Raw genomic sequence first — 57,520 nt, forward strand, 5'->3', positions numbered from 1 at the left:
CCCCATGTGAGAGTAGGTCATCGTCAAGATTAAATTCCGAAACCCCTCATCGCTTACGCGGTGAGGGGTTTTGTTTTGGGCGCTCGGTAAATACTTAAGCTCGCCTATACATGTCTAAACACAGTAAGCGTCCGGCCAATTCACCTGCTCGATCCCAACCATAAGGGCGACGGTGTCCACCTAAAAATATACGAACACCATCTCTCTGATCTCCATGATTTCCATGCGCCAAAGAACCTCATACCCTAGGCTATTTGAAGCCCAACTCGTCCAGCCGCACTGCGCTTTTTGCCAGCCGCCCTGCCAACCGGATGACAGTGCGCGTGCACGACGGCGTAGGCATCTGGCTTGCCGCACGACGGTTAAATCAAGGCGAGTTTCACTGGCCCTGCATCCATCGAGGTCTGGAGGTAGAACTCGATAGCGAGCAGCTTCAAACCCTAGTGTTGGGTTTGCCTTGGCAGCGGGTTGGCGCGTGCGGTGCCTTCACCCAGAACAGCTACGTGCCCTGGCCGAACAGGCCTTGCAGTTGCTTTCTCAGGTCGGCTCGATGGGTCAGAAGATCCACCGCCTCGAAACGATCAATTTTGCTTATAGTTCGGGGGAGCCGTAAGCGAAAAGCCAACGGGCATGGGCCATTTCGATAGTAAGGCTCATATCGAAGCACATATCCGCACCCTACCTATCACAGCGGCCATTATTCGCCCAGTGTGCTTCATGGAAATGTTAGTAATGCCTGGCTTAGGGCTTGACGAGGGTCGCTACAACTTCTTCATGAAGGCTCATCAGGCAATGCAACTCGTTGCAGTGGAAGGCATCGGCAAGTTCGTGGGCTGCCTAAGTCATTCAAGATGACTAAGCGGACGCTTACGATGGATCTACATTGTGGATATTCTTTCCGCCTAATGATTCCTGACCATGGTTGGGCAAATCGCAGACATTAAAAAACCCGCCGAAGCGGGTTCTTTGCTATCAAAACCATTCCAACATCCTGTCGGTAGCCTCCTGGGCAATGGTGATCATCCGTGACCTCTGAAGCGCTTCCTGCACTTCAGTTGATGGCCTTAGCTTGATCGAGATTTCGATGCCAGGAAACGGCCATTACTCTCCAAAGCGTGTAAGCCTTTCGCTATACGTGACCTAAAGGGCGCTTGGCATGGCCACCGTCCAGAATGCATTTTGTGGCAACTCGGTGACGACCGTGTTCCGGACTATGGTCTTCAAACTAATTTGGTGGCGCGGCAGCTTGCCAACGGCACTGAGGGCTCCATCCATCCGCTTCTCTACCTCATCACGGGTAGCGGCCCATGCGGGTACCTGCCTATCGTGACCGCCTGACGCCGACGTTGCCTGCTTGGTGCTACGGTAATGGCTCTCTAGCAGCCAATTCGAGATATCCATATGAAACCCAATCCGAAAATGGATAACGTATTGCGCGTGGCGTTGGTTACAGGATCGACTTCCGGTATCGGCGCGGCCATTGCACGCGCACTAAGCCGGGCAGGCTACGCGGTGGTACTCCATTCGCGAAATTCTGCGGATACGGGACGCGCTATGGTTGCCGAAATGAAGCAGGCTATTTACGTGCAAGCTGATCTTGCTTTCGAAGCTGACAGGGCCAGGCTTGTTAACGAGGCTATCGCGGCGTGGGGGCAGCTCGACGTATTGGTCAATAACGCCGGTATTAGCAGGGTCATTCCGCACGGCGACCTGGCTTCTGCCAGTTCGAGGGTGTGGCACGAACTTAACGAGGTTAATGTCGTTGCGCCGTTCCACTTGGTCGCTTTGGCCGAGTCGGCATTACGCGATGCCGCCCGTTACCGTCGAGCAGGTAGCGTTGTAAACATCAGTTCGCATGCCGGTATCCGTCCTAAGGGCGCATCGATTCCCTATGCAGTAAGCAAAGCTGCGCTTAATCACATGACCCGCTTGCTCGCGGTATCGCTTGGACCAGAAATTCGCGTAAACGCTGTGGCGCCCGGCTTAGTCGACACGCCTCTGACCGCAGAGTGGACAGAGGCCCAGGAGTTGTGGCGAACTCGCGCACCTATGCGTAGAGCCGCTAGCCCGGACGACATCGCAAAAGCGGTCGTAATGCTGGTCGAGTCAGACTACTTAACCGGGGAGATACTCCTGTCAGACGGCGGGTTGAACCTGACCTAGGTTTAGCGCGCTCTCCGGTGGAGCAGGCGAGAAGACGAGTCACCCTGTTTCGCCGACTCGCCCAAACACCGGACGGATACCATAGTTTTTCAGGGTGCTCTAGAGGACTCCACCGGGCGGATACGCTGAGACCGACGCACCGGGCGAGTGAAATCAGGGGGTTATTGCTGCATCGGTGGCAACCGGCTCAGTTACCTAAGACGGGATGCCCGGACGCTTACAAAATACAGGCCATAAAAAAGGCCGCATCTTCATGCGGCCTTCCAGAAACGCCCTGGTTCAAGTCATTCAGCAGCTTCTTCCACCATTGCGGCAATCTTGGTTTTAACTACTTCATCCCGACGTTGAATGTACTTCCAGTCTGCTTCATCAATGTAAATCCCGGCCGGCCCGCTACCACCCTCAAGATCAATCGCCACATGGGCAGATACTTGTGGCTTCACGCTTGCCAGGATAGGTACAAAGCCTAGCTGCAGGCTGGTTTCCAGCAATGCGGCTTGGTTCTTCTCATCAATGTCCGCAGCCTCATCCAGATAGTAAGGAAGACGAATACGACCGGCTTGCTCACGGTCCATCAAATGCAAGAGCAAGTACATGTTCGTAAGCGCTTTGATGGTCATCGTGGTGCCGTTTGAAGCTGCACCATCGATATCGGTGTGAATAACCGGCTGACCGTTTACCTTGGTAATCTCGAACGCCAACTCAAAGAGATCTTTCAATCCCAACTGGTTGTGATTAGCGGCTACCAGGCGAGCCAGGTATTCCTTGGCTTCTTCGTTCTTGTTGTCTTGATCTGCGCTCTGGTTCAGGTCAAACACTGACAGCGTTTCACCCTCTTCATATTGGCCAGCGCTGTGAATGATCTGGTCGATATGTTTGAGCGCCTCCTTATTAGGTGCCAAGACGATGCGGAAACTTTCGAGGTTGGAAACCTGACGCTTGTTTATCTCGCGGTTGAACAAAGCCAATTGGTGCTCAAGGCTGTCGTAGTCGCTGCGTATATTACGCAGCGTACGCGCGATATCGGTCACGGCTGCACGACGCGCTTTGCCAAGAGTAAGCGCCTCATCCTGACGATGCGCATACGCGTTAATCAACAGCTGCAAACGGCGCTCCATGTCGTCTTCACTGTCGAATTTGGCCACACCCTTAAGGCGAACCTGTGCATACAGCGCTTCAATTTGCCCGTCGCAACGCTGCAGGCCCTGCCAGCTGTCCTGATAGTCATTGAGCAAAGGCAGAAGGTTCTCCAGCGAGTCGTCCACGGCTTCCATGAACGGTGCGCCGAACGGCATGTCGGCTGGCAGTAACTGACGCCGACGCAATGCATCGTCCAGCGTGCGTTGCTTGGACTCTAGGTCGCCAATCTGGCGAGCGACCAGTTGCAACTTGGCGGACAGCTGCTGGACCCGTTCAGTAAACGCATCAGACGAACGCTTCAGCTCGTCCTGAGCCGCTTCCATTTGCGCAAGTTGCTCATGCTTCTCTGGCTCTTCGGCCGCCAATGTCTGCGAACGGCGGAAATCTTCCAGCGCCTTCTGCGCATCGAGCACTTGCTGATACAGCACTTCAGTCTGGGTCTTGCTCGCAGCGCGGTCAGCCGCCACGGCCTGCTGGGTTTTCAACTGCTTGAGCTCTTTTTCAAGACGCTCTTTCTGGTCTCGCAATGCGGCACGGTCAGCCAACGCTTGCAGCGCCGGAGGCTCGATCTGCGACAGATTGATCGACAGCCCAGGCACCTCAAAACGCTCGCCCTTAAATCCATCAAGGATGGCTTCAAGTGATTTCACCCATGCGTCACCGTCATCCAGAGCAATGCCCTGTTCACCCAACGGCAGGCTAAAAAGCGCGCTATTGAACAGGCGCATCAAGCGCTCGACATCCGGCTGCGAAAACTCTTCACGCAGGCGTGCATAGCTGTTGTTGTCCGCATGATCGAGTTGCTGTTTCACCGACTTTAGGCGTTTTTCCAGATCACGAAGACGCTCCTCCAGATCCTCAGCGCTGAATTGCCGTGACTGCGCCAACGCACCGGCCAGTTCATCATGGGCATCTTTGGCCGCCAGTAGTTGCTGCTCAAGAACACGCACGTTGTCGACCAGCGCGAAGCGATTCTTCAACACAGCCAGTTCACCGATCCAGCGCTGAATGCCGCTGATCTCGCGCTCCAAGCGCATCAGCTCCTGAGTGCCACCGCGCTGATCGTTTTGCAGTTCATCCTGCAAGCCGCGGTAATGCTCAGCTTGAATGACCAACTCTTCCTTGCGCGCGTTGGAGTAGTCCTGCCACGTCCCAAGCAACGAATCCAGAAGCGGCGAAAGACGATGCAATTTGCCACGCAACACTTCCCGTTGCCGAACGCCATTGGCCAAGGCTTCAACCAATGGTCCTGCGAGGACGAGGGCGTTGTAGTCCTGCTCCATGCGTCGTACGTCGCGGAAGGCTTCTTCGCACGCCGCGATGTAATCAACGCTACCAGAGCGCAAGCTGTGCTCGAACGCATCGAGGAACAGTTGTTTAAGTTTGGCTGCTGTAATTTCGCGCATGTGCAGCAGATTGATGAACAACGCGCGGAAAGTTTTGAGGCTCTGTTCGCTGGTTGAACGCAACGGGATCAGCGTCAGATCCAGCGGGATCGAAGTGTGGCCACCGACCAGCAAGCGACGCAGTTCGTCCGGCTTCAACTCATAGGCTTTCAGGCCTTGGGCTTCCAGATTGCTGAACAGCTCTTTCTGTCGCAGGCAGGTGTCATCCTTCTGGTAGTGCGCCAGATCCAGCTTGCCCGCGTAGGCAAAGAACTGGTGACCGAAACCGCCGCCCGGTCCGCGACCCACCACGCCAATGACGTGAGGACCATGGGGCAGTGCGACTTCTACCAAGATGTAGCTGGTGTCAGTTGCAAAGTAGAAACGGCGGGATTGTTCCAGCGTGTATTTGCCGAAACTCATGTCCGACATACGCGCCAGAATCGGGAATTGCAACGCGTTGATCGAAGCGCTCTTGCCCAGGTTGTTCGCGCCATACACCGACAGCGGGTGTTCCAGCGGGAACAGGCCCAGGCTGTATCCGGCCGTGTTCAGCAAGGCGAAGCGGCGGATGCCATAACGTTCCTGGCTCATACGTCTAGCTCCTGTTCTTCGGCGATCGCGCGGGCTAGCGCCTGCTCTTCGGTCAGTTCGACGTCGTCGAACTCGGCAAGATCAAGGGGATCGCCGGTCTCAAGCAATTTTTCGTCGCTGTCATCATCGATCAGTATCGGCGCTGGCAGCGGCAAATCGCTGTGCAGGCTGGCTGCAAGATCGCGGTCCTGCTGGACGGACAGGCAGACATCGAGGAATCGATGCATTGGCGGCAAAAAGCGAAATACGCCCATTTCTTCGCTGGCAAAACCCAGTTGGGTCATGCGGCGCATGATTTTTTCTTCGAGCTCTTCCTGGGTCTGGACCTCGGCCTGCAGGAACAGGTCACGATATTTTTCCAGCAACGAAGGCAGTTCTTCTCGGCCCAAGCTGCCGCCATCGAGCACGGCGACGGGATCACGGCCCTGGTCGGCCAAGTGTTCAACCAGAATGAACGTGAACAACGCCAGTCGCTGCGCCGTCTTGTTGACTTGAGCCGCAGCCAGATCAGGCACGAAGTAATAGAACCCGCGTGTGTCGCACACCAATTCAAAGCCCAACGCTTTGAACAGGGTTCGATATTGATCCTGGGAATTGGACAGCTGGGCATACAGCTCAGGATCACGGCGGCTGATGTGATAGCCCTTGAACAGCTCGCGGAAGATCGGCGCCAACTGGGACATTTCGGATAGATCAAGATGCATGGGCGGTGCCCTCTGAATTCTCTGGGGTGACGTCTCGACTAGAGAGCAGGGCGAAAGAGCGCAGGCTGACCCGGTGCTCCTGAGTAAAGTATTCGCGGCGCTCCAGACGTTCGCGCTGGAAGCGCTTGTCCCGCGACAGGCGCGAGAACCAGTACAGCAATTCGTCCGTCGCGCCGGTGGGTTCCTGCTCAAGCAGCCACACCATCAAATCCGGCATCGGCAACGCGTCTTCGCAACGCTCTAGCATTTCTTTGACGGTGCGTGGCGCGCGCGGCGGCTCGCCTTTTCGCGTGGTGCTAGCTTTGGGGAATCGCGCTGGTTTGGGTTCGAAACGCGCCAAAGCGTAGACATAGGCCTCGACCTGATTCGCGCTGCCAAGAAACGTGCTTTGCGGACGTGTGAACATTGGCATCGCCGCTTGGGGGACCGCATCGATCCCCTTGCGCCGTATGGCCGAGAGCGCCAAAGCAGCGCCCCGAGTCACAGCGTTATGGCGACGGGCCTCTTCGCGCAGCGGCAGCAGCAGTTCGCGAGCATGACGCAAAGTCAGTTGCGCGCTAGTCTGCATTTCCAGGATTCGCGCGTGGGTGCGCAGCAGCATGTCGTCATCGACCAAGTGGCCTAGACGTTGCTGATCGGTCAGCATGCGCAGCAACACGTTTTCGACCTTGCGAACGCCTTGCTCGAACGCACCATCGGCGTTGACCAGTTGAATCATCGGCTCGACATATTCGTCCCAGGTCGCCAGTACTTCGGCATACCGCTGACGCAACGGTATTTGCCGGTCGCTGGTTTTCGCACGCTCAGCCACCGACACAAGCGCCTGTTCATCGTTCGCGAGCTTCTTCAGGACGTCGCGCACGCGCATATCCAGCAAGCGCAACTGACGGGCAAGGTCGTTGGCGTCTCGGACATCGAACGCGTCCTGAATATAACCAGCCAGTCGCTCCAGATGGCGCAGATAGGCTTCGATTTCCAGGCACAGCCCAAGGCGGTGCTCGCGTCGCAGGTAGGACAGAAAGTCGTGAATCTGCGCGTTCAGCTCGAAACGGTTAGGGCTTTTAGCCACAGGCACCAGAATATCGAGGCGGATCCACACATCCAGCAGGTGAGTAATGTCCTGGGGCGTACTTTCCAATTGCTGGGCCGCCAATTGCAGGCGCAATTCGCTCAGGCTCAAAGTGCCTTGGTCAAAATGCTCGCACAGAGGCTCAAGGAGCGCCCAGTGTTCGGCAAGGGCGCGCAGGACGCGCTTAGGTTCGATCATGGGAAGGCCGGCTGGTTAGCGAATAAAAGCCGCAATTGTACTGCATAGCCGGGGATGGATTTCACTCTCGGTCGATCAACTGCGGCGCGAGGCGACGAAGGTCTGTAGAATCGCCCGCCTAACTTATCCACAGGTGGCTGACCTTTGCTCAACGAGTCCCGCCGCCGCGCTTATATGACCGCCATGCAGGTGGTCAATTGGCTGCCGCGCACCGAACTGCCCTTTGCTGCGCCCTCGCGCCCGGAATTGCTCGCGCCGCTGCCGGTACTGCTCGACGCGCCTGTCGTAGAGGTGAATGCGCCAAGCGTTGCCGATTCGACGCCGCCAATTAGTGCGCCGATAACACGGACTGTCGAGCGGCCGAAGATCGAAGTGCCGCGTCCGTCGGCCATCACGAAGCCCGCGCTAAAGTCTGCTGCCATAGAAGACGACGCCGCGCCATCGGTGGTCAAAGCGCCTGCCATTGCGCCACCGCGTTTTGCCCTGCAACTGCTGCGCGCTGGCAACTGCCTGCTGCTGGTCGAATTGGCCACTGGCGAGCCCTTCCAAAGTCGCGATCCATCTTATTTATTGCTCAAGGACATGCTGCGCGCCGCCGGTCTGCCAGACAGCCCTCAGATCATTGGCGAGCCGGTGCGTTGGCCGTTACTGGTGCGCGGGCAGATGGATCAAGGACCGGAAGCTGCGCGGGATTTCGTTCAAGGCTTTCTGTTCGCCCGTCTTGAAGAAGCGCCCTGCAGCATGCTGTGGCTGATCGGACTGCCGTCGCTGAAATTTGCCGGTGAAGTAGACGCCGAATCCTACAATCGGGAACTCCAGGTTGAAGGCCTGGGTTCTGCCTGGGCGCTGCCAGGGCTCGAACTTTTAATGGACGAACCACCGCGCAAGGCCGACGTCTGGAAAGCCATGCGCCGACTGATGCCACGTTGGAAGAATGTAAATGAGTGATGCAGTAACGTTTCGCCCCATGACTGAGGCCGATCTCGACGCCGTCCTGAAGATCGAATACGCAGCCTTCAGCCATCCGTGGACACGGGGCATCTTTCTGGATGGTTTGAAGTCTTATGAGATATGGCTGATGTTCGAGGGCGAGCAGCAAGTGGGGCATGGCGTGATCAACGTGATCATCGACGAAGCCCATCTGCTCAACATCACAGTCAAACCTGAAAGCCAAGGTCGTGGCCTTGGATTGCTGCTCCTGGACAGGCTGATGAAGCGGGCTTATGAACTAAACGGCCGCGAGTGCTTTCTCGAACTTCGTGCCAGCAACCAGTCGGCCTATCGTCTGTATGAGCGCTATGGCTTCAACGAGATAGGCCGACGTCGTGATTACTACCCTGCGATTGGCGGGCGGGAAGACGCACTGGTCATGGCCTGCACCTTGCTGGATTAGGCGCGGGACCTGTTTAGCTCAGCAGCCTACGGCTTGCCATCCAGCGGATCGAAAATGGCCAGCTCTTCTTCATCCAGACCACCGCCTGCGCCAATCTCGTCCTCATCGACGATACTCAGATCAAAGTCTGCCGGACCGCCTTCACCTGCTTCACGAGCAGATCGGCCACCGTCTTCATCGATCAGCGTTTCCGGGCTCATGTCATCATCGGTCGGTTCATGATCGGCAGTCGAAGCACCGGTCAGGCCAGCCTCGCGCACGCGTTCATCGGGGAGGAGGGTATCCAGTTCGTCGGCCGGGATGGTGTCACCGATTCGACCACTGGGTTCGTTATTATCATTGAAGTTCAGCTCTTCCATCGAGCCCATCCGGTCTTCGTTGTCATCGATGGGTTCAGGTTGGGTTGCACCAAACGGGCGGCGTTCATCAGTCATGGCGAATTCCTCATTATGTGGGGCCTTAGTAAGGTGGACCGACCATGTTCTTGAAGATTCCTTTTTGTTGGCCCAAGGGATAGTGGCAAAAAGGGCGTGACCCGCAACGTCGAGCGCCAGTCATAGCTGAGCATCATTTTCGAGGCATCAACCATGAACGAGCTACAAGACCTGATCGACAACAACGAACGCTGGGCCGCTGCTATCAAAGAAGAGGACCCCGAGTTCTTCGCCAAGCTGGCGCGCCAGCAGACCCCGGAATACCTGTGGATCGGCTGTTCAGACGCTCGCGTTCCCGCTAATGAAATCGTCGGCATGCTGCCCGGTGATTTGTTCGTTCACCGAAACGTCGCCAACGTTGTGCTGCACACCGATTTGAATTGCCTGTCGGTGATTCAGTACGCGGTTGACGTGCTCAAGGTCAAACATATCCTCGTCACGGGCCACTACGGTTGCGGCGGCGTCAGGGCCTCGATGCAGAATCGTCAGCTGGGCTTGATCGACGGCTGGCTACGCTCTATTCGCGATTTGTATTACGAAAATCGCGAGTTGCTGGCGAAGTTGCCGACCGAAGAGGAACAGGTTGATCGCCTTTGCGAACTGAACGTGATTCAGCAAGTGGCCAACGTCGGCCACACCAGCATCGTGCAGAACGCGTGGCATCGCGGCCAAAAGTTGTCGGTGCATGGCTGCATCTACGGCATTAAGGACGGTCGCTGGAAAAGCCTCAACGCGACCATCAGCGGCTTTGATCAATTGCCGCCGCAGTATCGGTTGCGTCCGCTGGGGGAGTAATCGGCGCGTTAAATCTGTAGGAGCCAACTTGTTGGCGAGACGGGCGATAGGCTATGTCCCTGATGCCGTCTCGCGAACAGGTTCTCTCCTACAGAACTTTGTTTACAGCACGAAGCGTTGAACCATGGTGTTCAAATCGGTAGCGAGCATCGACAGCGCATTGCTCGCGACTGTCGTCTGTTGTGCGCCCGAAGCCGATTGCGTCGACAGATCCCGGATGCTGCTCAGATTACGGTCAACCTCGTTGGCCACTTGGGCTTGCTGCTCAGCGGCGCTGGCGATCAGCACATTTCGATCGCTGATGGTTGAGGTGGAGCTGATGATCACGGTCAACGCCTGACTCGTCGCAGCCGCCTGCTCCAGTGTCAGGCTGGCTTGCGCGGCGGTCACGCGTAACGCCTCGGCGGTCTCTTGAGTGCTCCTCTGTACGCCGTTGATCAGGCCTTCAATCTCGGCGGTTGATGCGCTGGTGCGCTGTGCCAGTGACCGCACCTCATCTGCCACGACCGCAAAACCCCGTCCCGCCTCTCCGGCGCGAGCCGCTTCGATGGCTGCGTTGAGTGCCAGAAGGTTAGTTTGATTGGCAATCGCGCGAATCACGTCGAGAATCTTGCTGATGCTCAGCGTGCGCTCGGCCAGACCTTCAGCCTGATGCGATGAGTCCAGCACGTTGCCGGTCAGTTCCTTGATCGACTCAATGGTGCCCGACAGTCGATCACGACCTTCGGCCGCCGCCTCGCTGGACGCCTGGGATTCGGTCGAAGTGTTGCTGGCGTTGTCGGCCACTTCAACCGCAGCCTGGCTCATCTGATTGACCGCCACGGCGGCCTGCTCGATTTCATCGTTTTGCAGTTGCAGGTTTTGCGCGCTGGCCTCAGCAATGGCGCCCATTTCCTGGACCGACTGCGTCAACTGGGTCGCCGCCGCATATATCTGTTCGATGGTGCCGTGAAGATTGCCGCGCATCCGCCCAAGCATCATCAGCAGTTGCGCCGTTTCGTCTTTACCTTCAGGAATTCGCTGAGGACTGAGATCACCATCAGCAATCGTGCTGGCAATCTGCAAAGCATGACGCACCGGACCTATGATGCTCACGCTCAGACGCCAGGCCAGCAGCAGAGTCAGCACCAAAGCCACGACAATCGCACTGACGGCGATGATGCGTGTTTGCTGAAAGCGGCTACCGGCCGAGTCGACTGCGGCTGACGCGCTTTGCTTATTAAGCTCACGCAATAGCTGCACCTGCATGTCCATCAAATCGCCCTGCATGCTCAGCGTGGTATTGAGCAGCATGCGTGCATCGTCAAGTTTGCGCTGTTCGATCAGTGCAATCTCATCGTGCAGCCCTGGCATGAAAGCTTTGTAGGCGTCCTGCAGCGCAGTGATTGAGTCACGTTCGGTGCTGTCGGTGGCATGGGCCAGGTAATCACTGAAGCTTTTTTCGACTTCATTTTTGAGTTGTTCGACGTTAATCTTGCTGGTAACTACCGCTCCCGGATCGTCAGCGTTCGCGATGAGACGAGCGCTCTCGCCGCGTAGCTTGATCAGATCGATTGCGATGGCGTCGGCCATCGCAATGCTGGGTAACGTGCCACTTTCAACTGCTTCGCCCTGATCACGGATGCTCTGCATCTGTTGCAGACAGAACACCCCCAGCGCCACCATCAGCAACGCCGTGATGCTGAAACACAGCACCAGCCGCTGGGTGATTTTCAGGCGCCGCAACAAAGTCGGCTTGGCAGGGCGAGCGAGTAATCGAGGCAATAACGTTTTCACTGCGAACCAATCCCATCGTCGAATACACCGGAGACATTGGTTATAAAGTGCTTGCGTGATGTCTTTGTGACATCGGTTAGAAATATTTCACTTTTGTGGAGATTACTCGTCACGACCTTCGCAAAGCTCAGCCTTGGACGTGCGATAGCCGTGATTGACCAGTGTTTTCAAAATCCCCAAATGTCCTTGAACTGCCCACACCGCCGAGGACATCACCTGATCCGACCATTTGCCATCGTCAGCGCCATTGAACTGGCCCGATATCAGCAACAGCACTGACTCTGCCCGCAGAATCTCGGCCTGGATCGCGTCCACCAGATAGCCCGGCGCAATATCCGGGGCTACCACCAACACCTCTTCCGCAACGCTTGTGTCTCGAGTGCTCATTGCACAATCTCCATGACAAGGTTTAATCGCGCTCAAGACCTGAGCGCGTCGTCCAAGGGTAGGAAACTGGCGTGAAGGGCGGGTGGGAAACTGTTTACAAGGCTTATCAGGGAGCGTTAGTGACCTGCGCCGACCTCGTCCATCATCTCATCGACAAAACGCACCGCCCGTGCGTGCCGAATCTGCGCCAACTCAGCGCCGGTAGCGGTCTGAAAACCTTCCGACAGCCCGAATATCTTGGTCTTGAAGTGATCGACGGCGAAGCGTTTGTCGTCCAGAGGGCGGTTTGCAGCGTGGGGGTCGGTGACGTCATACAGGCGACTGCCCATGCGTCCGGCGATGTAAAACAACCTCGCGACGCCGATCATCCCGAGGGCATCGAGCCGGTCGGCGTCCTGCAGGATTTTTGCTTCAAGGGTTGTCGGGGTGATCGCTGCCGAATAGCTATGCGCTTCCACTGCATGGGCGACAGCGGCGACTCGCTCTTCATCCCAGCCCATTTCTGACAGCAGTTCGGTTGCCTTCGCGGCGGCCAGGCGAGAGGCGCTGGACCTGAATTTGGAGTTTTTTTCCACCGACACGCAATCGTGCAGCAACGTTGCGGCAAGCAATACTTCGTGGTCGCCGCCTTCCTTGTCGCGAATGGCGCAAACGTTGCTCCAAACCCGATGCAGATGCGATTCGTCGTGGGAACCGTCTACCTTCTCAGCCACGGTGTGCGGTAGCAAACGCTCGGCCAGACTTTGAAACGGCGCAAACGAAAGTTGATTCATTGAAGCGTCCCGGTGGTATCGATGAGCCAGTTGAGCAGCATACAGGCATACATTCGGTGCCTGGCGCTCTGTCTCTACCTCCGGGACGAAGGCACGGCAAAATCCCTTAAACCCGTGGGCAATTACTGCTTTTTCATTGCAGCGGTCAGCTTGTCGACGTTGTATCGGAACATCTGCACGTAGGAAGCTGCCGTGCCGTCTGCCGGGGACAGCGACTCGACATACAACTCGCCTCCCGGATGCGCGCCGCTGGCCTTGGCGATTTGCTGCACCAGGCGCGGATCACCGGAATTCTCAAAGAAGTACGCGCCGACGTGCTCCTGTTTGATCTGATTGATCAACTTGCCCACGTCCGCAGCCGAGGCCTCTGTTTCGGTGGAAAAACCCAACGGTGATAGGAACGTCACACCATAGGCATCGCCGAAATATCCGAAAGCGTCGTGGGATGTCAGCACCTTGCGCTGAGCTTTCGGGATCGACTGAATCTGCGTACGGGCATACGCGTCCATGTCCTGCAGTTGCTTGATGTAGCGATCACCATTGGTTTTGTAATCCGCTGCATTTGCTGGGTCCGCTTTCTGCAGAGCAGCGATGATATTTCGTACGTAGACCACGCCGTTGACGGCACTGTTCCAGGCATGAGGGTCTGTAATTCGTTCGCCGTCTTCCTCCATGCTGCGGGTCATGATGCCGTTGGACAGCACCACTGGATCGCCTTTATAGCCGGACGCTGTGATCAGCCGATCCAGCCAGCCTTCCAGATGCAGGCCGCTGACGAATACCACGTCGGCCTTCTTCAGGGACTGTGCATTATTAGGTGTCGGTTCGTAGACGTGCGGATCGCCATTGGGCCCGATCAGCGAAGTGACGTGGACATGGTCGCCGCCAACGTTCTGCACCATGTCGGCAATGACCGTGAACGAGGCAACGGTTTCCAGGGTTTTTGCCTGGGCAGCATTGGCCAAACCCGTTAGCGTCAGGCACGACAGTGCCAGACCCGACAGCACGGAGGCTGTCAGAAGCGTAAGACGTTTCATGTGATTTCCTTTGTGTAAGAGAACAATCAGCCGGACAGGTGAACCCTCGGAAGCAGCCGTCGCAGAAACCCGCTGCGCCCGAAAAACAGTGAGAACAGATAAAACGCGCTGGCCGTCAGCACGATGGCCGGGCCGGAAGCGACGCTGGCGTGGTAGGAGACAACCAGCCCGATGAAGCCCGACAGCGTGGCGACCACGGTGGAAATCACGATCATGCCAGTCAGAGAATTCGACCAGAATCGTGCGACTGTGGCCGGCAGCATCATCATGCCGACAGCCATCAAAGTGCCCAGAGCCTGGAAACCTGCTACCAGATTCAGCACCACCAACAGCAGGAACAACACGTGATACAGCGAGCCGCGCCCGCCCACTGCGCGCAGGAAACCAGGATCAAAACACTCCAGAATCAGCGGCCGATAAATCAGCGCAAGCAGGATCAGGGTGAAGGATGCAATGCCGCCCACCATGAAAATGGCCTGGTTATCGATGGCCAAAATAGTCCCGAACAGCACGTGTAGCAGGTCCACATTGGAGCCATGCAATGACACGATCAGCACGCCTGCCGCCAGTGAAGTGAGGTAAAAACTGGCGAAGCTGGCGTCCTCGCGCAACGTGGTAAAGCGACTGACGAGCCCAGACAGCAATGCCACCGCAAGTCCCGCGATCAGCCCGCCGAAGCCCATCGCCGGTAGCGACAAACCTGCGAACAAAAAGCCGACCGCCGCGCCGGGCAACACCGCGTGACTCATCGCATCACCCACCAGACTCATGCGTCGCAGCATCAACAAAACGCCCACCGGGCCGGAGCCGATGCCCAGCGCCAGGCACGCTACCAAGGCTCGACGCATGAACCCGAATTCGACAAAGGGCTGGATCAGCGCCTGATAAATCGTCACAGCGCATCCCCCTCATTGACGTCGCACGGCTGTGCGTCGGCGTTCCAATGCTCAGCCATGTTCTTGGCGCGACGTAGATTGTCGCTGTGCAAAATCTGTGCGGTGCTGCCCCAAGCGATGGTTTCCCTTGCCAGCAGAAGCGTGTCCGGAAAGTGTTGGCGCACTTGTTCGATGTCGTGCAACACCGCGATCACGGTGCGTCCCTGGCCGTGCCAGCCGCTGATCAGCTTGAGCAGATCGCGGGTGGTGCGGGCGTCGATGGCGGTAAAGGGTTCGTCCAGCAAAATCACCGAAGCGTCCTGCAACAACAGGCGCGCGAACAGCACCCGCTGAAACTGACCTGACGACAGGGAACCGATGCTGCGCTGCTCGAAACCTTCGAGTCCTACAGCAAGCAAGGCTTCTTGCGCTTGCTCGACCTGTTTGCGTCCTACGCCACGAAATGGCCCCAACCGGTGCCAGGCGCCCATCAATACGGTGTCGGCAACGCTGAGCGGGAAACTGCGGTCGATCTCCGCAGCCTGGGGCAAATAACCAATGTGGCGGGTGGCAAGCGTGCCGCGATCAACCCGGCCTTCAGCGGGTTTCAAGGTGCCGGCAATAGCCTTGATCAAGGTGGATTTGCCAGCGCCGTTGGGCCCGACAATGGCCGTCAGGCTGCCGGGAGCGAAGCGTCCGCTCACATGATGCACGGCAGGGCGACGTTCGTAGGTGACGGTCAGGTCATGCAGGTCGATGGCTGCGCTCATGGAATCGCTACCGCCCAAGCGATGCCGATCCACAGCAGCGCGAGCATGCATATGGAAATCAGCACGCGTTTGCCTGCTGACTGCGCGAGGGCCGAAGCTGCGATATTTTGGGTCAAGCGCGTAGAAGATTTCACGAACGAAAAGCCTGAAATGTTTTGTTATAGTATTACATCACTATTTTCCTGCGAGAGGGAAGGGCTATTTTTTGCAGGTTCAGGGACGTGACAGGTTGAGGACGTCTTTGCTTCGCTCATTTTCCCAGCGGCGCAAACACTGTAATTTCCGAGTCAGGATTTTTCTCTTTCAGACTTTTCTATTTCAGGGTCCCTCATGTCTGCATCTCATCGTCGTCCGGTTCCGCTGGCTAAGGCCTACCGTCTGCTCAATCACGGTCCTACCGTATTGGTCAGCGCTGCCCACGACGGCAAGCGCAATATCATGGCGGCTGCGTGGGCGATGCCGCTTGATTTCGAACCGCCGAAAGTCACTGTGGTGTTGGACAAGTCGGTATGGACCCGGCAACTGGTGGAAGCGTCCGGGACCTTCGTCATCAATGTGCCGACGATCAGTCAGATCGATATCGTCGAAACCGTAGGCTCAACTTCGGGGCTCAAGATTTCCAGCGAAAAGGACTTCGACAAATTCAGCGCTTACGCACTCGAAACCTTTCAGGGCGAGCTGACCGATGCGCCCCTGCTGGAAGGTTGCGCGGCATGGCTCGAATGCCGACTGCTACCTGAGCCGCATAACCAGGGGCAATACGATTTGTTCATCGGCGAAGTGGTGGCGGCTTTTGCTGACGAGCGCGTGTTCTCCGACGGGCATTGGCATTTTCAGGGCCATGACGAACTGCGCACCGTGCATCACGTGGCCGGTGGGCATTTCCTGGTGATTGGCGATGAAGTGAAAGGCGAGGTGCTCCCACGTTCTGCACCTTGAACCTCAGACATTTCAGACGAGGGATGGGACTTGGCGGGGCGCCGAATTGCTCGACACCCCGCCATCGCATGGTTCAGCCCTTGGTCAACTGACCATCGACCAGGCGCCAGGTGTCCAGCGGATTGCCCTGCCGCAGCGCCGGCGGCAATAGCGAATCCGGCACGCTTTGGTAGCAAACCGGACGCAGAAACCGGTCGATTGCGGTTGCGCCCACCGACGTGCTGCGGCTGTCTGATGTGGCCGGGAACGGCCCGCCGTGCACCATCGCGTAACTTACCTCGACCCCAGTGGGGAAGTCGTTGAACAGAATGCGCCCCGCCTTGCGCTCCAGCGTCGGCATCAGCGCTTGCGCGATCGCTTGATCGCCTTCGTCAAAGTGCAGCGTCACGGTTAATTGCCCGGCGAATTTCGTCGCCACGTTACGCAGGTCGTCGACGTCCTTGCAGACGATCAACAACGCACTCGGACCGAAGTTTTCTTCTTCCAGGCCGGGGTTGGCGAGGAAGGTGGCCGAGTCAGTACGGAAAAATGCCGGACGCGCCTGATACGAGCCTTCGGCTTCTTTGCCTTCGGCGACCAGATGAACTCCTGACGCGTTATGCAGGTTATTCAGACCGTTGCAGTAGGCACCATGAATGTTGGGCGTCAGCATGGTGGTGGGCGACTTGTCAGACAGCGCCGTGGCAGCGGCTGATACGAAGCTTTCCAATGCCTCGCTTTCAAGGGCCAGCAGAATGCCGGGGTTGGTGCAGAACTGCCCGGCGCCCATGACAAGGGATTCGACGAAGCCCTTGGCGATGCTGTCCGCGCGTGCCGACAACGCCGCCGGCAGCAGAAACACGGGGTTGATGCTGCTCATTTCGGCGTAGACCGGAATCGGCACCGGCCGTGCTTGTGCGGCGGCGACCAGCGCCAAACCACCGCGGCGGGAGCCGGTAAAACCTACCGCCGAAATCAGCGGATGGCTGACCAGTGCCTGGCCCACGGAAATGTCTTTATCGATCAGCATCGAAAACACGCCAGCAGGCATGTTGGTGTCGTAGGCGGCTTTTTGAATTACGCGGCCTACCAGTTCGCTGGTGCCCAAGTGTGCCGGATGCGCCTTGACGATCACCGGGCAACCTGCGGCGAGCGCCGATGCGGTATCGCCGCCCGCGACCGAAAACGCCAAGGGAAAGTTGCTCGCGCCGAATACCGCAACAGGGCCCAAGCCGATGCGACGCAGGCGCAGGTCCGCCCTTGGCAGTGGCGCGCGATCCGGCAATGCATTGTCGATGACCGCGCCGTGCCAGCGACCGTCGCGCACCAGGCTGGCGAACAGTTTCAGTTGGTTGACGGTGCGCATCCGCTCGCCTACCAGACGCGGTTTTGGCAGGCCGCTTTCCTGATGAACGCGATCGATGAGGGTGTCGCCCAGATCAAGCAGGCCTTGCGCGATAGTGTCCAGAAATTGCGCACGACGCTCATCGGGCAACTGGCGGTACGAGTCAAATGCCGACTCTGCCAGCTCGCAAGCCGTGTCGACATCGGCTTGGCTGCTGGCGCCAAACGTGGGCTCCAGTTTTTCGCCGGTTGCCGCTGCCAGGGCGAATACTTCACCCGCGTCGCCCCGGACCGAGCGTTGACCAATGATCGTTTCACCAAGAATCTGCATCGTTGAACACCTCTTAATCTAGACGAGCCTGGGGTGTGATCTGCCGAGGATCTACACGCAATTCGATCAGCGCCGCGACGCCAGCGTGTTGTGCTCGCTGGAAAGCCGCCGGAAAATCTTCGCTGCGTTCGACACGCTCGGCATGAGCCCCGAAGGATTTGGCAAAAGCGATGAAATCGGGATTGACCAGCTCAGTGGCAGATACGCGTCCCGGATATTCACGCTCCTGATGCATGCGAATGGTCGCAAGCATGCCGTTATTCACCACGATGACCACCAGCGGCGCCTTGAATTGCATCGCCGTGGCCAGCTCCTGAGGGTACATCATGAAGCAGCCATCGCCAGCAAAGCAGATCACACTACGCGCAGGATCTTTCAGTTTGGCGGCAATGGCCGCCGGAAAACCGTAGCCCATGGCGCCGTTAGTGGGCGCAAGTTCGGTGCCGGGCTGGCGGTAACGATAGAACCGGTGGACCCAGACCGTGTAATTGCCCGCGCCGTTGGTGATGACGGCATCGTCTGGCAGCACTTCATTCAAATGCGCGACCACCGATCCCATGTCAACGCCGGCCAACTGCGGGTGCGGCAGCGGCGGGGTGGAGTGCTCGATGTAATCGGCGCGGGCAGATTCAGTCCAGTCTTTCCATGCATCGCTGGTCACCGGTTCGATCTGCGCGACGGCTTTGGCGAAGGTGCTCATGGCCGCGTTGATCGGCAGCGTCGGCTGGTAGACGCGATTCAGCTCCTCAGGATCGGGATGTACATGAATCATCGGTTGCTTAGGCGTCGGGCTTTCGATCAGCGTATACCCAGCTGACACGGTTTCGCTCAAGCGCGAGCCGATAACCAGCAACAGATCAGCACTTTTCACACGCTCGATCAGTTTTGGCGAGGTGCCCAACCCGATTTGGCCGACGTAATGCGGGTCGCGGTTATCGAACAGGTCCTGACGGCGAAAAGAGGCCGCGACCGGCAACTTGTTCGCATGTACGAAGCGCTTGAGGGCCTCAGCGCCATCCGCGTCCCAGCCTGTGCCGCCGACGATCACCAGCGGCTTTTTGGCGGCGGCGAGCATCATTCGCAGCTCTTCAAGGGCCGCTGGATCAGGGGCCGAGCGCGCGATGCGTACGGGCGCGGCATCGGCGACCACGGCTGAACCGAAGAGGATTTCTTCCGGCAGCGCAATCACCACCGGCCCAGGGCGACCAGACATGGCGATGCTGAATGCCTTACTGACAATCTCCGGAATGCGCTCGATGCTGTCGATCTCGGTGGCCCATTTCGCCAGGCCTCCGAACATCTGCGTGTAGTCCACTTCCTGAAACGCTTCTCGCCCCTTGAAGCCGCCTTCGATCTGTCCGATGAACAGAATCATCGGCGTCGAATCTTGCCTGGCGGTGTGTACGCCGTTGCTGGCGTGGGCCGCGCCGGGGCCGCGAGTCACGAAACAGATGCCGGGCCGACCAGTCAATTTGCCGTAGGCGTCGGCCATGTTGGAGGCGGCGCCTTCGTGACGAGTGACGATGGTGCGAATGGCGGGTGTGTCATGCAGCGCGTCGAGCACTGGCAGATAACTTTCCCCAGGCACGCAGTAGAGGGTATCGACCGCGTTTCGAATCAGCGCTTGAACGAGAATCTGGCCGCCGTTACGCGGCAGTGTGGAATCAGACATGGATTTCAGGTCCCCTGTTGCGAATTTATGGCACAAGCAGAGCGAGGACGATCACCAATACAGGTGCAGTTGGGTATAGAGCACAACGGTAAGGGCTGCTCCGGCGAGTGCGCTGTTGTCGTTGGAATCTGGATCGACGTTAGCAGAACGTGAGGGGCGAGTGAGCGTGGGCATGACGCGGTGGCTTCTCGCGTCGGGTTCATAGCAGGCAGTCGAGTAAGTCCTCCGCGAGAGGCGTTGATGCACACGCAAAAAAAGACCAATATAGCGACCTTATTTGAGGGCTTAATAAATGCAAAACGTTTTGGCCAACCAGGTCGTCAGCGTCTCCGAGCTTAAGAAAAACCCTTCCGCTGTGCTGAGCGGAGCGCACGGCATGCCTGTCGCGGTGCTCAATCACAACCGTGTCATGGGTTACATGGTGCCGGCCGCGGTTTTCGAGGCAATGATGGAGCGCCTGGATGATCTTGATTTGGTTGAGCTGATTAAATCCCGCGAACACGAGAAGGCGGTGCCGGTCGATATCAATGACCTATAAGCTTCAATTTCTACCATCGGCACTGAAAGAATGGGAAAAGCTGGGTCACACGATTCGCGAGCAAATGAAGAAAAAGCTCGCTCAGCGTCTGCAATTGCCCCGAATGCCAGCAGATGCTCTACACGGGATGGCCGATCATTACAAAATCAAGTTACGAAGCGCTGGATACCGACTCGTTTACCGGGTCGAGGATGAGCGGATTGTTGTGACAGTGGTTGCGGTTGGCAGGCGGGAGCGTGGCGACGTGTATGAAGATGCGAAAAAGCGATAGCTAACTGCTGAATAGCCCCCAAAAAGGGGGCTGTCTATCTATATCACTGCTGAACCACGCTATACCCGTCAAACGCGGTCTGCTGTTGAATCGCTGTGACGATATTCTTGCGCGTCGCTGGCTGTTCGTTGCCGTCCTTGTCCACGAACACTTCGCTTTGCAGCTCGGCTTCGTCGCCTTCGCCCACGAATGAGAAGCCCAGGAACTCGTAGGTTTCCCGGTCAACGTAAGGCTTGGAGCGTGGGTTGCGCAGCGGCAGGGTGACGCTGATGTCGTCCTTGGTGATGACGAACACTTCGATGTCTTTCTTGGCGCGAGCCACTTTTCCTTTGCCAGGATTGGGATTGCTCACAGCCTGGTGCGTCTGGTTCAACACGCGCAGCGCGAGGTTGTAGACCAATTCCTGAAACGACGGATCGTCCTTGTAGCAGGACAAAATCCGGCTGATCGGGAACTTGGTGCTGAGGTCTTCCAGTGCGGCCATGTCCGACGCTTCTGCGTCCTTGAGCTGCTTGAGCTCGCCCATCAGGTCATAGGCTTTATCGTCGTCGAACTGATCATGTGCCTGACGAATGGCAACCCGAAGCTCACGAATCTGATCGCTTTCCTTTGCGGTCTGGAAAGCGTCGAGCACCATTTCACTGACGATTTTCGCCTGCGGCACGTGCTGTGAAAGATTGATGGCGTTCTCGTATTCCTGCTTGGAAGACAAGGACGTCACGGCGGCATCGGTATTGGAATCAGACATTGGACATTCACTACTTCATTAACTGGGGTTGAGGCGCGAAACCCGTGGGGCGTTTCGGGGGGCCTAATCTATTGGACCCGAGCGCCGTTGTCACGGGGCAACGGCGGATCGCATCAAACCCGGTGGGTGTGGTGATTACTGATAGCTGATGGTCAAGGTGGCGCTGGCGTTGGCTTGTCCGGCGCTGATTGACCCCGCCGTGCGGTAGTAACGCGCCTTGAAGGGGATTATGTAAGCGCCTTCAGCGGGGGTTGTCCCTGTCTGGATCGGTGTATTCAGTACCAATGGCGCATTGTTGTACAGCATTTGCAACTTGACGCCGGTGGCCACAGTGGCCGATTCGGCGCTGTCCAGATTTAAAATCCCCTGTGCGCTGTCCGAAGCGCCTGCGCCGCCTGCATTCAACGTGATGCTGACCTTGGTATTTGCATCGCAGCTAAGCGGTACTTCGAAACCCTTTGTGCCGGCGGTGCTGCCTTCGCCCGCGAAGTCAGTGGTATTCACGCTGCCCATGGGCACAACGATACTTTTGTTGGTCACCGCGCAGGCAGCAACTGAAACATTGACGGCGCTGATGTAAACGGGGGCTTCCGGAACCGCCCACGCGTTATCCGAGCGCAAAATGAAAGCTGCCAACGCCTGGCTGGCGATGTTGCCTCCCGGGACGCTGTCGGCAATTTTGTAGATCTTGAACGTCATGGTGCCCGAGATCGGAGTGGTGAAGCGGCTGGCGCCGGAGTCACACAGCAGCTTGTTGAATGAGGCCGAGCCGATCAACGGCGCGACGCCATCGTCGTAAGCCGTGACACCTGGGCAAACTCCCACGCCGGTGCCTTGAATGGCATAGCCGAGCCCGGTGGACTGCGCTCCCAGCCGATAAATGATCGCGCCTTGCGCAGTGGTCAAGCCCGACGCTGTGCCCCGACTCTTGATGCCCAACTGTTGAGAGCCGATGGTGCCGGTGCAGGTAAACCCTTCAAGCGCGCTTGAGGTGCCTTCGGCCACCAGACTGCCGATCGGTGCATCACGAGCAACCACCAGCGTCGGGATTTGTATCGTGGTGGAGCTTGAGCCCGAGCACGTAGCCATCGACGGCGCTGACCACAACGTGACAGCCGCGAGTAGCATCCATGGCGCACAACGTAATACGCTTGATGTGAGCTTCATCTTTGACTTCCTCATTGGCAGGCGGCGCTTGCAGTCAATACCGCGGAATAGGGTTGCTGTGTTGAATCGGCAGCAGCGCGCGGCAATGCAAAGTCCGCTTCACAGCGCTTTTCCAAACCGCTTCCCCACTTGAGTGCGAGCCGACCTTTGTCAGGCACGCCGCTCAGATAAACCTCCCCGTCACTCCCGACAATGCCGGTGTTGGGCGAGGTCTGATCACCGCTTTGCAGGACCTGTGCAGTGGCGCCGAACGGCACGGGCTTGCCGTGATGGGAAACGGTCATCATCACGCGGCTGCCCACCCGGGTATCAAAGTTGGCCAGCACCACCGCGCCTTGGGTCGGGATAACGGTTTGCGTGGTGCCCGCAATATCAACGCCGTCCCCCATCGACTGGGTATCCAGCGAAATACGGTTCTTGCGGTAGGCGCTGACGTAGGGCACCACCGCATATCCTCGGGAATCGGTGTGGATGCCGGGATTGCTCTGGACTCTGACGTCGCTGGCGCCTGGCGCTCGGACCAGCGCAACGGTGTCACCCAATGGCTGGGAAAGCGTGACGCCATAGGGGTGGACCACGACCCCACCCTGAACGCCATACGTCACTTGCTGCATTCCGTCGCCGTAGTTGTAACTGGCGGTGGTATCCCCAAAAGATCCTTTGTAATTAGTGCTCAGGTTTCCGCTGCTGGCGGTATGGGTTCCGCGACTTTGCTGTGCGCTGTAGCTGAGGTTGTTGTCCGCCAGCGCGGTGCCATTGATCCCCACCTGCTGCACGGTTTCGCCCTTTTTGCTAGAGCTGACGCTGTAGCTTGCCCAGCTTCGTGGCAGCAATCGGTCGAGCGGGATCTGAACGCTGAACGCCAGTTGTTGATCGGTTTGATTGCCGCGCCCCACCGGCAAAGCTGAGTAGGTGTAGCTGAAGTTGTAATTGACCCCGGAGTGACTGAAGTTATATCCGGTGCTGACGTTGCGTTCGTAGCCGGTCTTGCCCCAAAAGGTTTGCTGATAGCCCGACACATAAATACTGCCGTAACTGTCCAGTGCCTGACTGACATTCAACTGCGTCTTGCTGCGTTTGTTGTAAAGACTGCGCCAGGAAGAGTCGTCATCCGCCCCGATTTCGTTGGCTTCCCGGAAATCATAAAAACCGCTGGTGGCGTAGCGGTAACCGGCGAGCGTGAACGAGGTGCCAGTCTGTTTGATGTCTTTGGCGTATTGCACCCGAAACGAGCGGCCCTGGTGACGGGTGCCATCCGACAGCTCGGCACGGGCCTGGGTGACATCAAATGACAACGACCCGATATCACCGAAACCATGCCCGACACCAACGGCCAGCGAGCCATAATTTTCAGCGCCGAGCATGCCGCCATACAGCGTAGTGTCCGCGGGCAGGCCGAAGATCAGCGTGGACTGCACAAACGTCGGAGTGCGGGCGCCCTCGGTCTGGCTGCGAAATTTCGCGGCGGTGGCCGAGTATTTGAGCTGACCTTCACGGACCATCGTTGGCACCGAGGAAAACGGCTGGACCGAACGACGCTCTGTGCCGTTGGCTTCCTTGATGATCACTTCCAGATCGCCACTTGATGAGGTGGGGTAAAGGTCGGTGATCGCGAATGCGCCGGGCGCCACGTACGTTTGATAAATGATGTAGCCGTTCTGGCGCACCGTGACTTGTGCGTTGCTCTGGGCGATGCCACGAACCACGGGTGCGAAACCCTTCAGACTGTCGGGCAGCATGTTGTCATCAGAAGCCAGCTGGACACCCTGAAACTGAACGCTGTCGAAGACATCGCTGGGAGTAAAGCTTTCTCCCAGGGTCAGTTGCCCCTTGAGCGGTTGGATATCCCGCTGGGCGTACGTGTTGATTGCGCCCCAGTGTTTATTGCCCCTGCCGTCGTCGCTGTAAGTGGAGTAATTGCGCAAACGCCAGGCGCCGATGTTGGTGCCGCTGTGCAAACTCAGGTAGGAGTTTCGGCCCGTGCCCGAGCGATTGTCGTAACGGGTGTTTGAACCGCTGTAGGCGTAGTTGAACAGCACAGCTGGCAGCCCTTGATCCCACGATGCCGGATCGACAAATTCCCGAGCTTCGGTTTTCAGTGCGGCCTGTGGAATGCTGATGTCCAGACGCTGCTGTCCAAAATTGAAGGTGTAGCTGGCCAAAGGAATGTGCAGCCCAATGTCTTCAACTTCGCTGTCTTGCCCCAACGCCTGCAGCGTGGGAAAGGCTTCAACCTTTACGCCCATCTTCTGTAATTGATCACGGCTGATCTGCGGCTGGAGTTGTCCCTTGAGGAGAGTGAAGCTCACATCGGTGGTTTCAATCCTGCTGCCGTTCAAGTAGATATCCACCCGATAAACGCCCGGCACCTGCGAGCCTGCATTGGAAAATTGATCAAGATCGACCATGCCTTGTGTGGCGACGTTTCGCTCTAGCGCGTTTGGGTTGAAGTAGTCCGCGCTCAAAGCCATCGGCGAAACAGTGACCAGCGCGGCTAATCCGACCGCTTTTTTCGATGTTTTATGAAGTCTGGAAAACTTGAAACTCAAGATGGCGTTACGCACGGCAATAACTCTCTTCAATAAGTTTTAAGCAGCAGCGAGCCTGCTCAACAACTGACTGCTCAGAAGTTAAAGGCTGTTACAGAAGGTATTTGCGAAGCCGCGCTACAGTGCAGAACGAAGAATCGGGGTCAAGCCACCGTAGTCGGTAATGGCTTGCCAACTAACGGAGCCTGTCCCGGTTGTACGTGATATTGGCCATTGTTGAGTCGTGTTCGGTGCAATCATTTTGGCTTCGTCTATTACTTTTTCGGCGTATTTGAGTTCGTAGAACGAAATATAGAACGGCGTCGGGTTATGCACTTGAAGTTGATTGCCAACGCGTTTGAACTCCAACGCTTTATACGCTTGCTCTGCGAGTTGTGCAGACAGCCCGGCAGGGCGATAAAACAGTTTTATCTGGGTCTTTACGGTGATTTGCAGCAGGTTTTTATCGGACTTCTCGTTGGCCGGAATGGAGATCACGTTGATCCAGAACACCGATTCCTGATTGTCCGGGAGTTGCCCACCTGTACGCACGATCCGCAAGACGTTCTCATTGCCTGCGTCCAGTCGAAACAAAGGCGGCGTCATCAGAAACGGAGCCTTGCTGTGCGCGCCGGTTTGCGTGTTTTCCACCCAGGATTGAATCAGGTAGGGCGATTTATCCGGGTTGCGCAGGTTCAGGCTGGACTCGCGTGCCCCACCGTTATAAATCACGCGGGTAGCGCCGACTACCACGCCCGCTTGAGCTGTTTGCAGCGTCAGCCACACAGTGCTGATTGCGAAGATCAATGCTTTCCAGGTTTTCATATGTATTTCTCGTGCAGAAATCCTTGACCGGAAAAAGCAGCCGCGAGGGGATGCCTCGCGGCCGGAGTTTTAGTTGTAAGCGATGGTGAAACTGGTCGACGCCGCGGCAGTACCCGCGCCCACTGTTGCCGCCGTGGACATGTACTTGGCGATGAAAGTCATGGTTGTGCTGGTTGCATCGGTCGGTATGTCTTTGGCTGCCGAAGCGGTTTGCATTGGAATCAAAGTCGTGCCGTCCGCCTCATAGATCGCAACGGCCAGACCGGTCGCCGTCTGGCCTGAAGTCAGGGCCAACAGGCTGCTGTTGGTGGCGTCAGGCGTGCCGTCGAATTTCACGCTGGTTTTGGTAATCGTGTCCGGGCACGACGCCAGAGTGATATTAAAACGGGTCGCACCCGCGACTTTACCTGCACTGGTAAAGCCGCTCGCATCGACGCTGCCCAGCTCAACACTTTGCGTGGCCGTTTGAGCATTTACCGTACAAGCCGTAGCCAGCACGCTACCGGTAAAGTTGATCGTGCCGTCTGCAGCGTTGGCGGCGCCGGCTGCGAACAGGCAAGACAGAACAGCGAGACCGATTACATTCTTTTTCATCATTAATACTCCAGAGAAGACCGGCATGAGTTGGCCGGGTGAGTTCGTTAAGGTGTGGCGCGAAGCAATACTCGCCGGAGTCACCGTTCTGGAACATCAGACGATTCTTAATTAATTGGCATCTTTACCACGGGCACGCCGAAACTCTGTAGGAGCCAACTTGTTGGCGAGGCGGTTTCAAGCGGTGAACCAGATGTATTGTCTCGCGAACAAGTTCGCTCCTACAGAATGGGCACGACACCGGTAACTCTGTAGGAGCCAACTTGTTGGCGAGGCGGTTTCAAGCGGTGGGTCAGACACACCGTATCGCGAACAAGTTCGCTCCTACAGATGGCTGCTATGTTCATACTTTAAGAATCGTCTTATTCCTCATTCGTGTAACCAGTCCTAAGTTACGCGCATGAAACTACGCCAATTCATTCACCCGCTCGATCCTTCGTTCTCAACGCCCAAAGCTGCGCGCAAGTTATTGCACTTGTTTGCCATCGCTTTGGTGATGGGCGTGTACGCATTTGCCTTCAGCTACCTGAATTCGACGTTGAGCGATGAAATCTCCCGTCGGCGCAGTTACATGAATGCCGCTATCTCGGACGCGCAGAGTTTTTTCGTCAGTCGTCAAACGCTGCTCAAAACGCTGGGGCTGGCGGCGGTGCGCAATGTCACCGAACCGGTGCAAAGCGCCAGTGCCGTGGCAGGGGAAGAGGTCCATATCCGATTGGGCGCAGGGCAGCAAACCTGGAGCCTGTGGCTGACCAAACGCATGATTGGCTACCTGCGGCAGAACAAGGTCAATCTGTTGTACGTGGACGAAGTCGACCGCGATGCGGTGGTGCGGTTGTTTACTGCTCGGGCGCCGGTTTCCGTCGTCCCGTCTTACTTGCTGGCGCAACTGCGCCAGTCTCCGGCGGACAGCAATCTTGCCGACGATGATCTGTGGCTAACGGACCCGCAGCGTGAGGACTCACCGCTGTACATCTTCACTCGACTGGATGAGCGCAGCGCCCAGTCCGGATGGCTCGGTCTGGAGGTGGAATCGCCAGATCTGTTGAGTGCGCTGCGTAACGAAGACGCAGGTCAGTTCATGTTGCTAAACGCCCAAGGGCAGCTGATTTTTGACAGCGCCCAAGACCCGTCTTCAAGTCTGAGCCGTGAGCAACTGCCAGCACCACAGTCGTTCGGGTTTGTCGGTCGCGACTGGCTGCCCGATCACTTGGCGATCCGCAAACAGCTGGGGTATTCGGACTGGCAAATTATCTACGCCATCGACATCCGCTCCCTGCTACCGGTTCTGGTCCTGCCGTTGCTGATCAGCCTGTTGCTGTGTGGGGTACTGAGTTGGCTGATGTATTGTCTGGTTCGCCGTATCGATCAGCGGCTGATCATTCCGGCGGGCCATCGCATCGAGGCATTGGTCGAAAGTGAAGCCTTCAGTCGCGCAGTGATCCAGGTCGCTCCCGTGGCGCTCTGTGTTCTGCGTCGTCAGGATGGCGCAGTGGTGCTGGCCAATCCGCTGTATCGCCAATGGCTGGCTGACAGCGATGAATGCCAGCATCTCTGCCACGACTGGATTCGTCGCGGTTTTGACGAGGTCGCGCACAGCAGTACTGATGAGTTGCAACTGATTGACGGCCGCCACCTGTCACTCAGTTTTGCGCCCACGCGGTACGAGCGCGAGGACGTGCTGATTTGCGCGTTCAGCGACATCAGTGCACGCAAGCAGGTTGAGCTGGCGCTGGAGCAGGCGCGACATCTGGCCGATGCGGCCAATGAAGCCAAGACGCTGTTTCTGGCCACCATGAGCCATGAAATCCGTACCCCGCTTTATGGGGTGCTCGGCACGCTGGAGCTACTGGCGCGCACCGAGTTGAGCGCCCAGCAAAATAGCTACCTCAAAGCCATCGAAGGGTCCTCTGCCAACTTGCTGCAACTGATCTGCGACGTGTTGGACGTATCGCGGATCGAGGCGGGGCAACTGCAACTGGAATGCAGCCGTTTCGCACCGCTGACGCTTATCGAGGAAGCGATCCATGGCTACGCCGCTGCGGCTCACAGCAAAGGGCTGCAATTGTTCGCCTGCATAGATCCGCAGTTGCCGAGCTGGCTCAAGGGCGATGCAACGCGAATTCGGCAGATCCTGAATAACCTGCTCAACAACGCTTTGAAGTTCACCGACAACGGTCGGATCATTTTGCGCGTCAAACTCGAAAGCCGGGATGGCGAGCGCGTCATGCTGAACTGGCAGGTATCAGACACTGGCATGGGCATTAGCCACCACGATCAACAACATCTGTTCGAGCCTTTCTATCAGGGCGACGGCCATACCAATGTGGTCGCAGGAACAGGGCTGGGGCTGTCCATCTGCAAGCGCTTGATGCACTTGATGAACGGCACCATGCGGGTCGTCAGCGAACCGGGGCTTGGCAGCAGTTTTACGCTGAGACTTTCGCTGGAACAGTTGGCGGACTCCGACGCCCAGGCATTCGACGATGAGCTCAAGCCTGAGGCGATCTTCGTCGTTTCGCCCGTTCGCGAATTGGCCCAAAGCCTGTGCGGCTGGCTACGTCGCTGGGGAGCACGGGCGCAAGTCGGCGTTCCTGAGACCGCTCAGGGGCAAACCGATTCGGTGCTCCTCGAACTTCATCCTGGCAGGCTGCAAGGGATGCTGGCGCCACAGTGGAAGGGCGCGCGCGTGATGGCGGTGGGTGATATGCACGGCACTGAGTTGGGCGAGGTTGCCGGGGCGGTCAGTTTCAATTACCTGAAAGGGCTGCGCCGAGCGATCGCCTCGGCCCAGGGGCAAACGGCTTCGTCGCAACAAGAACCTGCGCAAAGCCGTCCGGTGTTCAATCTGGGTATTCATGTGCTGGTGGCTGAAGACAACGTCATCAATCAGTTGATCCTGCGCGATCAGTTAGAGGAACTGGGCTGCACCGTCGAGCTGGCCCACGATGGGCTGGCAGCGTTGGAGCTGTGGCGAAACTCCTCATTCGATCTGGTGCTGACCGACATCAACATGCCGCGCATGAACGGCTATGAGCTAACCGCTCAGCTACGTCATCAGAATTGCGCCTTGCCGATCATCGGCGCGACCGCCAACGCAATGCGCGAAGAAGGCGAGCGTTGCCTGGAAGCCGGCATGAACCAATGCCTGATCAAACCCTTTGCCTTGAGCGAGCTTTATGCCTGTCTGGAACCCTATCAGAGGGCAGACTATTGAGGCCTTACAGGGTTTTGATCGTTGAAGATCATCCCTTTCAGCACGAGTATTTGCTGCACCTGTTCAGTGAACTCGATGGCTTCAAGGTGGAGACGGTGTGGGATGGCGCGACGGCTCTGCAGCGTCTGCAATCCGGTGCCTACGATCTGGTGATCAGCGACTTGTTCATGCCGGGCATGGACGGCGTGCAACTGATCCAGAACATCGCAAGGCTCCCCGATCCCCCTGCGCTGGCGCTGATGAGCGTGGCGTCCCGAAGGATGTTGATCAGTGCCGGGCTGGTGGCGAAAAATCTCGGTCTGAAGGTATTGGCGCTGATTTCCAAACCGGTGGACCCGGCAGCGGCTCGTGAACTGCGCGACAGTCTGGATGGCCTGTGCCAAACACACAGCAGACCGTCCATTCGCCCGCTGCATCCTGATCGGCAGCAGCTGTTGCACGCCCTGCGCAGCGGGCAGATGCAGCCCTGGTTTCAGCCCAAGAAGTCCTTGGATAACGGCCGGGTTTGCAGCGCCGAAGCATTGGTGCGTTGGCAGCATCCTGACTTGGGTTTGGTCATGCCGGGAGATTTCCTGCCGGGTATGCAGCAACTGGAGCTGGAAGAAAATCTACTGTGGTCGATGCTCGATCAGACGCTTGACGTTCAATCGCAATGGCGGCGTCGAGGCTATGACGTACCGGTTTCGGTGAACCTGCCCACCCATCTGCTCGCAAGCCACGACCTGGCGGACCGATTGCGCGCCAGGGTTGTGGAAAACGGTGCCGAGCCCGGTTCGATCTGTTTCGAGCTGCTGGAAACCTCAACCACCCAAGCGCTCAGTGACTATTACGCAGGGGCCTGTCGCCTGCGAATGATGGGTTTCGGCCTGGCGCAGGATGACTTCGGCAAAGGCTTCAGCTCGTATTTCAATCTGGTCTCGACGCCGTTCAGCGAGCTTAAGATCGACCGCTCGCTGGTTCACGGTTGTGCCGACAACGAAAGCTTGGCCGCAGCCGTGCAGAGCATCGTAGAACTGAGTCACAAACTGGGGCTGACAGTCACCGCTGAAGGGGTCGAAACGTCCGCTGAATTGGCGTTTCTGCGCAAGATTCGCTGCGATCAGGTTCAAGGTTTTTTGATCTGCGCCGCCGTACCACCGGAGCAGTTCCTTGAATTGTTGCGTGAAGATGGCCTCACGCCAGCACCAAAGTGATCTGCTACTGTCTATTCACAGTGCGCCACGAAATGGCAGTCATGGCGGCCCCGCATGGGCGCCGTATCCTCATGGCGTATCTATCTCAGGCTCAAGGCCTCGTCGATGAAAACTGAAAGCCTTAAATTAGGCGCGCTGGCATTGAGTTCGCAGAGGCTCAACAAGTTGTTGCTAATCCTGGCCGGTCTGACGTTGCTGCTCGTCAGCATGTGCTACTGGGCGGTTGATCGGGTGCTCGAAGAAGAGCGCGATAAAGTTGATTTGCACTTCGGTCGGCTGGTCGAAAGCATTCATGAGTACGAGACTTTTTTGCGCAACGTCGCCAGCGCCTATGACCGCACCAACCAGAATATTCAGACCGATATCCGCCCGCTGTCTCGGGTCGAGATCATGCAAAAGGGCGATGAGCGCGTGTTCCAGAATCGCGGCCTGGCGATGTCCCAGCCGTTCACCCTCAGCGAGCGCGTCAGGTTCAGCCAAGCGCAGTTGCAAGGCGCCTACTCGCTGGGCGTGCAGTTGACTGATTACTACAGCACGTTCTGGTCGAGCTCCAATTACGCAGCGCCGCAGACGTTTCTGTTCTCGCCCTCCGATCAATTCAACATCGCCATCCCCGGCGTCGAAGGCACGCGCAAACAGTCGGTGCTGTTCAAGAACAATTTTTTCGATCTCACCGGGCGTCTGCATCAACAATTACTCGCCCAGCGAAGTTTGCTCAACGATCGCAAGGTGCGCTGGACCCGAGCACCCGCTGGCCTGCTCGAAGGCAGCAAAGTGATCGTTGCGCTGATTGGCGTGGACATCACGCCGTCGATCATGCCCGCGCAGCAGGATGAAGGGCTTCTGGCGATGATGGCGTTGCTGGATGCCAAGCGCATCAACGGCCCGGATCGACTGGGGCTCAAGTCGGTCAACGACCGCGTCACGCTGATCTCGCCGGGCGGTGACGTGTTGCTGGGCAACGCGCAGGACCCTGCTTCAGTGCCGATGGGTTTGAGCTTCGAGGCTGAGGGTTTGCGCTTCAAGCTCATTTCCAGTGGACCTGAGCAGTGGGTCGGCCTTTACGCGATCAGCTACAAAAGTTTCTTCCGTTACGCGCAGTGGCCGCTGCTGGGCGTGGCCTCGGTATTCCTACTGGCGCTGCTGTCGGGCTGGAGGGTCAATCGCTGGTATCGCGCACGTATCGTCGAACCGGCGCAGCGTGCCAATCGACGTCTGACCGAGAGCGAGGCGTTCAACCGCGCCATGTTGCAAAGCGCGCCGATCGGTTTGTGCGTGGTGCAGCGCAACAACAGCAAGGTGCTCCTGGAAAACCAGCGCGCGCAGGAGTGGCAGGGCACCGCCGAATTGATCAGCCTGCTCAAGCGCGACTACAGCAATCAAGAGCCTCGGGAAGTACAGATCGAAGTGGCGGGGAGATTCCTGCTGGTGTGTTTCATGTCCACTCGCTATCAGGGCGAAGACGTGGTGCTGTGCGGGTTCAACGACATCACCCGGCATGTCGATGACGCGCAGTTGCTGGAACAGGCACGGCGCGCAGCCGACGAGGCAAGTGCGGCGAAGACGCTGTTTCTGGCGACCATGAGTCATGAAATCCGTACGCCGCTGTACGGTGTGCTGGGCAATCTTGAACTGCTGGGGCTGACCGATCTGGATGCACGTCAGCGCGATTATCTGCAGACCATCGGGCGCTCGTCCTCAGTGCTGTTTCAATTGATCAGCGACGTGCTCGATGTCTCCAAGATCGAGTCCGGGCAAATGGCCCTGGAAACCACCACGTTCAGCCCGCTTGACGTCTTCGAAGACGCCGTGCGCAGCTACGCCGCCACCGCGACCAACAAGGGTTTGCAGGTATTCGCCTGCGCCGATGCGACATTGCCCGCACTGATGAGTGGGGACCCAGGGCGTATTCGCCAGATCGTCAATAACCTGCTTAGCAACGCGATCAAGTTCACTGAGTCCGGCCGCGTGGTATTGCGGCTGAAGGTGATTGAGCTCACCGCCACGCACGCGTCGTTGCAATGGCAGATCTCCGACACCGGCATCGGCATCAGCGAGAAACAACTGGCCGGGCTGTTCAAGCCGTTCTCGCAGATCAGTGGCAGCGAAGGGGCTGGCGGGGCAGGGCTGGGGTTGTCGATCTGTGCGCGCCTGAGTGAGCTGATGGATGCGCAGTTGAGAGTGGTGAGCGAGCCCGGGTTGGGCAGCAGTTTCTCGTTGCACATGCAGCTGCCGATCATTGCCGGAGCGCTGCCCGATAGTGCTGATATCAAGCTCGACGGTCTGGCTGTGCATGTGCGTGCGCCGCTCAAGGAACTGGAGCAATGCCTGGTCGACTGGCTCAATCGCTGGGGCGCGCACGCTGCGGTTTTGCCAGCGGGCTACCACGCCGACGCGCACTCGATTCTGCTCGATCTCTCAGCGAGCCCCGCTCATGGAGAGCCATGGGCCGGACGACGCCTAACTGTCAGCGATCTTGCGCACCGCCAGCCGCAACCCTCGAGCGACGGCTGGACCGTAAACGCTTTCGACATCCGCTCGATTGCCCGGGCCTTGATGCTGGCCCACTCGGGCGCAGTGCAGGCGCGCGAGGTCAGCGGCGCTGGCCTCCTAAGCTGTAACGGATTGCGCGTGCTCGTCGCGGAAGACAATCCCATCAACCGTGCGATTTTGCAGGAACAGCTTCAAGCGCTTGGCGCCCAGGTCATCACCGCAGCCGACGGCGAGGAGGCCTTGCAACGCTGGTCGCCCGAGGCGTTCGATGTAGTGATCACCGACATCAACATGCCCCGCTTGAATGGTTACGAACTGACCCGCGCGTTGCGAAAGCGTGATGCTGTCATCCCGATCATTGGCGTGACGGCCAATGCGTTTCGTGAAGAAGGGGAGCAATGTCTGGCCGCCGGGATGACGGCGTGGATCGTCAAACCCCTGAGCCTCAAGCTGCTAAGTCAAACGCTGCTTGAACATGGCGGGCGCAGCACAGTGACGCCGGACAAGCCTTCTATCGAGGCGCCAGAAGAGCAAGCACATCAGGATCTGGACGGTTGGATCAACCTGTCGCCCGCCATGCGTGATTTGTTTATCACGACCATGCAGGAGGACCTGTCCTGCGTGCAGCAGGGACTTGAACAACAGGATGCCGAGTGCGTTGTGCGGCACCTGCATCGCATGAGTGGTTCGCTGGCAACGGTCTGCGCATCGCACTTGAGCGCCGCGTGCAACGCGTTGGAAACCTCGCTTCACTCGCATTCGCTGGACGCTGCTCGGATCGCGCAGGTGCAGGCGCTGTTGAGGCGCCTGGAAATCGCCGTACTCACATTGACCGACAAATCAGGCCCTGACGGGTAACCCGGAATGGAAGGTAGACAGTGCAAAAGATCAACGTAGTGATCGCTGACGACCACCCCATTGTGCTGCTCGGTGTGCGTGAAATCATCCAGCGCGATGGCCGTTTCAAGGTCGTCGCCCAAGCCACCTCATCCAGTCAGCTGGTCGATGAGCTTCATAGTCACGCCCCCGAAGTGCTGATCACCGACTTCAACATGCCCGGCGACAGCGCCTATGGCGATGGGCTCAAACTCATCGAATACCTGATCCGCACCTTCCCCCGCACGCAGATACTGGTGCTGACAATGATCTCCAACAGCTTGATCCTGTTGCGCCTGCACGAGCTGGGCGTCGTCGGGGTAATCCAGAAAAACCATTTGTACGAAGAGATTCAGAACGCTCTCGATTCACTCGCCTCGCGCCGCAAGTACCAGAGCCCTGCGCAGGAACCTGCGTCTGTCATCCCCAACGAGCAAATGCTCGACGAGCGAATTGCCAGCCTGTCGCCCAGAGAGATTGAAGTGTTGCGGCTGTTTGTGTCCGGCAACAGCGTCAGCGACATCGCTCGCCAGCTTAGCCGCAGCACCAAAACCGTCAGCGCCCAGAAAATCTCGGCAATGCGCAAACTGGAAGTGACCTCGGACCATGCCTTGTTGAGTTATTGCATCAGGGCGGGGGAGTTTCAGTAGGTTTGGGAGGAGGGTACCTGGAGCGGGGCGGTGAGGGATTTTGCGGCGATTGGCGCGTGGGAGCGACGGGGCCGCGTCGGCGTAACCTCAGGCGGAACTCGCTGAAAGTCCCACCGCTATCGCAGCCTCGCCCTGCTCGTCAGCTCCTACAGACGAGCGGCGTGATCTGCTAACTTACCACCGAACTCTAAGACTCCAGGTGCGCGCCTGCCCGCGATTACTATGTACAAGCCGCTATATTGTCGGCGGCGTCATAGAACATATAAGCAGCAGAAAAACGACAGGCACAAAAAAGCCCGCACGAGGCGGGCTTTCTTGATTGGCTTACAAATTTCGGTAGAAATCTGTAAGCCGGTACTTGGTGGCTACACAGGGACTTGAACCCCGGACCCCAGCATTATGAATGCTATGCTCTAACCAACTGAGCTATGTAGCCAAGTGGCGCGCATTATTCGCTTAGATCGAATATGTGTCAAGCGTCTGTGTGAAAAATTTATCCCTGTGATCAAGCGGTTAGGATTTTAAGGTCATCGTCACCAGAAACTGAACCGGAACTCGCCTCGTCAGGCGGTGGTTACAGTTTGTTGCTGACGTTGAGTGTATTTGCCCCACTTTTGTGCGCGTCATCGTCGGAAATGGCCGCATAACCCTTGGGAAAGGGCAACAAGGCGGCGGTCCAGTTCTTGCTTAAGCCATTTTCATCAGGCGGCTCCGTTCTGGGGCATGCCTTAAAAAGCCAGCGATTTCTGCGTGTCTCCGGTTCAGGAGATAGGCGGCTGTCGTCATTGAATCAATAACATGGCATTTTGCCGGTAGCATTTTAAGACCGCGTCCGCTGCTGCGTTGTGCTGCAGTCGGAAGTTGTTCAGAGGAGTAGTCGGACATGCAGAGTCTTTTATCGCCAGGAATCCGTCTGCTGGGGCGTTTCGGATTCGCGCGCAAGTTTCAAATCCTGTTTTTCCTGTTCATGCTTCCGCTGGTAGGCAGTCTCTGGATGATTGGTCAGGATTATCGCGCAAAGCTGACGGTCATTTTCAACGAGCAATCGGGGGTGCGCCAATTGCTGGCGCTCGATACGCTGGACGGCCAACTGATCGCGCAACGCAACCGGGCGGCGCGCTGGAAAGCTGCTGACATCCTTCATGATCCAACCCCTGCGGCCAAAGCTGCGATGGCGGAACTCGATGCCACCAACCCAGCCATGCTGCAAAGCTTGCAAGCTCTGGGGGATACACTGAAAACCCATAACGCCAGCGCCGATACGATGACTCGTTTTGAGGCGTTGCAAGGGTCCGTCAAAGGGATGGATTCCCAATCACTGCGGACCGTGGGCTGGTGGCCAGATGGCTATGATCGCTTCACGTCGGCGCTGAGTGCGATGCAAAGCCTGCGCGAGCAGATCACCATGGACAGTGGGCTGATCCTCGACCCATGGCTTGAAACCTACCTGATGATGCAGATTTCCACGCAGCAAAGCCCTGACTTGATCGAACGCATAGGTCGCATGGCTGGTGTGGGTGCATCTTCCATTGCCTCGGGGCAGTTCACGCTGCAAAGCCGTTTGCAGATGCGCGATTTGCGCAGTCGCATAGGCGATGCCCGGGATCAGTTGGTCAAGGCAGCCAATACCCTCAAAACCAAGTCGTATCCGGGCCTGGAAGGGTGGACAGCGCAATATGACAACAGCCTTCAGCTTTTGGATAACGAGCTGAAAATGCTCGATGACAATGTGTTCGGTGGCACGATCAAGCTGGATGTTGCCGCGTTCGACCGCAGTGTTGACGGCATGCTCGGCAGCCTCGGCGCCTTGCGCAATCAGTCGCTGACGTCGCTGGACGCGCGTCTGAGCTACTACCACGACAGTGCGATCAAGCAGTTCATCCCGGTGGCCGTTACATTCAGCGTTCTGGCGTTGGCAGCGTTGTACCTGCTCATGTGCCTGCAGGCATCGATCCGTCGCAGCGCTCGCGGCATTACCACGTTGGCCGAGTCCCTGCGTGACGGTAATTTGTGCGTCGAGGTTGCGGTTGATGGGCGCGACGAACTGGCAGCGATCAGCGCTGCGCTCAACGTCGCGGTGGTTCAGTTGCGCACCAGCTTGCTCGGCGTGAACCACGAAACTCAGCAGTTGGGGTCGGCGGTACTTACCCTCAACTCGCAGTCCGGCAGCACACTGACGGAGGTCGAAGACCAGCAACAGCAGATCAGCCAGATCGCCGCCGCTGCAACGCAATTGGCGGCGACATCCATGGGCGTCGCCAGAAGTTGTGAGCAAGCGTCCGGCAGCGCTCAGCAAACCCGGCGTATCGCCGAGGACAGCAGTCGTGACAGTTTGCGCACGACGGCCAGCATTCAACAGCTCAACCAACGCCTCACCGATACCGCTGACGCCTTGGGGCGCGTGAGTCAGCAGGGTCAGCAGATCCAATCAGTGGTAGACACCATTCGCGGCATTGCCGAGCAGACAAACCTGCTGGCGCTCAATGCGGCTATCGAAGCGGCGCGCGCAGGCGAGCAGGGAAGGGGCTTCGCTGTGGTCGCTGATGAGGTGCGCAGCCTTTCGCAGCGGACTCAGGCTTCTACCGCTCAGATCGCCGGGACAGTAGACAGCTTGCGTTCGACGGTCAGCCAGGCGGTCAGTCTGATGGAAGCCGCCTGTGGGCAGGCGATCACGGACGCCGAGTCGGTCACTGGTCTGGGCAATCGCCTGGGCGAGATTGCCAGTGCCGTGCAGAACGTGACCGATACGTTGGCGCAAATTGCTACAGCGGTTGAAGAGCAAGCTGCTACCGCAGATGAAGTCAGCGGCAACATCCAGCAAGTGGATCAAGCGGCCGGGCGCCTGCTCGAAGGGGCTCGCGCGGTCAATCTGGCGGCAGACACGTTGAGTAAGGGCAGCCGGGCGTTAAGTGACAATACGGCGCGGTTTCAACTGGGTTGAGGTTTGAAAGGGGAAATACTGATTGAGTGTAAGATCGGCCAGATATCTTTAGCCGATCAACGTCTCAACGCTAAGGTTTCTCCATGACCCAAAACAGCACAGCTGGCGCGGCGGTTTATTCTCCGCTGACTCTCGCGTTGTATGACGCCTGGGTGCTAGGTATTTCCAATCGTTATGCCTGGCGTTGCTCTACCCAAGACACCTTGCTTCCATTTTTCCGCAGTTATGTCGGAGCGCGTCACCTGGATATCGGCGTTGGTACCGGCTTCTATCCCGCCAAGTCTGATCTTCCGACCGATATTGCCATCACGCTGATGGACTTGAATCCAAGCAGCCTGGAGGCGGCCAGGCGCCGTATTGGTCGGGCTACCACGCGTACGATCTGCCACGACGTCATGGTTCCCATCCCAGGCGGTGAGCGTTTCGATTCGATTTCCCTGTTTTACCTGCTTCATTGCCTTCCGGGCCCGCTCGAAGCCAAGGTAGCGGTTTTCGGTCTGCTCAAGCAAAACCTTGCGCCTGGCGGTGTTCTGTTCGGAGCCACCATTCTGGGCGATCAAGCGGATCACAACGCGTTTGGTCGCAAGCTGATGAAGGTCTACAACAGCAAAGGGATTTTCGGCAATCGGCAGGACACTGAGTCTGGATTCGAAGAGCATCTTCGAAGGCACTACAGCACGGTGGTGCTTAAGCGTGAGGGTTGCGTGCTCCTGTTCAGTGCATCACAGCCTATCGATTCGTGAGGCAGGCGACAAAAAAATCGACCAATAAAAAGCCCCGCGATTGCGGGGCTTTTTGGTTTCAGTCGTCTATCAGACGTTGAAGCGGAAGTGCAGCACGTCGCCGTCCTTGACGATGTATTCCTTGCCTTCCAGGCGCCATTTACCGGCTTCCTTGGTACCGGCTTCGCCTTTGTACTGAATGAAGTCGTTGTAGGCGATGCACTCGGCGCGGATGAAGCCTTTTTCGAAGTCGGTGTGAATAACGCCAGCCGCTTGTGGGGCGGTAGCGCCCACTTTAACGGTCCAGGCACGGACCTCTTCGACGCCTGCGGTGAAGTAGGTCTGCAGGTGAAGCATTTCGTAGCCTGCGCGGATGACGCGGTTCAGGCCTGGCTCTTCAAAGCCCAGGGCTTCGAGGAACATGTCTTTCTCTTCGCCGTCATCAAGCTCGGCAATTTCCGCTTCGATCTTGTTGCAGACCGGCACAACCATTGCGCCTTCTTCTTGCGCAATCGCGCGAACCACGTCCAGCAGCGGGTTGTTCTCGAACCCGTCTTCGGCGACGTTGGCGATGTACATGACCGGCTTGGTGGTCAGCAGATGGAAACCACGGATGACTGCCTTCTCGTCGGCATTCATGTTCTTCATCAGGCTGCGGGCAGGTTTGCCCAGCGTGAAGTGAGCGATCAGCTGCTCCAGCAGTCCTTTCTGAACTACAGCGTCCTTATCGCCGCCCTTGGCGTTGCGCGTAACTTTCTGCAGTTGCTTCTCGCAGCTGTCCAGGTCGGCGAAGATCAGCTCCAGATCGATGATCTCGATGTCACGCTTTGGATCGACGCTGTTGGAGACGTGAATAACGTTTTCGTCTTCAAAGCAGCGAACCACGTGAGCGATGGCGTCCGTTTCACGGATGTTAGCCAGGAACTTGTTACCCAGGCCTTCACCTTTGGAGGCACCGGCAACCAGGCCTGCGATATCCACGAATTCCATAGTGGTAGGCAGGATGCGCTTGGGATTAACGATAGCGGCCAGCGCTGCGAGACGCGGATCGGGCATTGCCACGATGCCGGTGTTCGGTTCGATGGTGCAGAAGGGAAAGTTCTCTGCCGCAATGCCGGATTTGGTCAGGGCGTTGAACAGGGTGGACTTGCCGACGTTGGGCAGGCCGACGATGCCGCAATTGAATCCCATGGTGTTTCCCCTCGAGTAATGTCAGGCCTTCTGGCTGTGCAGGTTTTTCATCGCGCGGTTCCATTCACCGGCGAAGATGTCCGGCAGCACGCCGAGGGCAAAGTCGATACTGGCATCCAGTTTTTCCTGCTCGGCGCGTGGCGCTCGACCCAGGACGAATCCGGAAACCTTGCTGGCATCGCCTGGGTGGCCGATGCCAAGCCGCAGACGGTGAAAAGTATTCTGATTCCCGAGCTGCGCGATGATGTCCCGCAGCCCGTTGTGACCTCCATGGCCGCCGCCTACTTTGAGTTTGGCAACGCCGGGTGGAAGATCAAGTTCGTCGTGGGCCACCAGAATCGAGTCAACCGCAATACGATAAAAGCCGGCGAGCGCTGCTACAGCCTGGCCGCTGCGGTTCATATATGTGGTGGGGATCAGCAGACGAACATCCTGACCCTGATGCGTGAAGCGTCCGGTCAGGCCAAAAAATTTACGCTCGGGCACTAGATTCACTCGGTGCGCCGCAGCAATACGCTCAACAAAAAGAGCCCCTGCGTTATGCCGGGTCTGTTCGTATTCAGCGCCCGGATTTCCCAGGCCAACGATCAGTTGTATGGCAGTCACGACAGGGGCTCTTCCTTGGAATTGTGGATAACGCCGATGAGAGTGGCGGCGAATGTGGGCGAAAACTGCTCATTTACCATGATGTAAACTCCGCGATCTCGCCCGCATTGCCTGACACTATCGCTCTCGGTGCTTCCTGAGCAACTCCGGTATGACCAAGTAATAAATTACTCGGCAGTACCTTCTGCTTCTTCATCTTCAGTTGGAACTACGCGTGGTGCGTGAACGTTGGCAACAGCCAGGTCGTTACCGTGCGCCAGTGCGACGAACTCAACGCCTTTAGGCGCCTTGAGGTCGGACAGGTGGATGATCGAACCGATTTCCAGTGCCGATACATCAACTTCGATGAACTCAGGCAGATCTTTCGGCAGGCAAGTCACTTCCAGCTCAGAAGTAACGTGCGAAACTTCGCCGCCTTTCTTGATTGGAGTTTCTTCGCCAACGAAGTGAACCGGTACGATTGCAGTCAGCTTCTGACCTGCGATTACGCGTACGAAGTCAGCGTGCATCACGTGGCCTTTGGCCGGGTGACGTTGCAGCGCTTTGATGATGACGTTTTGCTTTTTGCCGCCAACATTCAGCTCGATGATGTGGCTGTAAGCCGCTTCGTTTTCGAGCAGTTTGGCAACTTCTTTGGCCAGCATGCTGATGGACTCAGGGGCTTTTTCGCCACCGTAGACTACAGCTGGAACCAGGGCGGCGAGACGACGCAGGCGGCGGCTCGCACCTTTCCCCAGGTCGGAACGCACTTCAGCATTCAGAGTAAAATCATTCATGTTGTTTCTCCAAAATAACCACACTCGCCTCTGCGTTTGCGACCGACGCTCGGGCGATATGGGCAAAAAAGCCCCGCCCTGACGGATGGTCAGGGCGGGGCACTTTTCGTCAGCGAGGTGTCTGCGAAGGGAAGCCCTTAGCGGAACATCGCGCTGATCGATTCTTCGTTGCTGATGCGACGCATCGCCTCAGCGACTACCGGAGCAATATCCAGTTGACGGATACGGCTGCAGGCTTGAGCAGCAGCGGACAACGGGATGGTGTTGGTCACCACCAGTTCGTCCAGCACGGAGCTTTCAATGTTTTCGATCGCGCGACCGGACAGGACAGGGTGAGTGCAGTAGGCGAAAACCTTGGCTGCGCCGTGTTCTTTCAGGGCTTTGGCCGCATGACACAGGGTGCCAGCGGTATCGACCATGTCGTCGACGAGAATACAGGTACGTCCTTCGACGTCGCCGATGATGTGCATCACTTCGGAGTGATTAGCCTTCTCGCGGCGCTTGTCGATGATCCCGAGATCGACGCCCAGGGATTTGGCAACAGCACGTGCACGCACGACGCCGCCGATATCCGGGGAAACGATCATCAGGTTTTCAAAGCGTTGGTCTTCGATGTCATCCACCAGAACCGGGGAGCCGTAGATGTTATCTACCGGGATATCGAAGAAGCCCTGGATTTGGTCAGCGTGCAGATCGACGGTGAGTACACGGTCGATACCGACAACGGTAAGCATGTCAGCAACGACTTTCGCGCTGATAGCCACACGTGCAGAGCGCGGACGGCGATCCTGACGAGCGTAACCAAAGTAGGGGATAACAGCGGTAATACGAGTAGCCGAGGAGCGGCGGAAGGCATCAGCCATCACGACGAGTTCCATCAGGTTATCGTTGGTCGGAGCACACGTCGGCTGAATGATGAAGACGTCTTTACCGCGGACGTTTTCATTGATCTCAGCGGTGATCTCGCCGTCGGAGAACTTACCAACAGAAATGTCACCGAGTGGGATATGCAGCTGACGTACGACACGCCGAGCCAGATCGGGGTTAGCGTTCCCCGTAAAGACCATCATCTTGGACACGCGCAGTACCTGCCGGCTGAGGGTATACCTGGATGAGTATAGGAAAATGGCAGGGGCGGCTGGATTCGAACCAACGCATGGCAGGATCAAAACCTGCTGCCTTACCGCTTGGCGACGCCCCTGTAGCGATGTTGCCGAGTGCCCAGCACTCGTTTCTTAGAACAGACTCTGTAACTTACGGTGCAACATCGAGATGTTGCTTCCTTTGGCTACGAACCCTGTAAGGGTCTCTGTAAGAAGGGCCGAGACTTTATCAGCTTCAGCTTTGTTTGGGAAGGCCCCAAACACACAACTTCCAGTTCCAGTTAATTTTGCGTCGGTAAATTTACCTAGCAAATTCAAAGCGTTACGAACAGCTGGATAACGCCTCTCTACAACTGGCTGACAGTCATTTCGACTGTTTCCCTCGAGAACGGGGCGCACTTTAATGGGAGGAGTGTCACGTGTCAACAGCGGATCTGAAAAAATTTCTGCTGTACTTACAGATACTTGCGGAACAAGCACTAGATACCACGGTTCTTCAGGGTTTACCGGGGTCAGGATCTCTCCAACGCCTTCGGCGAAAGCGGCCCGACCACGCACGAAAACCGGCACGTCGGCGCCTAACGTCAGGCCCAGAGCGGCCAGGCGATCTTCATCCCAGCCAAGATTCCACAGGTGATTAAGCCCAAGCAAAGTTGTCGCCGCATCGGAGCTTCCGCCGCCGATTCCCCCTCCCATGGGCAGTACTTTTTTCAACCAGATATCCACACCCAGCGAACTTCCCGACTGCTTTTGCAGGGAGCGCGCCGCGCGAACGATGAGATTACTGTCGTGGGGGACATCAGGAATTTCTGTTTGAAGACGTATTTCACCATCGTCGCGCACGGCGAAACTTAATTCATCGCCGTAATCCAGAAACTGAAACAGTGTCTGCAGTTCGTGATAGCCGTCAGGTCGACGGCCGAGAATATGCAGCATCAGATTGAGCTTGGCAGGGGCGGGCAGTGTCAGGCGTGGCTGGGGCACGTTATTGCCCCAGTTTGCGAGGTTGCCAGTCCTTGACGACCAGCGTGACATCTAGATCCTTGCCATGCAGTTTGATCCGCTCGGGCAGCCAGAAGCCGTTTTGCTCGGAGTAACTGAGGTATTCGATCTGCCAGTCGTCCTGCACCAGATTCGACAACCGACTATTGCCGTCGAGGGTCAAGGTGCTCTTGCTGTCGGGGGCGGGCAAGCCGCGAACCCACCAGACCAGGTGCGAAACCGGCAGCTTCCAGCCCAGTTGGGCTTCAAGTAGTGTTTCTGGATCCGGCGCTTCGTAGCGACCCTGATTGGCGACTTCCAGCGAGACAGCGCCAGGACGTCCGGTCAAACGCGCAGCGCCACGACCCAATGGGCCGGAAAGGCGGATGTCGTAATAGTCCTGGCGTTGCAGCCAGAACAACGTGCCGCTGCCGGAATCTTTTGGTGCGCGAATACCGACCTTGCCGTTGATCTGCCAGCCATCGAGGCTGCTCAGTTGCTGTTTGTGGGCCTGCCATTGTTTGGCGTTGCCCTGGCCTTGCACGGCTTCGTGAGAACCGATGCCGGCGCAGCCAGCGAGCAGGGCGATGAAGCTGAATACGATTACGTGGCGCAATAACATAAATTCAAAGGGTCTCTGATCCGGTCAGGCGCTTGATGGTGCTGCGCAGTACTGGACTGTCAGGTTGCTGTTCAAGGGCTTTGCCCCAGACTTTACGTGCCTCGCGCTGTTCGCCTCTGGCCCAAAGGACTTCCCCTAGGTGCGCGGCGACTTCATGATCCGGGAAGCGTTCGAGAGCCTGACGTAGCAGACGTTCGGCTTCTTCCAGATTGCCGAGGCGGTAGTTGACCCAGCCCAGGCTATCAAGCACGGCCGGATCATCAGGGTTCAACGCGTGGGCGCGTTCGATCAATTGCTTGGCTTCGGCGTAGCGCGTGGTGCGGTCCGAAAGGGTATAACCCAGCGCGTTCAAGGCCATTGCATTATCCGGCTCGCGCTTGAGGATCGTGCGCAGATCCTTCTCCATTTGCTGCAGGTCGTTGCGCTTTTCAGCCAGCATCGAGCGCGTATACAACAGATTGAGATCATCCGGATATTGCTTGAGCGCTTGGTTCAACACCTGCCAACCGCGATCGGCCTGGTTGTTGTTGGTCAGCGTCTCGGCTTCAACCAGATACAGCTGAATCGCGTAATCCGGTTGATCGATTCGGGCCTGAGCCAGGCGTTTCGAGGCTTCGGCCGTGTTGCCGTTGCTCATCAGAATGTCGGCCTGACGCAGTTGCGCGGGCAAATAGTCGTTGCCGGGACCGACCTGGGCGTATTCGCTCAGCGCGGTTTGCGGATCATCACGCTCTTCGTAAATTCGCCCAAGATTAACGTGGGCCGAATCGACGTGACTGCCGCGAGCGACCAAATCTTCCAGGTAGCCCTGCGCTTCATCCCACGCTTTGGCTTCCAGGCAGACTAGCGCAAGGGAGTACCGAAGCTCGTCGTCATCCGGGTATTGCTGAACCAGACTGGAGAACTGCACTTTGGCATCCTCCATTCGGTTTTGCTCGACCAGCGTGCGCGCATAGGTCAGGCGCAGGCGCTTGTCATCAGGGTATTTCTTGATGCTTTTTTCGAGGAGAGGAATCGCTTCCTTGCCGCGGTTCATGCTTTGCAGCAAGCGTGCATGCAGCAGGATTGGCGCAACCTCGCCTTCGTTTGGCGGATTGTCCTCCAGCAGTTTCAAGGACGCCGCACTGTTGCCTTCCTGCTGCAACAACAGTGCTTTGCCGAAGATCAGCTGACCGTTTTTAGGGTACTTACCTAACAGCCGGTCGAAGCTCGTCAGCAGCCCCTTGCGGGTGTTCGTGTCGGTTTCGGCGGCGGAAAGGGCGAGGAAGTCGAAGTGCGTATCGCCCTGGCCCTGCAGGACTTTCTCCATATAGCGCATGGAGTCGTCGTAGCGTCCGGACCTTGCCAGTTGAATGGCTGCGGCGCGTTGCGCTTCAAGATTGGTCGGGTCGTTCTTGGCCCAGATCAGCGAAGTATCCAGGGCCGCCTGATCGGCGCCCAGGTATTCGGCAATGCGAAAAGCGCGCTCGGAAATTCCCGGGTCCTGAGTGTTGACCGCCTGCGTCACGTAGTTGTCCAGCGCAATGTCGAAGCGATTGCGCTGGCCCGCCAGTTCGGCGGTCAACAGGCTGACGACTGTATCCGGAGTGAACGAGCCGTAGACCTGAGGCTTGACCTCTGGCGCGGGAGTCGTCTCTTTCGCCGCAGGTGTCTGCGGGGAAACCGTGGCCGTGTTTTGGCAGCCACCAAGAGCGATTAGGGCAACGAACAGCGCGGAGGATTTATTCATATAGAAGAGAGGGCGACTACCTGCGGTTTGGGAGCATCATGACACAAGGCCGGGAGCAAACCCACAGGCCGCGCGAAAAGTAAGGCCTGCCAATGAGTGGCCTGGACTTGGACAAATTGTCGCAGCCAGACACCCTAAAGCGGACCTCTATAGGGACAATAGCCTTGGCTGGTCGTTCTGAATGTATTGCGGTGGTTGTCCTGAATCTATCGAAGTAGGACAATTGCCGGCTTCACGTCACCATCAGCGACCTTGAATGGCCTTTCTTGCTCTGGGTATCAACCATAAGACTGCTTCAGTCGATGTCCGCGAGCGCGTGGCATTTACGCCTGAGCAGCTGGTTGAAGCATTACAGCAGCTATGTCGCCTGACCCAGAGTCGCGAAGCCGCGATCCTCTCCACCTGCAACCGCAGCGAGCTTTATATAGAGCAGGACAGCCTCACTGCTGACGTTATCCTGCGTTGGCTGGCTGATTATCATCACCTTAACGTCGACGAACTGCGGGCCAGTGCCTACGTGCATGAAGAGGACGCCGCCGTTCGCCACATGATGCGCGTCGCCTCCGGGCTCGATTCGCTGGTGCTGGGCGAGCCGCAGATTCTCGGTCAGATGAAGTCGGCTTATGCCGTTGCACGGGAAGCGGGCACGATCGGGCCGCTGCTGGGGCGTTTGTTCCAGGCGACGTTCAGCGCGGCCAAGCAGGTTCGCACCGACACAGCCATTGGCGAGAACCCGGTATCGGTCGCCTTTGCCGCCGTCAGTCTGGCAAAGCAGATCTTCAGTGATCTGCAGCGCAGCCAGGCATTACTGATCGGCGCGGGCGAGACCATCACGCTGGTCGCCCGGCACCTGCATGAACTGGGTGTAAAGCGTATCGTCGTCGCCAACCGCACCCTCGAACGCGCCAGTATGCTGGCCGAACAGTTCGGCGCTCACGCGGTGCTGCTGGCGGACATACCGGCTGAGCTGGTCAACAGTGATATCGTCATCAGCTCCACGGCCAGCCAATTGCCGATTCTGGGCAAGGGCGCGGTCGAAAGCGCGCTGAAACTGCGCAAGCACAAACCGATCTTCATGGTCGACATCGCGGTGCCCCGTGACATCGAGCCAGAAGTCGGCGAACTCGACGATGTCTATCTTTATACCGTCGATGATCTGCACGAAGTCGTCGCCGAAAACCTCAAGAGCCGACAGGGCGCGGCGCAGGCTGCCGAAGAGCTGGTTACCCTTGGCGTCGACGACTTTATGTCGCGACTGCGAGAACTGGCGGCGGTCGACGTGCTCAAGGCGTATCGTCAGCAAAGCGAAAGGCTGCGCGACGAAGAGTTATTGAAGGCCCAACGCCTGCTGGCCAACGGCGGCAATGCCGAAGATGTGCTGGCGGTACTGGCCCGCAGCCTGACCAACAAATTGATGCATGCGCCGAGCGTGCAACTCAAAAAGCTGTCTGCCGAAGGCCGCGTCGATGCGCTGGCCATGGCTCAGGAACTCTTTGCCCTCGGTGAGGGCTCCACGGATAAACCCCCGCAATGAAAGCTTCACTGCTCAATAAGCTGGACATCCTCAGTGACCGTTTCGAGGAACTGACCGCACTGCTTGGCGATGCCGAAGTCATTTCCGATCAGACGAAATTCCGCGCCTATTCGCGTGAGTACTCTGAAGCCGAACCGGTGATCGCAGCCTATAACCAGTTGCTCAAGGTGCAGAGTGATCTTGAAGGCGCCCAGGCGTTGCTCAAGGACAGCGACCCCGACATGCGCGAAATGGCGGGCGAGGAAGTGCGCGAAGCCAAAGATCAATTGGTAGTGCTGGAAAGCAGTCTGCAGAAGATGCTGCTGCCCAGAGACCCCAACGATGGGAGAAACGTGTTTCTGGAAATCCGTGCCGGCACTGGCGGTGATGAAGCCGCTATTTTCTCCGGCGACCTGTTTCGCATGTACTCGCGGTATGCCGAGCGTCGCGGCTGGCGCGTTGAAATCATGTCCGAGAACGAAGGCGAACACGGCGGCTTCAAGGAAGTCATCGCCCGTGTCGAAGGCGAAAACGTCTATGGCAAGCTCAAGTTCGAGTCCGGCGCGCACCGTGTACAGCGGGTGCCAGAAACCGAATCTCAGGGACGTATCCACACCTCAGCCTGTACCGTGGCTGTATTGCCCGAGCCGGATGAGCAACAGGCGATCGAGATAAACCCGTCGGATCTGCGCGTAGATACTTACAAATCCTCGGGCGCGGGTGGTCAGCACGTCAACAAGACTGACTCGGCCATTCGCATTACCCACTTGCCTTCAGGCATTGTGGTCGAGTGTCAGGAAGAACGTTCGCAGCACAAAAACCGGGCGCGAGCCATGTCCTGGCTGTCGGCAAAGCTCAACGATCAGCAAACCAGCGCGGCGGCCAATGCCATCGCCAGTGAGCGTAAATTGTTGGTGGGTTCGGGTGATCGATCCGAGCGCATCCGCACGTACAACTTTCCACAGGGGCGAGTGACGGACCATCGCGTGAATCTGACGCTATATTCGCTGGATGAAGTTTTGGCCGGCGGAGTCGATGCAGTGATAGAGCCGTTGCTTGCCGAGTATCAGGCAGATCAACTTGCGGCACTGGGTGAGTAAATGACCATTATCGCCAGCTTGTTAAGAAGCGCCGAGCTACCGGATTCTCCGACGGCGCGTCTGGATGTCGAGTTGCTGTTGGCTGCCGCATTGGGCAAACCGCGCAGTTTTCTGCACACCTGGCCCGAGCGGATCGTCAGCAGCGAAGCGGCGCATACCTTCGAAGGCTATCTGCGCAGACGTCGTACCGGTGAGCCGGTGGCTTACATTCTTGGGCTGCAGGGCTTCTGGAATATCGACCTCGAAGTCGCCACGCACACGCTTATTCCGCGTCCAGAGACCGAAATGCTTGTGGAAACAGCGCTGGAATTATTGCCCGGCGCGATCCCTCATCGGTTGCTGGATCTAGGCACCGGGACCGGCGCGATCGCGTTGTCGCTGGCCAAGGAACGTCCGCAGTGGACCATCACAGCGGTGGATCGGGTGGACGAAGCTGTCGATCTGGCCGAGCGCAACCGTCAGCGTCTGAACCTGGACAATGCGGCAGTGATGAAGAGCCATTGGTTCAGCGCGCTGGAACGTCAACGCTTCGATCTCATCATCAGCAATCCGCCCTATATCGCGTCCGGTGATCCGCATCTGGCCCAGGGCGATGTGCGTTTCGAGCCCAGCAGTGCGCTGGTGGCGGGCGTCGATGGCATGGATGATTTGCGCATCATCGTGTCCGAGGCCACGGCGCATCTCGAGCCGGGCGGCTGGTTGCTGCTGGAGCATGGCTACGATCAGGGAGCTGCCGTGCGTGATCTGCTTAACGGTCACGGTTTCGAGCAGATTCAGACCCGACGTGATCTGGGTGACAACGAACGCATCACCTTCGGACGCGTGCCGTGCTGACCGATCAGGAACTGTTGCGCTATAGCCGGCAGATCCTCCTGCAGCACGTGGACATCGGAGGCCAGTTGCGCCTCAAACAGAGCCGGGTATTGATTGTGGGCCTTGGTGGCTTAGGTTCGCCCGTCGCGCTGTACCTTGCAGCCGCTGGTGTTGGCGAGCTGCACCTGGCGGACTTCGACACCGTCGACCTCACTAACCTGCAACGGCAGATCATTCACGATAGCGACAGCGTCGGGTTGTCCAAGGTTGATTCGGCCATCGCGCGCCTTATCGCGATCAATCCCGAAGTCAACCTGGTACCCCATCGCGCCGCGCTGGATGTCGACTCCTTGGCTGCCGCGGTCGACGCCGTGGACCTGGTGCTCGACTGCTCGGACAATTTTTCTACCCGTGAGTCTGTGAACGCTGCTTGTGTTCATGCCCGCAAGCCTTTGGTCAGCGGCGCGGCCATTCGCCTGGAAGGCCAGCTCTCGGTGTTCGATCCACGCCGACCGGAAAGCCCCTGCTACCACTGTTTATACGGGCACGGCAGCGAGGCGGAACTCACGTGCAGCGAGGCGGGTGTAATCGGTCCGCTGGTAGGATTAGTGGGCAGTTTGCAGGCGCTGGAAGCACTAAAATTGCTGGCCGGTTTCGGCGAACCATTGGTGGGGCGCTTGCTGTTGATTGACGCCTTATCCACTCGCTTTCGCGAACTCAAGGTCAAGCGTGATCCGGGCTGCAGCGTGTGCAGCGGCGCGCATGGGTAGGACTGGCAAATATGTCTAGGGCCAGCGACGCGCCTGTCGGCGTATTTGATTCCGGTGTGGGTGGGCTGTCGGTTCTGCGCGAGATTTACCACTTGCTGCCCAATGAATCCATGTTGTACGTCGCAGACTGCGGCCATATTCCTTACGGCGAAAAAACAGCGGAGTTCATTCGCGAGCGCTGCGTGGTTATGGCCGAGTTTTTTCGTGCCCAAGGGGCGAAGGCTTTGGTCCTGGCCTGCAACACAGCGACCGTTGCGGGCGTGGCTGATCTTCGTGAGCGTTATCCGGACTGGCCAATCGTTGGCATGGAGCCTGCGGTCAAGCCCGCAGCTGCCGCGACTCGCAGCGGCGTCGTCGGCGTGCTGGCCACGACTGGCACCTTGCAAAGTGCGAAATTCGCCGCCTTGCTGGACCGCTTCGCCGCTGACATTCAAGTCGTCACACAGCCTTGCCCGGGGCTGGTTGAACTGATCGAAACCGGTGACTTGACCAGCCCTACCATTCGCCACCTGCTCCAGGGCTATGTCGAACCGCTGCTGGCGGCGGGCTGCGACACGATCATTCTTGGCTGCACGCACTATCCATTTCTCAAACCACTGCTGCGAGAGATGGTGCCCGCGTCGATCACCCTGATCGATACCGGCGGCGCGGTCGCCCGTCAATTGAAGAGTTTGCTTATTCAAAACGATCTGATTGGGTGTGGTCCCGCACAACCTGCCCAATTCTGGACGAGTGGCGACCCAGATAATTTCAGAAACATCCTACCGGTACTATGGGAAATGTCTGACAGTGTGCGAAGCTTCACCTCGTGAAAAAAACGTGAAAGCCACTGTTTTTCGCTGAACTAATATTCAGCGGCAGATTTCTACAGGAAGTCTGTTTTAGATAAAAAAATCCGATTACTGCACTCGAAAATAGGATGTTTCAGATGAAGCGACTGTTTTGTTTGGCTGCGATTGCGGCCGTTTTAACGGGGCAAAGTGCGATTGCACAGGCTGATGGTGTTGAATTCTCGGTTGGGGAAACCGGCGAATCGACGATGACCTATCGCTTGGGCGCGCAATTTGATTGGGACAAAAGCTGGTGGCAGACCGGTGTCGGCCGTCTGACCGGCTACTGGAGCGGGGCTTACACTTACTGGGAAGGCGACAAGAATTCCAGTAACAACAGCCTGTCTTTCTCCCCGGTATTCGTTTACGAATTCTCCGGCGAGAATGTGAAGCCTTACATCGAGGCGGGTATTGGTGTCGCGGTGTTTCAGCGCACCGAAGTTGAAGGCAACAAGTTGGGCAGTGCGTTTCAGTTCGAAGACCGCTTCGGTTTCGGTCTGCGCTTTGCCGGTGGTCATGAAGTCGGGATTCGTGCGACTCACTACTCTAACGGTGGCATGACTACCAACAACGACGGTATTGAGAGCTACGCCCTGCACTACACCATGCCGTTCTAAGAGCGAATGCTTCTTCTGTAGGAGCGCGCTTGCCCGCGATTGCAATATGTCAGCAATCAAATGAGTGCCTGACACGACGCGTTCGCGGGCAAGCGCTCTCCTACAGCGTAATTATCGATACGCCGTCAAAATCCCTTCCCGCTCCACCAGGCATTCCGGTGCACCCATTTCGAACTCCCGGCAAATCAGCGGGCGTCTGTCGTAAATGGTGCACATCATCGTGTCGCGATCCAGCGCCGCGCACCAGCCGTCGTCCAGACGCAGCATCACTTCACCGCCCCAGTCATCGGTATCGATAAAACGTTCGGGCACGCCGGTGTCTGTGATCAACATGACTTCCAGCTGGCAGCAGCAGGCCGCGCAGGTCGAGCAGGTCACGTCAGGTTCGGCTGGGATTTGGAAAACTGGAATTGGCGTCATGGGCGGCAGTGTAAAGCAGCGGCCAGGATAGGGGGCGTTGATCTGACAGGCGATCGCCGGACTACGAACTTGCTGGAAGCCGCCGAGCATCGCGGGGATGCGATTTCGGTACACCTGACACACCTCATCGCAGCCTTCGTAACCTCGGCAGCTCCTACAGGTTTCTTGGCTACTGGACGATAGAGTTAATGTTTCGCCATCGGGGATGCGCGGAAATACCTCGCCAGCCAATGCAGGCACGGAAACACCACCGCCCACACCGCGGCCAATATCAGCATGCTCGGCCAGAACCCCAGCGGCATGGAGACCGCCGCCATCTTCGTGCCTGCAAAATACGAGAGCGGGCCACCAATCGCGCCGAGTACGCTGGCCAGCCACCAGGGCCGCGCTGACCACGCCAGGCAATGATCCAGCGTGGTCGCAAGCAAAGCCCACAGCAACGCCAGCCATAACGGAATCAGCACGCTGGCATCGCCGAAATCAAAAACACCGAGCTTGAGCAGCGCGCTGTCCAGTGCCGAGCCCAGTGCGAACACCACGATCACCAGCTTGCCTTCGGTTCGCCACGACCCGATCAGCGCCAGGTGGGCCGCGATGATCGCAAGCGTGGCGACCAGTCCAAAAGCATTGCCGCCCAACACGCAGGCAAACCAGCCCAGCTGAAACAGCACCGCATTGATGATGCGTTTGGCGGCAACGCTACGCATCAAAACGACCCAATAGTGGTTCCGGCATCGCCTGAGGCTTGGCCAGCAACAATTGCGCCGTGCCGATGGTGCGCTCCAGAAATCCACCCTCGCAGTAGCACAGGTAAAACTCCCACAAACGCAGGAAGTAATCGTCGTAGCCAAGTTCTGCCAGATAACCATGGGCGTGACGGAAGTTGTCATGCCACAGGCGCAATGTGCGCGCGTAATGCAGGCCGAAATCTTCCATGTGCAGCAGGTTCATGTCTGTATCGCGCCCGACGATGTCGAGCATGCCAGCGACCGAGGGAAGTGCGCCTCCGGGGAAAATGTAACGCTGAATGAAGTCGACGCTGCGTTTCGCCTGCTCGTGGCGTTGCTCACGAATGGTGATTGCCTGGATCAGCATCAACCCATTGCTCTTGAGCAACTGCGTGCACTGTTTGAAATACGTCGGCAGAAACCGGTGGCCCACGGCCTCGATCATCTCGATGGAGACCAGCTTGTCGTACTCGCCTTTCAGGTCGCGATAGTCCTCAAGCTTGAGGGTGATGCGGTCTTGGAGGCCGAGTTCAACGACACGCTTTTCGGTGTACGCAAACTGCTCTTTGGAGAGCGTGGTGGTGGTCACCCGGCAGCCGTAATGTTGCGCGGCATAGATCGCCATGCTGCCCCAACCGGTGCCGATTTCCAGCAAATGATCAGTGGGCTTGAGCGCAAGCTTCTGGCAGATGCGTTCCAGCTTGTTCAGTTGCGCCTGTTCCAGCGTGTCGTCGGGACTCAAGAACTGCGCGGCGGAATACATCATGGTCGGGTCGAGAAATTGCTCGAACAGATCGTTGCCCAAATCGTAGTGCGCGGCGATGTTCTTTTGCGAGCCTTCACGGGTGTTGCGATTGAGCCAGTGCAGCGCCTGAACAAAAGGCCGGCCGAGCCGTGCCAGGCCCCCTTCGAGTGCATCCAGCACGTCGAGATTGCTGACGAACACACGAATCACGGCCGTCAGGTCCGGGCTGGTCCAGTAACCATGAATGAAAGCCTCACCCGCCCCGATCGAGCCATTACTGGCAACCAAGCCCCATATAGCCGAATCCTGGATGTGGATTTCACCTTGGACCTTCGCGCCAGCGGTGCCGAACACGCGACGCTCGTCGCCTTCGATGACCACTAATTGCCCGTGGCGCAGGTGCGAAAGCTGGCGCAGAACACCGCGTCGCAAAATGCCTGCGGTGAAATTATTGGTGCCGAGACCGGCGATAACGCTACTGCTTTTCATGGCGTCGATCCTTGTTTTGCGCGGCGGCAGTGCTGAAGTCGCCATCGGCGGCCTGATGGGAAAAAATCGGCATACGTTTAACGAACAGGCGAACCGCTTGCCAGTAGATCGCTGCGCACGTCTTGGCTGTCATCCACGGGAAACTGAGCAAATGCCGATGCAGCGCAGTTCTGCTGAGCGGTTGGCGTTGCAGATTAAGGGTGGCGTCGAACACCTTAAGCTCGCCTTGCCAGTCCGCCATGTGTACGCCTAGACGCTCGGCGGGCTGGCTGAAACTCATGCGGTATTCGAGGTCGCGCGGTAGAAATGGCGACACATGAAACGCCTTGGCTACCGCGAAGTGCTGGTGGCCTTCATCCGAAGCCGGGAGCACGTAGTGATAGCGCTCGCGCCAGGGCGTGTTAGTGACTTCGCACAGAATGGCGGCCAGCGAACCGTCGCGCTCAAAGCAGTAAAAAAAGCTCACCGGATTGAACGACAGCCCCCAACTGCGTGCTTGAGTCAGCAGACAAATGCGCCCGAGCGGGGCGCGGCCCAATGCTTCACTGACGATGGAGCGCACAGCGCCGATCAGAGAAATGCCGCGTCCGGTGTACTGGCGCAAGTAATCACTGGGGCGAAACGAAAACGGCGCAAAGCGGCTTTCCCCGGCCAGCGGCGACATTTGGAGCACAGCGTCCTGTTCTTCGAGATCCAGGTACAACATCCCGATGCGATAACTGAACCCATGAGCCTTGGGCGAGAACCGCCGGTGGCTGATGACGCCACTGTAGAGGGCGCTGTTCACAGGGTTTCTCCGAACGCCGACGCAACACGCAAGGCGCTGACCACTCCATCTTCATGAAACCCGCTGGCCCAATAGGCACCGCAGTAATAGGTGTGTTGTTGGCCGTGAACTTCCTGCCAGCGTTCTTGCGCGGCGATCCCCTTCAAGCTGTATTGCGGGTGCGCGTAGCGGTAGCGGGCGAGAATTTTCGAAGGGTCGATGGAGGGCGTCTGATTGAGGCTGACACAAAACGTCGTTTCGCTGTCCAGGCCTTGCAGGATGTTCATTGCGTAGGTCACTGCCGCCGACTGATCACCGCCGCCGCCCAATCGATAGTTCCAGCTGGCCCAGGCCAGTTCGCGCTCAGGCAACAAGCTGGCATCGGTGTGCAACACCACATCGTTATCGGCGTAGGGCAGGGCGCCGAGGATTTCCTGTTCGGCAACGCTTGGCTCGGCCAGCATCGCCAGCGCCTGATCGCTGTGGCAGGCGAAGATCACCTTATCGAAGCGTTCGCTGCCGGCACTGCTGTGAATCACGACGCCATCTTCATCGCGCTCGACTCGGTAAACCGGGCAATCCACGCGAATCCGCTGTTTGAACGACGCGGTCAGCGGGGCAATGTAGCTGCTTGAACCGCCTTCGATTACGCACCATTGCGGACGATTGCTGACTGACAACAGCCCATGGTTCTTGAAGAAGCGCACAAAGAATTGCAGCGGAAACGCCAGCATGTCCGCCAGTGACATCGACCAGATCGCCGCGCCCATGGGTACGATGTAATGCTCGGTGAAGCGTCGGCCATAGCCACCGGATTTCAGGTAATCGCCCAGCGTTGTGTCGGCAGCGATACGCTCGTGTTGCAGGTCATTCAACGCTTGTTTATTGAAGCGCATGATGTCGCGCAACATGCCCCAAAAGCTGGGTGACAACAGATTGCTGCGTTGAGCAAACAAGCTATTAAGGTTGTTGCCGTTGTACTCGGTGCGCGATTGCGGGTCGCTGACCGAGAAGCTCATTTCGGTGGATTTGAACGCCACGCCGAGCTTGCCCATCAGGCGGATGAAATTGGGGTAGGTCCAGTCATTGAAGACAATAAAGCCGGTATCGATAGCGTGGGTCTTGCCGTTGACCGAAACGTTGACCGTATGGGTATGCCCCCCAACCCAGCTCTCGGACTCAAAGACAGTGATGTCGTGATTGCGATTCAGCAGCCAGGCGCTGGTGAGCCCTGATATGCCGCTGCCGATAATCGCAATCTTCATTGCACGCTCCCCTGTTTGCCGGATGTTTCACTGGCAGAACGGGTCATGCGTTTGCCGATGGCGAGCTGGGCACGCTCCGGCAATAGCGCCAACATTTTGAGCACAGTGATGAATGCCCAGGGAAACGAGATTTCCAGTGGGCGACGCGCCACTTCCAGGCGTTCAAAAATATAGCGCCCGGCTTTCTCGGCGGACCAGCGCATCGGCATCGGAAAGTCGTTTTTTGCCGTCAATGGCGTGTCGACAAACCCAGGGCTTACGATCGTCACGTCAATGCCTTCTTCCGCCACATCGATGCGCAACGACTGATACAGATAGCGCAAGCCAGCTTTTGACGCGCCGTACGCCTCGGAGCGGGTCAGCGGCAGGAACGCCACCGAACTCGCCACGCCCACCATGTGGGGACGATGGCCCAGACGCAAAAGGATCAGCGCCTCTTGAATGCAGTAGGAGGTCGCGATCAGATTGGTGTGTATAACGCGCTCCATCATCGCCGCATCGAACTGTCGGGCGTCGATGTATTCACAGGTTCCCGCGTTGAGAATCACGGTATCCAGCGCGCCCCAGATCTCGGCGATGCGATTGCCAATGGCGCTGACTTGCTCGCCATCATCAATGTCGCCGGGCACCAGCAGCACCTGGTTAGGGAAGCGTTTATCCAGCGCTTCGAGCGGCTCCAGAGAGCGTGCGGTGAGCGCCAGCCGGTGACCGGCCTTGAGCAATTGCTCAGCCAATACCAGACCGATTCCGCTGCTTGCACCGGTAAGCCAGATACGTCGGTTCATGCCAATCTTCCTTTTAGCCAGCGGATCGCCCTGCCCATGATTGGCAGATGCTCGTAAAGCATTGCGCCCGCGTCGAAGAAATCGCGGTGCTGAAACACTCGGTTGTCGCTCCACAGCAAATGCGAGCAGCCCTGAACCTGAATCGTCTTGCCGCCATTCAAGCGCGGGTGCGAGTAGTTCATCGTCCAGCGTAAATAGCCTTTGCCCTCGCGCACTTGATCGAAAGCATGAAAATCGAACTTCAGGTGCTGGACGTTGGCGTACAACTCAGCGAAATAGACGTGCAGATCACTCAAGCCCTGGACTTCATGCATCGGATCAGCGAATGCAATGTCGTAGCTGTACAGCTCGGGCAGGCGCTGCAGGTTGTTTTTGTCCAGGGAAGCAAAGCCCTTGGCAAACTCACGAAGGAATTCAGTCATGGCTTTCGCTCGCAGCTTGAAGATGAGGCAGGGACTTGAACGCAGCCAAAGCGCGCGCTCGGCTGCTCTTCAGGTCAACGATGGGCGCCGGATATTGGTCGTCGCCGAACAACCCGCCCTGTGCCACCGGGTTGTGAATGTCTTTTTTGTTCATCGCCGACAGTTCCGGTACCCAGTGCTTGATGAACACACCCTGGGGGTCGAAGCGTTCGGACTGGCTGATGGGGTTGAAAATCCGGAAGTAGGGCGATGAGTCAGTGCCGGTCGATGAACTCCACTGCCAGCCCCCATTGTTAGCGGACAAGTCGCCATCGATCAGGTGTTGCATGAAAAAGCGTTCGCCATCGCGCCAGTCGAGCAGCAGGTTCTTGCTGAAAAACATCGCCACGACCATGCGCAGCCGGTTATGCATCCAGCCAGTTTCCAGCAACTGGCGCATCGCTGCGTCCACAATTGGAAAGCCTGTTCGGCCTTGCTGCCACGCTTCGAGGTCTTTGGCTGACTGGCGCCATTTGACTGCTTCGGTATCGGGGCGGAAGGCGCGATGACGCGACACTCTTGGGAAGCCGGTCAGTATGTGTTTGTAGAACTCGCGCCACAGCAGCTCATTGATCCAGGTGATCGAGCCAGCGTTACCGGTTTCGAATTCGCCTTGGTTACTGCTCAGCGCTGCGTGCAGGCACTGACGAGGGGAAATCACCCCGGCAGCGAGGTAAGCCGATAGCCGA

The 57,520-nt window shown here is 57.7% G+C and carries 51 protein-coding genes, 2 tRNA genes and 2 pseudogenes (1 of these 55 cut by a window edge); 20 read left to right on the forward strand and 35 right to left on the reverse strand.

Features of this window, described 5'->3' with window-relative positions; all coding sequences use genetic code 11:
• Positions 1-254: 254 nt before the first annotated feature.
• Positions 255-458 (forward strand): annotated as a pseudogene (gene tnpB / locus ACWKV9_RS18300) (IS66 family insertion sequence element accessory protein TnpB); the annotation flags it as partial.
• Between the two features lie 961 nt (positions 459-1,419).
• Positions 1,420-2,163 carry an SDR family NAD(P)-dependent oxidoreductase gene (locus tag ACWKV9_RS18305; protein WP_483837728.1) on the forward strand — a complete coding sequence of 248 codons (744 nt, stop codon included), beginning with the start codon at positions 1,420-1,422 and terminating at the stop codon, positions 2,161-2,163.
• Positions 2,164-2,447: 284 nt separating this feature from the next.
• Here ACWKV9_RS18305 and mksF read toward each other — a convergent pair whose 3' ends face one another.
• From mksF to mksB, 3 genes are read right to left on the reverse strand one after another with little or no spacing between them, the layout of a single operon-like run.
• A complete protein-coding gene (gene mksF, locus ACWKV9_RS18310; RefSeq protein WP_483837548.1) occupies positions 2,448-5,282 on the reverse strand; it encodes an Mks condensin complex protein MksF in 2,835 nt (944 codons plus the stop codon).
• Positions 5,279-5,986 (reverse strand): Mks condensin complex protein MksE, encoded by a 708-nt coding sequence (mksE, locus tag ACWKV9_RS18315; protein ID WP_483837549.1) that lies wholly within the window; start codon positions 5,984-5,986, stop codon positions 5,279-5,281. Before mksE ends, mksF begins: the two co-directional genes overlap by 4 nt.
• On the reverse strand, positions 5,976-7,253 hold the full coding sequence (gene mksB / locus ACWKV9_RS18320; RefSeq protein ID WP_483837550.1) for an Mks condensin complex protein MksB: 1,278 nt from the start codon (positions 7,251-7,253) through the stop codon (positions 5,976-5,978). Before mksB ends, mksE begins: the two co-directional genes overlap by 11 nt.
• A gap of 144 nt (positions 7,254-7,397) precedes the next feature.
• On the opposite strand from mksB, the gene ACWKV9_RS18325 reads away from it, so the two are divergent.
• Both ACWKV9_RS18325 and rimI read left to right on the forward strand, forming a co-directional pair.
• A complete protein-coding gene (locus tag ACWKV9_RS18325; protein ID WP_483837551.1) occupies positions 7,398-8,201 on the forward strand; it encodes an energy transducer TonB in 804 nt (267 codons plus the stop codon).
• Positions 8,194-8,646: a ribosomal protein S18-alanine N-acetyltransferase gene (gene rimI, locus ACWKV9_RS18330; RefSeq protein ID WP_331188093.1), complete on the forward strand. Its 453-nt coding sequence runs from the start codon at positions 8,194-8,196 to the stop codon at positions 8,644-8,646. The genes ACWKV9_RS18325 and rimI overlap by 8 nt, the downstream gene beginning before the upstream one ends.
• Positions 8,647-8,672: 26 nt before the next feature.
• On the opposite strand, the gene ACWKV9_RS18335 is transcribed toward rimI, so the two are convergent.
• Positions 8,673-9,080 carry a serine kinase/phosphatase gene (locus ACWKV9_RS18335; RefSeq protein ID WP_483837552.1) on the reverse strand — a complete coding sequence of 136 codons (408 nt, stop codon included), beginning with the start codon at positions 9,078-9,080 and terminating at the stop codon, positions 8,673-8,675.
• 153 nt (positions 9,081-9,233) lie between these two features.
• On the opposite strand from ACWKV9_RS18335, the gene can reads away from it, so the two are divergent.
• Positions 9,234-9,875 (forward strand): carbonate dehydratase, encoded by a 642-nt coding sequence (can, locus tag ACWKV9_RS18340; RefSeq protein WP_483837553.1) that lies wholly within the window; start codon positions 9,234-9,236, stop codon positions 9,873-9,875.
• A 102-nt stretch (positions 9,876-9,977) separates the two neighbouring features.
• Here the strand turns inward: can and ACWKV9_RS18345 are convergent, their stop codons facing one another.
• From ACWKV9_RS18345 to ACWKV9_RS18375, 7 genes and pseudogenes are all read right to left on the reverse strand, one after another.
• Positions 9,978-10,856, reverse strand: a complete 879-nt coding sequence (locus ACWKV9_RS18345; protein ID WP_483837729.1) for a methyl-accepting chemotaxis protein — start codon at positions 10,854-10,856, stop codon at positions 9,978-9,980.
• A gap of 216 nt (positions 10,857-11,072) precedes the next feature.
• Positions 11,073-11,651 (reverse strand): annotated as a pseudogene (locus tag ACWKV9_RS18350) (MCP four helix bundle domain-containing protein); the annotation flags it as partial.
• 102 nt (positions 11,652-11,753) lie between these two features.
• Positions 11,754-12,038, reverse strand: a complete 285-nt coding sequence (locus ACWKV9_RS18355; RefSeq protein WP_483837554.1) for a hypothetical protein — start codon at positions 12,036-12,038, stop codon at positions 11,754-11,756.
• Positions 12,039-12,154: 116 nt separating this feature from the next.
• Positions 12,155-12,811, reverse strand: a complete 657-nt coding sequence (locus ACWKV9_RS18360) for an HD domain-containing protein (RefSeq protein WP_483837555.1) — start codon at positions 12,809-12,811, stop codon at positions 12,155-12,157.
• Positions 12,812-12,933: 122 nt separating this feature from the next.
• Positions 12,934-13,848: a metal ABC transporter substrate-binding protein gene (locus ACWKV9_RS18365; RefSeq protein WP_483837556.1), complete on the reverse strand. Its 915-nt coding sequence runs from the start codon at positions 13,846-13,848 to the stop codon at positions 12,934-12,936.
• 26 nt (positions 13,849-13,874) lie between these two features.
• The gene (locus ACWKV9_RS18370; RefSeq protein WP_483837730.1) at positions 13,875-14,696 is read right to left on the reverse strand and encodes a metal ABC transporter permease; all 822 of its coding nucleotides are present in this window, start codon (positions 14,694-14,696) and stop codon (positions 13,875-13,877) included.
• Positions 14,697-14,740: 44 nt separating this feature from the next.
• Positions 14,741-15,493 carry a metal ABC transporter ATP-binding protein gene (locus ACWKV9_RS18375; RefSeq protein WP_483837557.1) on the reverse strand — a complete coding sequence of 251 codons (753 nt, stop codon included), beginning with the start codon at positions 15,491-15,493 and terminating at the stop codon, positions 14,741-14,743.
• Positions 15,494-15,823: 330 nt separating this feature from the next.
• On the opposite strand from ACWKV9_RS18375, the gene ACWKV9_RS18380 reads away from it, so the two are divergent.
• Positions 15,824-16,432, forward strand: a complete 609-nt coding sequence (locus ACWKV9_RS18380; RefSeq protein ID WP_483837558.1) for a flavin reductase family protein — start codon at positions 15,824-15,826, stop codon at positions 16,430-16,432.
• A gap of 73 nt (positions 16,433-16,505) precedes the next feature.
• Here ACWKV9_RS18380 and ACWKV9_RS18385 read toward each other — a convergent pair whose 3' ends face one another.
• Both ACWKV9_RS18385 and ACWKV9_RS18390 read right to left on the reverse strand, forming a co-directional pair.
• Positions 16,506-18,086 carry an aldehyde dehydrogenase (NADP(+)) gene (locus ACWKV9_RS18385; RefSeq protein ID WP_483837559.1) on the reverse strand — a complete coding sequence of 527 codons (1,581 nt, stop codon included), beginning with the start codon at positions 18,084-18,086 and terminating at the stop codon, positions 16,506-16,508.
• Between the two features lie 13 nt (positions 18,087-18,099).
• A complete protein-coding gene (locus ACWKV9_RS18390) occupies positions 18,100-19,758 on the reverse strand; it encodes a thiamine pyrophosphate-binding protein (RefSeq protein ID WP_483837560.1) in 1,659 nt (552 codons plus the stop codon).
• A 292-nt stretch (positions 19,759-20,050) separates the two neighbouring features.
• Here ACWKV9_RS18390 and ACWKV9_RS18395 point away from each other — a divergent pair, with 292 nt between their 5' ends.
• Positions 20,051-20,296 (forward strand): type II toxin-antitoxin system Phd/YefM family antitoxin, encoded by a 246-nt coding sequence (locus tag ACWKV9_RS18395; protein WP_483837561.1) that lies wholly within the window; start codon positions 20,051-20,053, stop codon positions 20,294-20,296.
• Positions 20,286-20,567, forward strand: coding sequence for a type II toxin-antitoxin system RelE family toxin (locus tag ACWKV9_RS18400; protein WP_483837562.1), 282 nt, complete (start codon positions 20,286-20,288; stop codon positions 20,565-20,567). Before ACWKV9_RS18395 ends, ACWKV9_RS18400 begins: the two co-directional genes overlap by 11 nt.
• Before the next feature lie 43 nt (positions 20,568-20,610).
• Here the strand turns inward: ACWKV9_RS18400 and ACWKV9_RS18405 are convergent, their stop codons facing one another.
• The 5 genes from ACWKV9_RS18405 to ACWKV9_RS18425 all read right to left on the reverse strand — a co-directional run bounded on the left by ACWKV9_RS18405 (position 20,611) and on the right by ACWKV9_RS18425 (position 26,432).
• On the reverse strand, positions 20,611-21,315 hold the full coding sequence (locus ACWKV9_RS18405; protein WP_483837563.1) for a hypothetical protein: 705 nt from the start codon (positions 21,313-21,315) through the stop codon (positions 20,611-20,613).
• Between the two features lie 135 nt (positions 21,316-21,450).
• A complete protein-coding gene (locus tag ACWKV9_RS18410) occupies positions 21,451-22,482 on the reverse strand; it encodes a fimbrial protein (RefSeq protein ID WP_483837564.1) in 1,032 nt (343 codons plus the stop codon).
• A gap of 11 nt (positions 22,483-22,493) precedes the next feature.
• Positions 22,494-25,046: a fimbria/pilus outer membrane usher protein gene (locus ACWKV9_RS18415; protein ID WP_483837565.1), complete on the reverse strand. Its 2,553-nt coding sequence runs from the start codon at positions 25,044-25,046 to the stop codon at positions 22,494-22,496.
• Positions 25,047-25,148: 102 nt separating this feature from the next.
• On the reverse strand, positions 25,149-25,835 hold the full coding sequence (locus ACWKV9_RS18420) for a fimbrial biogenesis chaperone (protein WP_483837566.1): 687 nt from the start codon (positions 25,833-25,835) through the stop codon (positions 25,149-25,151).
• A 69-nt stretch (positions 25,836-25,904) separates the two neighbouring features.
• Complete coding sequence (locus tag ACWKV9_RS18425) at positions 25,905-26,432, reverse strand: fimbrial protein (protein WP_483837567.1); 528 nt, start codon at positions 26,430-26,432, stop codon at positions 25,905-25,907.
• Positions 26,433-26,829: 397 nt separating this feature from the next.
• Between ACWKV9_RS18425 and ACWKV9_RS18430 the strand changes: the two genes are divergently transcribed.
• Genes ACWKV9_RS18430 through ACWKV9_RS18445 form a run of 4 tightly spaced genes read left to right on the forward strand, consistent with a single transcriptional unit; the run spans position 26,830 to position 34,858 of the window.
• A complete protein-coding gene (locus ACWKV9_RS18430; protein WP_483837568.1) occupies positions 26,830-29,646 on the forward strand; it encodes a response regulator in 2,817 nt (938 codons plus the stop codon).
• Positions 29,643-30,839 carry a response regulator cyclic di-GMP phosphodiesterase PvrR gene (pvrR, locus tag ACWKV9_RS18435; protein ID WP_483837569.1) on the forward strand — a complete coding sequence of 399 codons (1,197 nt, stop codon included), beginning with the start codon at positions 29,643-29,645 and terminating at the stop codon, positions 30,837-30,839. The genes ACWKV9_RS18430 and pvrR overlap by 4 nt, the downstream gene beginning before the upstream one ends.
• A gap of 54 nt (positions 30,840-30,893) precedes the next feature.
• Entirely contained in the window at positions 30,894-34,190 is a 3,297-nt protein-coding gene (locus tag ACWKV9_RS18440) for a hybrid sensor histidine kinase/response regulator (RefSeq protein ID WP_483837570.1), read from the forward strand.
• A gap of 20 nt (positions 34,191-34,210) precedes the next feature.
• A complete protein-coding gene (locus tag ACWKV9_RS18445) occupies positions 34,211-34,858 on the forward strand; it encodes a response regulator (RefSeq protein ID WP_483837571.1) in 648 nt (215 codons plus the stop codon).
• Between the two features lie 359 nt (positions 34,859-35,217).
• Here the strand turns inward: ACWKV9_RS18445 and ACWKV9_RS18450 are convergent.
• Positions 35,218-35,294, reverse strand: a tRNA-Met gene (locus tag ACWKV9_RS18450).
• A 447-nt stretch (positions 35,295-35,741) separates the two neighbouring features.
• Between ACWKV9_RS18450 and ACWKV9_RS18455 the strand changes: the two genes are divergently transcribed.
• The gene (locus ACWKV9_RS18455) at positions 35,742-37,799 is read left to right on the forward strand and encodes a methyl-accepting chemotaxis protein (protein WP_483837572.1); all 2,058 of its coding nucleotides are present in this window, start codon (positions 35,742-35,744) and stop codon (positions 37,797-37,799) included.
• A gap of 83 nt (positions 37,800-37,882) precedes the next feature.
• Positions 37,883-38,542 carry a class I SAM-dependent methyltransferase gene (locus tag ACWKV9_RS18460; RefSeq protein WP_483837573.1) on the forward strand — a complete coding sequence of 220 codons (660 nt, stop codon included), beginning with the start codon at positions 37,883-37,885 and terminating at the stop codon, positions 38,540-38,542.
• 69 nt (positions 38,543-38,611) lie between these two features.
• Here the strand turns inward: ACWKV9_RS18460 and ychF are convergent, their stop codons facing one another.
• The 8 genes from ychF to ACWKV9_RS18500 form a co-directional block, all read right to left on the reverse strand.
• Positions 38,612-39,712: a redox-regulated ATPase YchF gene (ychF, locus tag ACWKV9_RS18465; protein ID WP_483837574.1), complete on the reverse strand. Its 1,101-nt coding sequence runs from the start codon at positions 39,710-39,712 to the stop codon at positions 38,612-38,614.
• A 21-nt stretch (positions 39,713-39,733) separates the two neighbouring features.
• The gene (pth, locus tag ACWKV9_RS18470) at positions 39,734-40,318 is read right to left on the reverse strand and encodes an aminoacyl-tRNA hydrolase (protein WP_483837575.1); all 585 of its coding nucleotides are present in this window, start codon (positions 40,316-40,318) and stop codon (positions 39,734-39,736) included.
• Between the two features lie 167 nt (positions 40,319-40,485).
• A complete protein-coding gene (locus ACWKV9_RS18475) occupies positions 40,486-41,094 on the reverse strand; it encodes a 50S ribosomal protein L25/general stress protein Ctc (protein WP_483837576.1) in 609 nt (202 codons plus the stop codon).
• Positions 41,095-41,231: 137 nt separating this feature from the next.
• Positions 41,232-42,173: a ribose-phosphate pyrophosphokinase gene (locus ACWKV9_RS18480; RefSeq protein WP_483837577.1), complete on the reverse strand. Its 942-nt coding sequence runs from the start codon at positions 42,171-42,173 to the stop codon at positions 41,232-41,234.
• Positions 42,174-42,220: 47 nt separating this feature from the next.
• Positions 42,221-42,295, reverse strand: a tRNA-Gln gene (locus ACWKV9_RS18485).
• A 34-nt stretch (positions 42,296-42,329) separates the two neighbouring features.
• Positions 42,330-43,133 carry a 4-(cytidine 5'-diphospho)-2-C-methyl-D-erythritol kinase gene (ispE, locus tag ACWKV9_RS18490; RefSeq protein WP_483837731.1) on the reverse strand — a complete coding sequence of 268 codons (804 nt, stop codon included), beginning with the start codon at positions 43,131-43,133 and terminating at the stop codon, positions 42,330-42,332.
• Positions 43,134-43,182: 49 nt separating this feature from the next.
• Entirely contained in the window at positions 43,183-43,800 is a 618-nt protein-coding gene (gene lolB, locus ACWKV9_RS18495) for a lipoprotein insertase outer membrane protein LolB (RefSeq protein WP_483837578.1), read from the reverse strand.
• 4 nt (positions 43,801-43,804) lie between these two features.
• Positions 43,805-45,529 carry a tetratricopeptide repeat protein gene (locus ACWKV9_RS18500; protein ID WP_483837579.1) on the reverse strand — a complete coding sequence of 575 codons (1,725 nt, stop codon included), beginning with the start codon at positions 45,527-45,529 and terminating at the stop codon, positions 43,805-43,807.
• Between the two features lie 256 nt (positions 45,530-45,785).
• Here ACWKV9_RS18500 and hemA point away from each other — a divergent pair, with 256 nt between their 5' ends.
• The 6 genes from hemA to ACWKV9_RS18530 all read left to right on the forward strand — a co-directional run bounded on the left by hemA (position 45,786) and on the right by ACWKV9_RS18530 (position 51,172).
• Positions 45,786-47,063, forward strand: coding sequence for a glutamyl-tRNA reductase (gene hemA / locus ACWKV9_RS18505; RefSeq protein WP_483837580.1), 1,278 nt, complete (start codon positions 45,786-45,788; stop codon positions 47,061-47,063).
• Positions 47,060-48,142, forward strand: coding sequence for a peptide chain release factor 1 (prfA, locus tag ACWKV9_RS18510; protein ID WP_483837581.1), 1,083 nt, complete (start codon positions 47,060-47,062; stop codon positions 48,140-48,142). Before hemA ends, prfA begins: the two co-directional genes overlap by 4 nt.
• Entirely contained in the window at positions 48,143-48,976 is an 834-nt protein-coding gene (prmC, locus tag ACWKV9_RS18515; RefSeq protein WP_483837582.1) for a peptide chain release factor N(5)-glutamine methyltransferase, read from the forward strand.
• On the forward strand, positions 48,970-49,725 hold the full coding sequence (locus tag ACWKV9_RS18520; RefSeq protein ID WP_483837583.1) for a molybdopterin-synthase adenylyltransferase MoeB: 756 nt from the start codon (positions 48,970-48,972) through the stop codon (positions 49,723-49,725). The genes prmC and ACWKV9_RS18520 overlap by 7 nt, the downstream gene beginning before the upstream one ends.
• Positions 49,726-49,736: 11 nt before the next feature.
• Positions 49,737-50,537: a glutamate racemase gene (gene murI / locus ACWKV9_RS18525; protein ID WP_483837584.1), complete on the forward strand. Its 801-nt coding sequence runs from the start codon at positions 49,737-49,739 to the stop codon at positions 50,535-50,537.
• Positions 50,538-50,653: 116 nt separating this feature from the next.
• Positions 50,654-51,172 (forward strand): acyloxyacyl hydrolase, encoded by a 519-nt coding sequence (locus ACWKV9_RS18530; protein ID WP_483837585.1) that lies wholly within the window; start codon positions 50,654-50,656, stop codon positions 51,170-51,172.
• Between the two features lie 111 nt (positions 51,173-51,283).
• On the opposite strand, the gene ACWKV9_RS18535 is transcribed toward ACWKV9_RS18530, so the two are convergent.
• From ACWKV9_RS18535 to phrB, 8 genes are all read right to left on the reverse strand, one after another.
• Positions 51,284-51,592 (reverse strand): YkgJ family cysteine cluster protein, encoded by a 309-nt coding sequence (locus ACWKV9_RS18535; RefSeq protein ID WP_483837732.1) that lies wholly within the window; start codon positions 51,590-51,592, stop codon positions 51,284-51,286.
• Between the two features lie 185 nt (positions 51,593-51,777).
• Positions 51,778-52,299 carry a DUF2878 domain-containing protein gene (locus ACWKV9_RS18540; protein ID WP_483837586.1) on the reverse strand — a complete coding sequence of 174 codons (522 nt, stop codon included), beginning with the start codon at positions 52,297-52,299 and terminating at the stop codon, positions 51,778-51,780.
• Positions 52,292-53,554, reverse strand: coding sequence for a class I SAM-dependent methyltransferase (locus ACWKV9_RS18545; RefSeq protein ID WP_483837587.1), 1,263 nt, complete (start codon positions 53,552-53,554; stop codon positions 52,292-52,294). Before ACWKV9_RS18545 ends, ACWKV9_RS18540 begins: the two co-directional genes overlap by 8 nt.
• On the reverse strand, positions 53,541-54,341 hold the full coding sequence (locus ACWKV9_RS18550; RefSeq protein ID WP_483837588.1) for a DUF1365 domain-containing protein: 801 nt from the start codon (positions 54,339-54,341) through the stop codon (positions 53,541-53,543). Before ACWKV9_RS18550 ends, ACWKV9_RS18545 begins: the two co-directional genes overlap by 14 nt.
• Positions 54,338-55,585, reverse strand: coding sequence for an NAD(P)/FAD-dependent oxidoreductase (locus ACWKV9_RS18555; protein WP_483837589.1), 1,248 nt, complete (start codon positions 55,583-55,585; stop codon positions 54,338-54,340). The genes ACWKV9_RS18550 and ACWKV9_RS18555 overlap by 4 nt, the downstream gene beginning before the upstream one ends.
• Positions 55,582-56,370, reverse strand: coding sequence for an SDR family NAD(P)-dependent oxidoreductase (locus tag ACWKV9_RS18560; protein WP_483837590.1), 789 nt, complete (start codon positions 56,368-56,370; stop codon positions 55,582-55,584). Before ACWKV9_RS18560 ends, ACWKV9_RS18555 begins: the two co-directional genes overlap by 4 nt.
• Complete coding sequence (locus ACWKV9_RS18565) at positions 56,367-56,792, reverse strand: nuclear transport factor 2 family protein (protein ID WP_483837591.1); 426 nt, start codon at positions 56,790-56,792, stop codon at positions 56,367-56,369. Before ACWKV9_RS18565 ends, ACWKV9_RS18560 begins: the two co-directional genes overlap by 4 nt.
• A protein-coding gene (phrB, locus tag ACWKV9_RS18570) for a deoxyribodipyrimidine photo-lyase (protein ID WP_483837592.1) crosses the window boundary here: on the reverse strand, positions 56,785-57,520 show its 3' portion. 710 nt of this gene lie beyond the right edge of the window; only the last 736 of its 1,446 coding nucleotides appear in the window; the start codon falls outside the window, past its right edge; its stop codon occupies positions 56,785-56,787. Before phrB ends, ACWKV9_RS18565 begins: the two co-directional genes overlap by 8 nt.

Source organism: Pseudomonas corni (assembly GCF_057128765.1).

Coding starts and splice junctions, on each gene's coding strand:
- ACWKV9_RS18540 (WP_483837586.1), bottom strand. CDS start 52,299: ATGCGTAGCGTTGCCGCCAAACGCATCATCAATGCGGTGCTGTTTCAG.
- hemA (WP_483837580.1), top strand. CDS start 45,786: ATGGCCTTTCTTGCTCTGGGTATCAACCATAAGACTGCTTCAGTCGAT.
- ACWKV9_RS18390 (WP_483837560.1), bottom strand. CDS start 19,758: ATGTCTGATTCCACACTGCCGCGTAACGGCGGCCAGATTCTCGTTCAA.
- ACWKV9_RS18425 (WP_483837567.1), bottom strand. CDS start 26,432: ATGATGAAAAAGAATGTAATCGGTCTCGCTGTTCTGTCTTGCCTGTTC.
- ACWKV9_RS18405 (WP_483837563.1), bottom strand. CDS start 21,315: ATGTCTGATTCCAATACCGATGCCGCCGTGACGTCCTTGTCTTCCAAG.
- ACWKV9_RS18365 (WP_483837556.1), bottom strand. CDS start 13,848: ATGAAACGTCTTACGCTTCTGACAGCCTCCGTGCTGTCGGGTCTGGCA.
- murI (WP_483837584.1), top strand. CDS start 49,737: ATGTCTAGGGCCAGCGACGCGCCTGTCGGCGTATTTGATTCCGGTGTG.
- ACWKV9_RS18305 (WP_483837728.1), top strand. CDS start 1,420: ATGGATAACGTATTGCGCGTGGCGTTGGTTACAGGATCGACTTCCGGT.
- ACWKV9_RS18530 (WP_483837585.1), top strand. CDS start 50,654: ATGAAGCGACTGTTTTGTTTGGCTGCGATTGCGGCCGTTTTAACGGGG.
- rimI (WP_331188093.1), top strand. CDS start 8,194: ATGAGTGATGCAGTAACGTTTCGCCCCATGACTGAGGCCGATCTCGAC.
- ACWKV9_RS18360 (WP_483837555.1), bottom strand. CDS start 12,811: ATGAATCAACTTTCGTTTGCGCCGTTTCAAAGTCTGGCCGAGCGTTTG.
- ACWKV9_RS18430 (WP_483837568.1), top strand. CDS start 26,830: ATGAAACTACGCCAATTCATTCACCCGCTCGATCCTTCGTTCTCAACG.
- ACWKV9_RS18535 (WP_483837732.1), bottom strand. CDS start 51,592: ATGACGCCAATTCCAGTTTTCCAAATCCCAGCCGAACCTGACGTGACC.
- ACWKV9_RS18545 (WP_483837587.1), bottom strand. CDS start 53,554: ATGAAAAGCAGTAGCGTTATCGCCGGTCTCGGCACCAATAATTTCACC.
- ACWKV9_RS18460 (WP_483837573.1), top strand. CDS start 37,883: ATGACCCAAAACAGCACAGCTGGCGCGGCGGTTTATTCTCCGCTGACT.
- mksE (WP_483837549.1), bottom strand. CDS start 5,986: ATGCATCTTGATCTATCCGAAATGTCCCAGTTGGCGCCGATCTTCCGC.
- ACWKV9_RS18440 (WP_483837570.1), top strand. CDS start 30,894: ATGGGCGCCGTATCCTCATGGCGTATCTATCTCAGGCTCAAGGCCTCG.
- lolB (WP_483837578.1), bottom strand. CDS start 43,800: ATGTTATTGCGCCACGTAATCGTATTCAGCTTCATCGCCCTGCTCGCT.
- ychF (WP_483837574.1), bottom strand. CDS start 39,712: ATGGGATTCAATTGCGGCATCGTCGGCCTGCCCAACGTCGGCAAGTCC.
- ACWKV9_RS18370 (WP_483837730.1), bottom strand. CDS start 14,696: ATGCGTCGAGCCTTGGTAGCGTGCCTGGCGCTGGGCATCGGCTCCGGC.
- ACWKV9_RS18375 (WP_483837557.1), bottom strand. CDS start 15,493: ATGAGCGCAGCCATCGACCTGCATGACCTGACCGTCACCTACGAACGT.
- ACWKV9_RS18410 (WP_483837564.1), bottom strand. CDS start 22,482: ATGAAGCTCACATCAAGCGTATTACGTTGTGCGCCATGGATGCTACTC.
- ispE (WP_483837731.1), bottom strand. CDS start 43,133: ATGCTGCATATTCTCGGCCGTCGACCTGACGGCTATCACGAACTGCAG.
- ACWKV9_RS18420 (WP_483837566.1), bottom strand. CDS start 25,835: ATGAAAACCTGGAAAGCATTGATCTTCGCAATCAGCACTGTGTGGCTG.
- ACWKV9_RS18400 (WP_483837562.1), top strand. CDS start 20,286: ATGACCTATAAGCTTCAATTTCTACCATCGGCACTGAAAGAATGGGAA.
- ACWKV9_RS18475 (WP_483837576.1), bottom strand. CDS start 41,094: ATGAATGATTTTACTCTGAATGCTGAAGTGCGTTCCGACCTGGGGAAA.
- ACWKV9_RS18555 (WP_483837589.1), bottom strand. CDS start 55,585: ATGAAGATTGCGATTATCGGCAGCGGCATATCAGGGCTCACCAGCGCC.
- can (WP_483837553.1), top strand. CDS start 9,234: ATGAACGAGCTACAAGACCTGATCGACAACAACGAACGCTGGGCCGCT.
- ACWKV9_RS18345 (WP_483837729.1), bottom strand. CDS start 10,856: ATGATGCTTGGGCGGATGCGCGGCAATCTTCACGGCACCATCGAACAG.
- prfA (WP_483837581.1), top strand. CDS start 47,060: ATGAAAGCTTCACTGCTCAATAAGCTGGACATCCTCAGTGACCGTTTC.
- ACWKV9_RS18500 (WP_483837579.1), bottom strand. CDS start 45,529: ATGAATAAATCCTCCGCGCTGTTCGTTGCCCTAATCGCTCTTGGTGGC.
- prmC (WP_483837582.1), top strand. CDS start 48,143: ATGACCATTATCGCCAGCTTGTTAAGAAGCGCCGAGCTACCGGATTCT.
- ACWKV9_RS18335 (WP_483837552.1), bottom strand. CDS start 9,080: ATGACTGATGAACGCCGCCCGTTTGGTGCAACCCAACCTGAACCCATC.
- ACWKV9_RS18385 (WP_483837559.1), bottom strand. CDS start 18,086: ATGCAGATTCTTGGTGAAACGATCATTGGTCAACGCTCGGTCCGGGGC.
- ACWKV9_RS18560 (WP_483837590.1), bottom strand. CDS start 56,370: ATGAACCGACGTATCTGGCTTACCGGTGCAAGCAGCGGAATCGGTCTG.
- ACWKV9_RS18380 (WP_483837558.1), top strand. CDS start 15,824: ATGTCTGCATCTCATCGTCGTCCGGTTCCGCTGGCTAAGGCCTACCGT.
- ACWKV9_RS18565 (WP_483837591.1), bottom strand. CDS start 56,792: ATGACTGAATTCCTTCGTGAGTTTGCCAAGGGCTTTGCTTCCCTGGAC.
- mksF (WP_483837548.1), bottom strand. CDS start 5,282: ATGAGCCAGGAACGTTATGGCATCCGCCGCTTCGCCTTGCTGAACACG.
- ACWKV9_RS18395 (WP_483837561.1), top strand. CDS start 20,051: ATGCAAAACGTTTTGGCCAACCAGGTCGTCAGCGTCTCCGAGCTTAAG.
- ACWKV9_RS18355 (WP_483837554.1), bottom strand. CDS start 12,038: ATGAGCACTCGAGACACAAGCGTTGCGGAAGAGGTGTTGGTGGTAGCC.
- mksB (WP_483837550.1), bottom strand. CDS start 7,253: ATGATCGAACCTAAGCGCGTCCTGCGCGCCCTTGCCGAACACTGGGCG.
- ACWKV9_RS18455 (WP_483837572.1), top strand. CDS start 35,742: ATGCAGAGTCTTTTATCGCCAGGAATCCGTCTGCTGGGGCGTTTCGGA.